Annotated in this window: 59 protein-coding genes, 2 tRNA genes and 2 other RNA genes (1 of these 63 cut by a window edge); 36 read left to right on the forward strand and 27 right to left on the reverse strand. The window is 56.9% G+C overall.

What is annotated here, in order from left to right; genetic code table 11:
• Positions 1-36: 36 nt before the first annotated feature.
• Positions 37-124: transfer RNA gene (locus tag RTX96_RS08380), tRNA-Ser, on the reverse strand.
• 282 nt (positions 125-406) lie between these two features.
• On the opposite strand from RTX96_RS08380, the gene clcB reads away from it, so the two are divergent.
• Positions 407-1,699, forward strand: coding sequence for a voltage-gated ClC-type chloride channel ClcB (clcB, locus tag RTX96_RS08385; RefSeq protein ID WP_312670716.1), 1,293 nt, complete (start codon positions 407-409; stop codon positions 1,697-1,699).
• 58 nt (positions 1,700-1,757) lie between these two features.
• Here the strand turns inward: clcB and RTX96_RS08390 are convergent.
• The 3 genes from RTX96_RS08390 to RTX96_RS08400 form a co-directional block, all read right to left on the reverse strand.
• A non-coding RNA gene (locus RTX96_RS08390) (RtT sRNA) lies at positions 1,758-1,895 on the reverse strand.
• Positions 1,896-1,938: 43 nt separating this feature from the next.
• A non-coding RNA gene (locus RTX96_RS08395) (RtT sRNA) lies at positions 1,939-2,076 on the reverse strand.
• A gap of 43 nt (positions 2,077-2,119) precedes the next feature.
• Positions 2,120-2,207, reverse strand: a tRNA-Ser gene (locus RTX96_RS08400).
• Positions 2,208-2,450: 243 nt separating this feature from the next.
• Here RTX96_RS08400 and ghrA point away from each other — a divergent pair.
• The 4 genes from ghrA (at position 2,451) to RTX96_RS08420 (ending at position 5,364) form a co-directional block, all read left to right on the forward strand.
• A complete protein-coding gene (ghrA, locus tag RTX96_RS08405; protein WP_312670717.1) occupies positions 2,451-3,389 on the forward strand; it encodes a glyoxylate/hydroxypyruvate reductase GhrA in 939 nt (312 codons plus the stop codon).
• A gap of 69 nt (positions 3,390-3,458) precedes the next feature.
• Complete coding sequence (locus RTX96_RS08410; protein ID WP_312670718.1) at positions 3,459-4,196, forward strand: phosphatase; 738 nt, start codon at positions 3,459-3,461, stop codon at positions 4,194-4,196.
• A gap of 20 nt (positions 4,197-4,216) precedes the next feature.
• Positions 4,217-4,771 carry a molecular chaperone gene (locus RTX96_RS08415; RefSeq protein ID WP_103819498.1) on the forward strand — a complete coding sequence of 185 codons (555 nt, stop codon included), beginning with the start codon at positions 4,217-4,219 and terminating at the stop codon, positions 4,769-4,771.
• Positions 4,772-4,872: 101 nt separating this feature from the next.
• Positions 4,873-5,364 (forward strand): DUF1097 domain-containing protein, encoded by a 492-nt coding sequence (locus RTX96_RS08420; RefSeq protein WP_312269336.1) that lies wholly within the window; start codon positions 4,873-4,875, stop codon positions 5,362-5,364.
• 31 nt (positions 5,365-5,395) lie between these two features.
• On the opposite strand, the gene csgG is transcribed toward RTX96_RS08420, so the two are convergent.
• Genes csgG through csgD form a run of 4 tightly spaced genes read right to left on the reverse strand, consistent with a single transcriptional unit; the run spans position 5,396 to position 7,753 of the window.
• Positions 5,396-6,229 (reverse strand): curli production assembly/transport protein CsgG, encoded by an 834-nt coding sequence (csgG, locus tag RTX96_RS08425; RefSeq protein WP_103819496.1) that lies wholly within the window; start codon positions 6,227-6,229, stop codon positions 5,396-5,398.
• Positions 6,230-6,262: 33 nt separating this feature from the next.
• On the reverse strand, positions 6,263-6,679 hold the full coding sequence (gene csgF, locus RTX96_RS08430; protein WP_103819495.1) for a curli production assembly/transport protein CsgF: 417 nt from the start codon (positions 6,677-6,679) through the stop codon (positions 6,263-6,265).
• A 29-nt stretch (positions 6,680-6,708) separates the two neighbouring features.
• Complete coding sequence (gene csgE / locus RTX96_RS08435; RefSeq protein ID WP_312269335.1) at positions 6,709-7,098, reverse strand: curli production assembly/transport protein CsgE; 390 nt, start codon at positions 7,096-7,098, stop codon at positions 6,709-6,711.
• Positions 7,099-7,102: 4 nt separating this feature from the next.
• The gene (gene csgD, locus RTX96_RS08440) at positions 7,103-7,753 is read right to left on the reverse strand and encodes a biofilm master transcriptional regulator CsgD (protein ID WP_042392665.1); all 651 of its coding nucleotides are present in this window, start codon (positions 7,751-7,753) and stop codon (positions 7,103-7,105) included.
• A gap of 755 nt (positions 7,754-8,508) precedes the next feature.
• On the opposite strand from csgD, the gene csgB reads away from it, so the two are divergent.
• The 5 genes from csgB to RTX96_RS08465 all read left to right on the forward strand — a co-directional run bounded on the left by csgB (position 8,509) and on the right by RTX96_RS08465 (position 11,915).
• A complete protein-coding gene (gene csgB / locus RTX96_RS08445) occupies positions 8,509-8,964 on the forward strand; it encodes a curli minor subunit CsgB (protein WP_312269334.1) in 456 nt (151 codons plus the stop codon).
• 42 nt (positions 8,965-9,006) lie between these two features.
• Positions 9,007-9,441 carry a curli major subunit CsgA gene (gene csgA / locus RTX96_RS08450; protein ID WP_103819492.1) on the forward strand — a complete coding sequence of 145 codons (435 nt, stop codon included), beginning with the start codon at positions 9,007-9,009 and terminating at the stop codon, positions 9,439-9,441.
• Between the two features lie 57 nt (positions 9,442-9,498).
• Complete coding sequence (csgC, locus tag RTX96_RS08455) at positions 9,499-9,822, forward strand: curli assembly chaperone CsgC (RefSeq protein ID WP_312269333.1); 324 nt, start codon at positions 9,499-9,501, stop codon at positions 9,820-9,822.
• Between the two features lie 130 nt (positions 9,823-9,952).
• The gene (gene ymdB, locus RTX96_RS08460) at positions 9,953-10,495 is read left to right on the forward strand and encodes an O-acetyl-ADP-ribose deacetylase (protein ID WP_103819491.1); all 543 of its coding nucleotides are present in this window, start codon (positions 9,953-9,955) and stop codon (positions 10,493-10,495) included.
• The gene (locus RTX96_RS08465) at positions 10,428-11,915 is read left to right on the forward strand and encodes a phospholipase D family protein (protein WP_312670719.1); all 1,488 of its coding nucleotides are present in this window, start codon (positions 10,428-10,430) and stop codon (positions 11,913-11,915) included. Before ymdB ends, RTX96_RS08465 begins: the two co-directional genes overlap by 68 nt.
• A gap of 1 nt (position 11,916) precedes the next feature.
• Here RTX96_RS08465 and mdoC read toward each other — a convergent pair whose 3' ends face one another.
• Positions 11,917-13,077: a glucans biosynthesis protein MdoC gene (gene mdoC, locus RTX96_RS08470; protein WP_312670720.1), complete on the reverse strand. Its 1,161-nt coding sequence runs from the start codon at positions 13,075-13,077 to the stop codon at positions 11,917-11,919.
• A gap of 271 nt (positions 13,078-13,348) precedes the next feature.
• On the opposite strand from mdoC, the gene mdoG reads away from it, so the two are divergent.
• From mdoG to RTX96_RS08485, 3 genes are all read left to right on the forward strand, one after another.
• Positions 13,349-14,884, forward strand: a complete 1,536-nt coding sequence (gene mdoG / locus RTX96_RS08475) for a glucans biosynthesis protein MdoG (protein ID WP_312670859.1) — start codon at positions 13,349-13,351, stop codon at positions 14,882-14,884.
• Positions 14,877-17,384, forward strand: a complete 2,508-nt coding sequence (mdoH, locus tag RTX96_RS08480; RefSeq protein ID WP_312269330.1) for a glucans biosynthesis glucosyltransferase MdoH — start codon at positions 14,877-14,879, stop codon at positions 17,382-17,384. Before mdoG ends, mdoH begins: the two co-directional genes overlap by 8 nt.
• A 114-nt stretch (positions 17,385-17,498) precedes the next feature.
• On the forward strand, positions 17,499-17,726 hold the full coding sequence (locus tag RTX96_RS08485; RefSeq protein ID WP_312670721.1) for a YceK/YidQ family lipoprotein: 228 nt from the start codon (positions 17,499-17,501) through the stop codon (positions 17,724-17,726).
• Here the strand turns inward: RTX96_RS08485 and RTX96_RS08490 are convergent, their stop codons facing one another.
• The gene (locus RTX96_RS08490; RefSeq protein ID WP_042392686.1) at positions 17,727-18,101 is read right to left on the reverse strand and encodes a MysB family protein; all 375 of its coding nucleotides are present in this window, start codon (positions 18,099-18,101) and stop codon (positions 17,727-17,729) included.
• 157 nt (positions 18,102-18,258) lie between these two features.
• Positions 18,259-19,197 (reverse strand): Kdo(2)-lipid IV(A) acyltransferase, encoded by a 939-nt coding sequence (locus tag RTX96_RS08495; RefSeq protein WP_103819485.1) that lies wholly within the window; start codon positions 19,195-19,197, stop codon positions 18,259-18,261.
• A gap of 130 nt (positions 19,198-19,327) precedes the next feature.
• On the opposite strand from RTX96_RS08495, the gene RTX96_RS08500 reads away from it, so the two are divergent.
• Positions 19,328-20,377 (forward strand): rhodanese-related sulfurtransferase, encoded by a 1,050-nt coding sequence (locus tag RTX96_RS08500; protein WP_312670722.1) that lies wholly within the window; start codon positions 19,328-19,330, stop codon positions 20,375-20,377.
• A 50-nt stretch (positions 20,378-20,427) separates the two neighbouring features.
• Here the strand turns inward: RTX96_RS08500 and RTX96_RS08505 are convergent, their stop codons facing one another.
• The 10 genes from RTX96_RS08505 to mdtH all read right to left on the reverse strand — a co-directional run bounded on the left by RTX96_RS08505 (position 20,428) and on the right by mdtH (position 27,871).
• A complete protein-coding gene (locus tag RTX96_RS08505; protein WP_103819483.1) occupies positions 20,428-21,003 on the reverse strand; it encodes a YceI family protein in 576 nt (191 codons plus the stop codon).
• 1 nt (position 21,004) lies between these two features.
• Complete coding sequence (locus RTX96_RS08510) at positions 21,005-21,571, reverse strand: cytochrome b (RefSeq protein WP_312269328.1); 567 nt, start codon at positions 21,569-21,571, stop codon at positions 21,005-21,007.
• Between the two features lie 267 nt (positions 21,572-21,838).
• Positions 21,839-21,955, reverse strand: coding sequence for a YceO family protein (locus RTX96_RS08515; protein ID WP_103821251.1), 117 nt, complete (start codon positions 21,953-21,955; stop codon positions 21,839-21,841).
• Between the two features lie 51 nt (positions 21,956-22,006).
• On the reverse strand, positions 22,007-23,128 hold the full coding sequence (gene solA, locus RTX96_RS08520) for an N-methyl-L-tryptophan oxidase (protein ID WP_103821250.1): 1,122 nt from the start codon (positions 23,126-23,128) through the stop codon (positions 22,007-22,009).
• A 115-nt stretch (positions 23,129-23,243) separates the two neighbouring features.
• The gene (gene bssS, locus RTX96_RS08525; RefSeq protein WP_103821249.1) at positions 23,244-23,498 is read right to left on the reverse strand and encodes a biofilm formation regulator BssS; all 255 of its coding nucleotides are present in this window, start codon (positions 23,496-23,498) and stop codon (positions 23,244-23,246) included.
• A 268-nt stretch (positions 23,499-23,766) separates the two neighbouring features.
• Positions 23,767-24,012, reverse strand: a complete 246-nt coding sequence (dinI, locus tag RTX96_RS08530; protein ID WP_103821248.1) for a DNA damage-inducible protein I — start codon at positions 24,010-24,012, stop codon at positions 23,767-23,769.
• A gap of 75 nt (positions 24,013-24,087) precedes the next feature.
• The gene (gene pyrC, locus RTX96_RS08535; protein ID WP_103821247.1) at positions 24,088-25,134 is read right to left on the reverse strand and encodes a dihydroorotase; all 1,047 of its coding nucleotides are present in this window, start codon (positions 25,132-25,134) and stop codon (positions 24,088-24,090) included.
• Positions 25,135-25,261: 127 nt separating this feature from the next.
• Positions 25,262-25,822 (reverse strand): lipoprotein, encoded by a 561-nt coding sequence (locus RTX96_RS08540; RefSeq protein WP_312269327.1) that lies wholly within the window; start codon positions 25,820-25,822, stop codon positions 25,262-25,264.
• A gap of 127 nt (positions 25,823-25,949) precedes the next feature.
• The gene (gene grxB / locus RTX96_RS08545; protein WP_042392704.1) at positions 25,950-26,597 is read right to left on the reverse strand and encodes a glutaredoxin 2; all 648 of its coding nucleotides are present in this window, start codon (positions 26,595-26,597) and stop codon (positions 25,950-25,952) included.
• A gap of 65 nt (positions 26,598-26,662) precedes the next feature.
• A complete protein-coding gene (mdtH, locus tag RTX96_RS08550; RefSeq protein WP_312670723.1) occupies positions 26,663-27,871 on the reverse strand; it encodes a multidrug efflux MFS transporter MdtH in 1,209 nt (402 codons plus the stop codon).
• 192 nt (positions 27,872-28,063) lie between these two features.
• Between mdtH and rimJ the strand changes: the two genes are divergently transcribed.
• From rimJ to murJ, 4 genes are all read left to right on the forward strand, one after another.
• On the forward strand, positions 28,064-28,651 hold the full coding sequence (rimJ, locus tag RTX96_RS08555) for a ribosomal protein S5-alanine N-acetyltransferase (RefSeq protein WP_103821243.1): 588 nt from the start codon (positions 28,064-28,066) through the stop codon (positions 28,649-28,651).
• A 12-nt stretch (positions 28,652-28,663) separates the two neighbouring features.
• Positions 28,664-29,311, forward strand: coding sequence for a YceH family protein (locus tag RTX96_RS08560; protein ID WP_312670724.1), 648 nt, complete (start codon positions 28,664-28,666; stop codon positions 29,309-29,311).
• A 2-nt stretch (positions 29,312-29,313) separates the two neighbouring features.
• Positions 29,314-30,237, forward strand: coding sequence for a Gfo/Idh/MocA family oxidoreductase (locus RTX96_RS08565; protein ID WP_312670725.1), 924 nt, complete (start codon positions 29,314-29,316; stop codon positions 30,235-30,237).
• A 110-nt stretch (positions 30,238-30,347) separates the two neighbouring features.
• Positions 30,348-31,883, forward strand: coding sequence for a murein biosynthesis integral membrane protein MurJ (gene murJ / locus RTX96_RS08570; RefSeq protein ID WP_312670726.1), 1,536 nt, complete (start codon positions 30,348-30,350; stop codon positions 31,881-31,883).
• Between the two features lie 47 nt (positions 31,884-31,930).
• Here the strand turns inward: murJ and flgN are convergent, their stop codons facing one another.
• From flgN to flgA, 3 genes are all read right to left on the reverse strand, one after another.
• Positions 31,931-32,353, reverse strand: a complete 423-nt coding sequence (flgN, locus tag RTX96_RS08575) for a flagella biosynthesis chaperone FlgN (RefSeq protein WP_312670727.1) — start codon at positions 32,351-32,353, stop codon at positions 31,931-31,933.
• Between the two features lie 4 nt (positions 32,354-32,357).
• Positions 32,358-32,651 carry a flagellar biosynthesis anti-sigma factor FlgM gene (gene flgM, locus RTX96_RS08580; RefSeq protein WP_103821238.1) on the reverse strand — a complete coding sequence of 98 codons (294 nt, stop codon included), beginning with the start codon at positions 32,649-32,651 and terminating at the stop codon, positions 32,358-32,360.
• Between the two features lie 93 nt (positions 32,652-32,744).
• Positions 32,745-33,404, reverse strand: coding sequence for a flagellar basal body P-ring formation chaperone FlgA (flgA, locus tag RTX96_RS08585; protein ID WP_103821237.1), 660 nt, complete (start codon positions 33,402-33,404; stop codon positions 32,745-32,747).
• 173 nt (positions 33,405-33,577) lie between these two features.
• Here flgA and flgB point away from each other — a divergent pair, with 173 nt between their 5' ends.
• From flgB to flgL, 11 genes are all read left to right on the forward strand, one after another.
• Positions 33,578-33,994 (forward strand): flagellar basal body rod protein FlgB, encoded by a 417-nt coding sequence (flgB, locus tag RTX96_RS08590; protein WP_103821236.1) that lies wholly within the window; start codon positions 33,578-33,580, stop codon positions 33,992-33,994.
• A 3-nt stretch (positions 33,995-33,997) separates the two neighbouring features.
• Positions 33,998-34,402: a flagellar basal body rod protein FlgC gene (gene flgC, locus RTX96_RS08595; RefSeq protein WP_103821235.1), complete on the forward strand. Its 405-nt coding sequence runs from the start codon at positions 33,998-34,000 to the stop codon at positions 34,400-34,402.
• An 11-nt stretch (positions 34,403-34,413) separates the two neighbouring features.
• Positions 34,414-35,088, forward strand: coding sequence for a flagellar hook assembly protein FlgD (flgD, locus tag RTX96_RS08600; RefSeq protein WP_103821234.1), 675 nt, complete (start codon positions 34,414-34,416; stop codon positions 35,086-35,088).
• A 26-nt stretch (positions 35,089-35,114) separates the two neighbouring features.
• A complete protein-coding gene (gene flgE, locus RTX96_RS08605; RefSeq protein WP_312670728.1) occupies positions 35,115-36,320 on the forward strand; it encodes a flagellar hook protein FlgE in 1,206 nt (401 codons plus the stop codon).
• A 20-nt stretch (positions 36,321-36,340) separates the two neighbouring features.
• Entirely contained in the window at positions 36,341-37,096 is a 756-nt protein-coding gene (locus tag RTX96_RS08610) for a flagellar basal body rod protein FlgF (RefSeq protein ID WP_103821232.1), read from the forward strand.
• 13 nt (positions 37,097-37,109) lie between these two features.
• On the forward strand, positions 37,110-37,892 hold the full coding sequence (flgG, locus tag RTX96_RS08615; RefSeq protein WP_268108376.1) for a flagellar basal-body rod protein FlgG: 783 nt from the start codon (positions 37,110-37,112) through the stop codon (positions 37,890-37,892).
• A 60-nt stretch (positions 37,893-37,952) separates the two neighbouring features.
• A complete protein-coding gene (gene flgH, locus RTX96_RS08620) occupies positions 37,953-38,651 on the forward strand; it encodes a flagellar basal body L-ring protein FlgH (protein ID WP_103821230.1) in 699 nt (232 codons plus the stop codon).
• An 11-nt stretch (positions 38,652-38,662) separates the two neighbouring features.
• Positions 38,663-39,760 (forward strand): flagellar basal body P-ring protein FlgI, encoded by a 1,098-nt coding sequence (locus tag RTX96_RS08625; protein ID WP_103821229.1) that lies wholly within the window; start codon positions 38,663-38,665, stop codon positions 39,758-39,760.
• Positions 39,760-40,716, forward strand: a complete 957-nt coding sequence (flgJ, locus tag RTX96_RS08630) for a flagellar assembly peptidoglycan hydrolase FlgJ (protein WP_312670729.1) — start codon at positions 39,760-39,762, stop codon at positions 40,714-40,716. Before RTX96_RS08625 ends, flgJ begins: the two co-directional genes overlap by 1 nt.
• Positions 40,717-40,791: 75 nt before the next feature.
• Positions 40,792-42,444 (forward strand): flagellar hook-associated protein FlgK, encoded by a 1,653-nt coding sequence (gene flgK, locus RTX96_RS08635; protein WP_103821227.1) that lies wholly within the window; start codon positions 40,792-40,794, stop codon positions 42,442-42,444.
• 14 nt (positions 42,445-42,458) lie between these two features.
• Positions 42,459-43,412, forward strand: a complete 954-nt coding sequence (flgL, locus tag RTX96_RS08640) for a flagellar hook-associated protein FlgL (protein ID WP_103821268.1) — start codon at positions 42,459-42,461, stop codon at positions 43,410-43,412.
• A gap of 80 nt (positions 43,413-43,492) precedes the next feature.
• Here the strand turns inward: flgL and RTX96_RS08645 are convergent, their stop codons facing one another.
• Positions 43,493-44,932: an MFS transporter gene (locus RTX96_RS08645; protein WP_409418561.1), complete on the reverse strand. Its 1,440-nt coding sequence runs from the start codon at positions 44,930-44,932 to the stop codon at positions 43,493-43,495.
• Here RTX96_RS08645 and RTX96_RS08650 point away from each other — a divergent pair.
• The gene (locus tag RTX96_RS08650; RefSeq protein WP_312670731.1) at positions 44,814-45,749 is read left to right on the forward strand and encodes a LysR family transcriptional regulator; all 936 of its coding nucleotides are present in this window, start codon (positions 44,814-44,816) and stop codon (positions 45,747-45,749) included. The two genes, RTX96_RS08645 and RTX96_RS08650, sit on opposite strands and share 119 nt — an antisense overlap.
• Before the next feature lie 45 nt (positions 45,750-45,794).
• On the opposite strand, the gene rne is transcribed toward RTX96_RS08650, so the two are convergent.
• A complete protein-coding gene (gene rne, locus RTX96_RS08655) occupies positions 45,795-49,163 on the reverse strand; it encodes a ribonuclease E (RefSeq protein ID WP_312670732.1) in 3,369 nt (1,122 codons plus the stop codon).
• 567 nt (positions 49,164-49,730) lie between these two features.
• Between rne and rluC the strand changes: the two genes are divergently transcribed.
• Positions 49,731-50,678, forward strand: coding sequence for a 23S rRNA pseudouridine(955/2504/2580) synthase RluC (gene rluC, locus RTX96_RS08660; protein ID WP_181016657.1), 948 nt, complete (start codon positions 49,731-49,733; stop codon positions 50,676-50,678).
• 78 nt (positions 50,679-50,756) lie between these two features.
• On the opposite strand, the gene RTX96_RS08665 is transcribed toward rluC, so the two are convergent.
• Positions 50,757-51,341: a nucleoside triphosphate pyrophosphatase gene (locus tag RTX96_RS08665; protein ID WP_312269319.1), complete on the reverse strand. Its 585-nt coding sequence runs from the start codon at positions 51,339-51,341 to the stop codon at positions 50,757-50,759.
• A 141-nt stretch (positions 51,342-51,482) separates the two neighbouring features.
• Here RTX96_RS08665 and yceD point away from each other — a divergent pair, with 141 nt between their 5' ends.
• The 5 genes from yceD to fabD all read left to right on the forward strand — a co-directional run.
• A complete protein-coding gene (gene yceD / locus RTX96_RS08670; RefSeq protein WP_103821223.1) occupies positions 51,483-52,004 on the forward strand; it encodes a 23S rRNA accumulation protein YceD in 522 nt (173 codons plus the stop codon).
• A gap of 48 nt (positions 52,005-52,052) precedes the next feature.
• A complete protein-coding gene (gene rpmF / locus RTX96_RS08675; protein ID WP_042392755.1) occupies positions 52,053-52,226 on the forward strand; it encodes a 50S ribosomal protein L32 in 174 nt (57 codons plus the stop codon).
• Between the two features lie 121 nt (positions 52,227-52,347).
• Positions 52,348-53,382 (forward strand): phosphate acyltransferase PlsX, encoded by a 1,035-nt coding sequence (gene plsX / locus RTX96_RS08680; protein ID WP_312228558.1) that lies wholly within the window; start codon positions 52,348-52,350, stop codon positions 53,380-53,382.
• Between the two features lie 6 nt (positions 53,383-53,388).
• The gene (locus tag RTX96_RS08685) at positions 53,389-54,342 is read left to right on the forward strand and encodes a beta-ketoacyl-ACP synthase III (protein WP_103821221.1); all 954 of its coding nucleotides are present in this window, start codon (positions 53,389-53,391) and stop codon (positions 54,340-54,342) included.
• A 17-nt stretch (positions 54,343-54,359) separates the two neighbouring features.
• Positions 54,360-54,883, forward strand: partial view of an ACP S-malonyltransferase gene (gene fabD / locus RTX96_RS08690; protein WP_312670733.1) — the 5' portion only. The gene runs 406 nt beyond the window's last position; only the first 524 of its 930 coding nucleotides appear in the window; its start codon is at positions 54,360-54,362; the stop codon falls past the right edge of the window.

Consider the following 54,883-nt stretch of genomic DNA (forward strand, 5'->3'; position numbering starts at 1 on the left):
AAGCCCGTACTTGCGTACAGGCTCTCATCTTAAATATGGCGGTGAGGGGGGGATTCGAACCCCCGATACGTTGCCGTATACACACTTTCCAGGCGTGCTCCTTCAGCCACTCGGACACCTCACCATATTGTTTTTGCTGCCTTCCTCATGGGGGGCAACGGGGCGCTACTATAGGGAGTTGGACTGAAACGGTCAAGCTTAATTTCTGCTTTCATGTGCGTTCGGTTAAGCTGTGAGCAGGTGCATCGCTAGTGCGCTTAATTACATTCCAGCATTTATTTCTTGGTTTAAGTTGTTTTGCTTAAATAACCCCGATTAGACTCAGACAAATTATTCCACAGCGATTAAGTTAGATCACCGTATTGCTGTCTCCCTGTGGGTACGGGAAAAATGAAAAGGATGTCTGATGCAACGTCTTCATACCTATCCTGACGTACAGGCCATGTTCCGCCGATTGCTTCTCGCTATGCTGATCGGCATCGTTGCCGCACTGGCCGTTGCCCTGTTTCGCCATGCCATGATGCTGCTGGAGTCGATTTTCCTTAGTAATAACAGCGGTAGCCTGGTTAATGCCGCCAGTACGCTTCCGTGGTGGCGTCGATTGCTGACCCCCGCTTTGGGAGGCGTGGCGGCCGGTACCTTGCTATGGGCATGGCAGCGCTATACCCGACAGCGTCCTCACGCGCCAACGGACTATATGGAGGCGCTAGAAACAGGCGACGGCCAGTTCGACTACGCGTCAAGCCTTGTGAAATCACTGGCGTCGCTGCTGGTCGTCGTGACCGGCAGCGCCATTGGCCGGGAGGGAGCGATGATTTTGTTAGCGGCGCTAGCAGCATCGTTTTTTGCGCAGCGATTCACCCCCAAAAACGAATGGAAACTGTGGGTAGCCTGTGGAGCGGCGGCAGGGATGGCTAGCGCATACCACGCTCCGCTGGCAGGCAGTATGTTTATCGCTGAAATTCTCTTTGGCACTCTCATGTTGGCTTCTTTAGGGCCTGTGGTTGTTGCCGCTGTACTCGCCTTGCTCACGACCAATTTACTGAGTGATGGCCCAGCACCCCTTTATACGGTACATCTTGCCCGGCAAATCCATGCATTGGACTACTCGCTAATGCTGGTAATCGGCCTGATCGCTGGCGTATGCGGCCCGCTCTTTATCTGGTTAATGGAGAGTAGCCATCAGCTATTTTTACGTCTTAGGCTCTCTCCACCCTGGCAACTGGCGCTCGGGGGCGGCATTGTCGGCCTGCTATCGCTGCTGACTCCTGCCGTTTGGGGCAATGGCTATAGCGTGGTGCAAGGATATCTGCTGTCGCCGCCGGTATTTGCGACCATAGCCCTGGTTTTCCTGTGCAAGTTAACCGCCGTCCTTGCCAGCAGCGGTTCCGGGGCGCCGGGTGGCGTTTTTACGCCAACGCTGTTTGTCGGTATGGCCATCGGTATGTTATTCGCCCACCTCTGTGGGCTCTGGTTGGCGGATTTACAGACGATCGCAATACTGATGGGATTAACGGGAATGGCGACACTCCTGGCGGCAACAACCCATGCGCCTATCATGTCAACGCTAATGATCTGCGAAATGACCGGGCAGTATACGCTCCTGCCAGGACTGTTGGTCGCCTGCGTGGTGGCCTCGGTGCTGTCGCGAACGTTACGCAAGGAATCTATTTACCATCATGCCGCTGAGAAGGGGTGAGGGCAGATGTTAAATGTGAAAAAAGCCCGTACTTGCGTACAGGCTCTCATCTTAAATATGGCGGTGAGGGGGGGATTGACTCGCTTCGCTCGCCCTTCGGGCAGCCCGCTCGCTGCGCTCCCGGTCTGTCCAACGGGCTGGCGCCCGTTGTCGAACCCCGGTCGGGGATTCTCATCCCCCCCTTGCGAGAATATAAAAGAAAAAAGCCCGTACTTGCGTACAGGCTCTCATCTTAAATATGGCGGTGAGGGGGGGATTGACTCGCTTCGCTCGCCCTTCGGGCAGCCCGCTCGCTGCGCTCCCGGTCTGTCCAACGGGCTGGCGCCCGTTGTCGAACCCCGGTCGGGGATTCTCATCCCCCCCTTGCGAGAATATAAAAGAAAAAAGCCCGTACTTGCGTACAGGCTCTCATCTTAAATATGGCGGTGAGGGGGGGATTCGAACCCCCGATACGTTGCCGTATACACACTTTCCAGGCGTGCTCCTTCAGCCACTCGGACACCTCACCATATTGTCTTCCCAGCATCGCTGGGACGGCGCTAATGTAGGGAAATCCGCCTCCACCGTCAATCCTCTTTTTCAATAATTTAGCGCGTTTAGCCAAACTTCAAGCAACGTGCTTCCTAATTGCCCAGGAACTGTTTTTTTTATCATCACTCACCTTTCTCCCCTTAGCGCAGAACAAATTTGTTATCCTCATCAATAGATAACAATTCGACTAAACCACCGCATGAATGCATTTGGAGCCAGTATGGATATCATCTTCTATCACCCATCCTTCGATACGCAATTTTGGCTGAATAAACTCTCTCAGGCACTTTCGCAGGCCCGGGTCCGTGAATGGAAGCCGGGTGATAATGAACCCGCCGACTACGCCCTGGTCTGGCATCCCCCGGTTGAAATGCTTCAGGGTCGCAGCCTGAAAGCGGTGTTTGCCCTCGGGGCAGGCGTTGACTCCATTCTGAGCCAGCTTAACGCCCACCCGACGATGCTGCCTGAATCTATCCCGCTGTTCCGCCTGGAAGATACCGGCATGGCGTTACAGATGCAGGAGTACGCCGTCAGTCAGGTATTACACTGGTTCCGCCGCTTTGACGATTATCAGGCCCAGAAGCAGCAGGCCCGCTGGCAGGAGCTGGCAGAGTATCAGCGCGAAGAGTTCACCATCGGCATCCTCGGCGCAGGCGTGCTGGGGTCGAAAGTGGCTGAAAGCCTGCAGGCATGGGGCTTCCCGCTGCGCTGCTGGAGCCGTAGCCGCAAATCATGGCCCGGCGTGAAAAGCTTTGCGGGTGAAAACGAACTGGGCGATTTCCTGAAAGGAACCCGCGTGTTGATTAACCTCCTGCCTAATACCCCAGAGACCCGAGGCATTATTAACTTACCGCTGCTGAACCAGCTGGCGGACAACGGGTATCTGCTCAACCTGGCGCGCGGCGTACATGTCGTTGAGGACGATCTTCTCGAGGCTCTCGATAGCGGTAAACTGAAAGGCGCTATGCTTGATGTCTTTAGTAAAGAGCCGCTGCCAGCCAGCAGCCCGCTGTGGGCGCATCCACGCATTGCGATGACGCCGCATATCGCTGCCGTAACGCGCCCCAATGAAGCGATCGACTATATTGCCCACACCATTACAAAGCTGGAGCAGGGCGAGCCGGTAAGCGGGCAGGTTGACCGAGCGCGCGGCTACTAGGGCCGGGTTTTCATTAAAAAGGGTAATAATTCCTGTTATCCTTGAGCATTATTAATAGAGGAGAGCGTCATGTACCCCGTTGACCTGCACATGCATACCGTCGCCAGCACCCACGCCTACAGCACCCTCCATGACTATATTGCGATAGCGAAAAGCAAAGGCCTCAAGCTGTTCGCTATCACCGATCACGGCCCCGATATGGCCGATGCCCCGCACTACTGGCACTTTGTGAATATGCGTATCTGGCCGCGGCTGGTGGATGGGGTAGGGATCCTGCGCGGTATTGAGGCCAACATCAAAAATATCGCCGGTGAGATTGACTGCACCGGGCCGATGCTGACCTCGCTGGATCTGATCATTGCCGGTTTCCATGAGCCTGTCTTTGCCCCGCAGGATCGGGACACTCACACCGAGGCGATGATTGCGACAATGGCCAGCGGCAATGTGCATATCATCAGTCATCCGGGCAACCCAAAGTACCCTGTTGATATATCGGCGATTGCCGCCGCGGCAGCAAAGTATGATGTCGCGCTGGAGATCAACAACTCCTCTTTCATTCATTCGCGTAAGGGGAGCGAGGCGAACTGCCGCGCTATTGCCGCTGCCGTGCGTGATGCGGGAGGCTGGGTGGCGCTGGGATCCGACTCGCACACCGCTTTTTCGCTGGGTGATTTTAGCGAATGCCGCAAAGTGCTGGATGACGTCGATTTTCCGGAAGATCGAATCTTGAACGTCTCGCCGCGCCGCCTGTTAAACTTCCTTGAATCGCGCGGGATGCCGCCGATTGATGAGTTTGCTGAACTTTAATTTTTATCACGGAACCTAAAATGAACGAGTTTTCAATCCTCTGCCGCGTGCTTGGCTCACTCTACTATCGCCAGCCTGAGGATCCGGTTTTGGTCCCGCTCTATGCGCTGATCCGCGAGGGCAAGCTGGCGGCAAACTGGCCGCTGGAGCAGGATGAACTGCTGGCCCGCCTGCAAAAGAGCGTTGACGATCCGGCCCTGGTGACGGACTACCAGGCCCTGTTTGTCGGCGAAACGTGCAGCGTCGCGCCATATCGCAGCGCGTGGCAGGAAGGCGCAAGCGAGGCAGAGGTGCGGGCGTTTTTAACGACTCGCGGCATGCCGCTGACCGATGCGCCAGCCGATCACTTTGGTACTCTGCTGCTGGCCGCCTCCTGGCTGGAGGATAATGCGGCAGCGGATGAGAGTGAGGCGCTGGAGACGCTGTTTGCAGATTACCTCCTGCCGTGGTGCGGAACTTTCCTTGGCAAAGTGGAAGCCCACGCTGTTACGCCCTTCTGGCGAACAATGGCATCGCTCACCCGGGATGCCATCGCCGCCATGTGGGATGAACTCGAAGAAGAATCCGCAGAGTGATGTGATATAAATCACAAATAAAATGTAACTCGTTTCGTTAGCTTGCAAATAACGTGCGGGCGATCTCATTTCAATGGCGCGCTTCTGCTAAGATGCGCGCCATGAACATACTCTTTTCTATCGCATTAACGACGGGCATTCTCTCCGGCCTCTGGGGCTGGGTTGCCGTCTCACTGGGCCTGCTGAGCTGGGCTGGCTTTCTTGGCTGTACGGCCTATTTTGCCTGTCCGCAGGGTGGGGTAAAAGGCCTACTGATCTCCGCCTTTACGGTAATGAGCGGCGTGGTCTGGGCCGAGGTGATTATCTACGGCAGTGCGTTAAGCCCGCATCTGAGCATCGTCAGCTATCTGCTCACCGGCATCGTAGCCTTCCTGATGTGTATCCAGGCGAAAAACCTGCTGCTCTCCTTTGTACCGGGTACCTTTATTGGCGCCTGTGCCACCTTTGCCGGGCAGGGTGACTGGCGGATTGTCGTCCCGTCGCTGGCCGTTGGCTTACTGTTTGGCTACGCGATGAAAAATAGCGGTCTGTGGCTGGCAGCATGGCGCGACAGGACGGTTAATCCCAGCGCAAAAAAAAGCGCGGCGGAGTAGTCCGCCACGCTTTCATAGTGTGCAGAAATAATTACGACTCCGGCGGCGTCGCCATATGGCGGTATTTCACCAGAATTGGATCTTCGCTCTCTGCCTTGTTTTGCAGATCCCACAGTCCACGATCGATGCCATCGTTGATCAGATAGATCACCCCGGTTTCAATCGCTGACATCAGACACAGCATGACAGGTTCGTTGGCGGTAAAGCCGACTTCACCTTCCAACAGGCGCTGGTAGTCAATGAAGCGGAACACCCCGGCCTGCACCTCATAGGAGAGGATGGTCTTACTGGTGTTGACCGACGACAGGATCTCCCCGGTACTCACGTTGACCACGCGCAGGTTAACCGCGACCTGGTCAAGCTGGTACTGGGTATCGGCCCCGATGCCAAAGTAACGCGCACCCACCCCACCGGATTTCACGTTGCTCTCGTAGCCGATAATCGAACCCTCGACCATCACGTTAGCCGCGGTCAGTGACTGGAGCGGGAATCGGTTATTGACCGCCACCGTGCCATTTTCCTGGGCTGCACGAATGATCTTCCGCTCGTTAAGCAGGTTCTGTAGCCCCTGACGCTCAAGCGGAATAAACCAGCGCGAATCCTTCAGCGCCGTGACCAGCATAGACGTGGCGCTCTGCGGAACAGCGGTTGAGAAGTTACTGGCCGGATAGGCTTTAAACTGTCCGGTTTCATCCTGAATATTATAAACAGAGACAAATATCTTACCGGTTGGCATCGGCAGATGGGTTAAATCTTGATAACTCTGGGCCCGAGGCATTAATGTTGGTTTCGCTGCTTCTTTCGGTGGAGCCGTTAAGCATCCGCTGAGTAAACAGACAGCCAGTATGGTGAGTAAGCGCTGCATAATTATTATTCCTGTAAAAACGGTAGCTGTGCTTTAAAAGTCGGTTGAACCACTCTGTAAACCCGACACCTCTATAGTGGATGTTTTTCCGGTTTTTCGATCTGTCACGTTGAGCTGAAGTTGCCCGTCGTTATTAGCGATATCAACAATAAAATCACTGGTGATCATTCTTCCCGGCTTGCCAGTATTAATATTGGTTAGTAATCCTCCCAGCACCTGCGACTGAATTGCCTGGGTAAAGTTATCCAGCGCAGAGGGGGTCTCTATTCCATAATTATCGTTGTAGTCCGGGTCCTTGTAGGAGTTTTGCGCCTGGGCGCTATTTAATAAAAATGCGCCGTTATTGGGGTTGCCTCCAAAATTAGGGTTACGAAACTGAAATGTCATATTTCCAGCCCATATTGACGGCGAGACAAGCAAAAGCGTGACTATGGCACAGGCAATACGCATGTGAGCCTCCGAAAAAAATTTATCGTGTTTTAGAATTCATCTCGCGCCAGATCGCCAGTGCCAAGCAGAGCTTGATCGATCTGCCGGCGATCCAGTGCTTCCTGGGTTTGCGCTACCGCAGTATTGACGTTGCTGTCAAAGTCGCGTTTTGTGGGAAATAAAAACGTTTGAAACACTACGTCCTGATTGACCGTAATAGTGATCCAGCTTCCCCATCGCGCGCTGGGACGTTCATTGATACTCAGGTTCCCTGTATAACTGCTTTCCCATTTATCACTAAAAGCACGATAAAAATCGTGTCCAACAGAAGAGACCGTACGATCGGTCAATAATCCGGGAACTTCCACCTCGACAGCGCGCAGGTTCCCGGCAGCCAGCAGAAGACCTGCGGCTGCAAACCATGCAACGAACCGTTTCATGGCGTTATCGCCTGAGGTTATCGTTAGCCCAGGAGACAGCCTGCGTACGGTTTTTTACTGATATCTTCTTGAAAAGATTGTAGAGATGGGTTTTAACCGTGTTTTCGCTAATAAACAGCGAGCGGGCAATCTCATTATTCGATGCACCGATTCGCAGCTTATTAAGGATCTCCTTCTCCCGGTGCGTGAGCAGCGCGGCTTCGGAGCTGTTGTAGCGGTAGTTGCCGGAGTGGGTAATGAGATAGCTGGCCAGCTTCTGGGAGAAGTAGCACTCGCCGCGCTGCACGCTAAGCAGGCCATCAACCACCCGGGACTGATCTTCCGTCACATAGAAAACGCCGTTGATGTGCGGCCAGCTCTCTATGTCACGGAACGGGTATTCGTCTGGCGTATTTAGCAATAACAGCTTAACTGCGTTGTTTTTCCTGCCTAAATTGTCCTGCCAGTAATGGATCAGCTTTTTATCCGCCTCCATCATGTCGAACAGAATCACGCTTCCGGGCGATATATCATCCAGAGAACGTTGAATATTATGCACTTTCCCAGAAAGAGAGAGGGACTGCTTCAGATGCTGCAGTAATGCAGCAGCCTGTAAGGAAGGTTTAGTAATCAACAGAATAGACTGACTTTGAAAACTCTGGACTTCATTAAACATAATAAACCCCGCTTGTTGGTACACCTGTCTTTTTCCCCAGGTTTTACTGGGTATCCAGAAGTACTGACAGATGTTGCACTGCTGTGTGTAATCAATAAGAGTGAGCCCTATGGGCAAAATTTAACAAAAACTCAAACATACTGCTGATTTCAATCTAGCTATTACCAATCTTAAATCAAGTGTTAAACATGTAACAAAATGTAAAAATAAATTTTAAAATGTTATTTTGTGAGTTTTTGAATGTTTAATTTGTACGGAAAAGTTGTACAAACTAATACTTTTGCATCACATTTAAAAATCATACAAATTATTTTAAGTTAATGATTTTTAAGCGTATATATCTTCTTTTCTAGAATGACAGTTTTTTTTACACGATGATAATTTATGGGCGCGGGTTATCAAAACAGAGAAGGGGATAGAAAAATTTGCTTTGATGATCGCAAAGCCACAAAATTTTTACGCCTACCTCTCAAAGGCTGCTAGCGGGGCATAACTCAGTGCCGGTTGTTATAACGCCCAAACCTGTACCAAACATACGTGGCAGAATTTATTTTATACATCATCCGTCCTTTTATTAGACTGTTAGCACTTTAAGGTGAACATAAAGATAAAAATACCACTGGTGGGTGAGATATTATTAATATTTACCGTCACATACTGTTTTCCGTAACGCAGCGTTAACGGATGTAAAAATACGTTAATTACAGCGGGGCACAATATTCACCAATGAGAATAAACCAGGTCCAGGTGACAACATGAAAAACAGAACGTTGATTATGGTGTTAACAATGCTGGGTGCGCCTGGGATAGCCGCCGCGTCAAGTTATGATCTGGCTGTGTCAGAATATAACTTCGCGGTAAATGAATTGAGTAAAACGTCTTACAATCAGGCTGCGATAATTGGCCAGGATGGAACCAATAATAGCGCCCAGCTACGTCAGGACGGATCTAAAATGCACGCGGTTATCTCTCAGGAAGGGGCGAGTAACCGGGCAAAGATTGATCAGGCAGGAGCCTATAACTTTGCTTATATCGATCAGTCAGGCAGTGCTAATGACGCGAGTATAACGCAAGGTTCATACGGTAATACCGCAATGATTATTCAGAAAGGTTCGGGTAACAAAGCGAATATTACTCAGTATGGTACGCAAAAAACGGCAGTTGTAGTGCAGAGGCAATCACAAATGGCTATTCGCGTTATTCAACGCTAAATCCATTGTGAATCAAATAAATCAATCCGATGGGAGTTAACCATGAAATTCATTAAAGTGGCAGCATTGGCAGCGATCGTTATTTCAGGCAGCGCTTTCGCAGGTTCCGTTGGTCAATATGGTGGCGGCAGCTACGGCGGCCCGAACTCTGAATTAAGCATTTTCCAGTACGGTAGCAACAACTCCGCGCTGGCTCTGCAGACCGATGCTCGTGACTCCGATCTGACCGTGACTCAACATGGCTCACGTAACGCCGCAGACGTTGGCCAGGGTTCTGACGACAGCTCAATTACCCTGTCACAGAACGGTTCTCGTAACAACGCCACTATCGACCAGTGGAACAGCCGCCACTCTGATATCGACGTACGTCAGTACGGTACCGCTAACGGCGCGCTGGTTAACCAGACTGCGTCTCAGTCTTACGTAGAAGTACGTCAGGTTGGCTACGGCAACAACGCAACGGCTAACCAGTACTAATTCTATCTGGTACGAAAAAACAGGGCTTCGGCCCTGTTTTTTTATCAGGAGGTCGCTATGCACCCCTTCCTCTTAGTTGCCGTCATGGCCAGCCAGATCACTTTCCTGACCGAACGGCAGCAGGATATCTATACGATTACCCCCCAGGTCGTTGTAAACCAGCCCTGTGTATGTCAGATCCAGATCCTTACCGTCCATGCGGGCGTAAGCGGGCAGAGCAATACGCAGCAGCGAAAGACGCTGAGCCTGCAAGCCAACCAGCCAACCAAACTTGCTCGCCTGAGCATGAATATCTCACCAAAAGACACGGTCAAAGTGGTGGTTACCGTGACTGACGGAGATGCCCTGCATCTCGTGCAGCAGTGGCCAGCTGAACAATAACGCAGCAATATCTGGTGTAAAATCAATCTGCTGTATCGCTATAGTGCCTGACCGAGCGCTGTGTAATTTCTCCCGCCTGCCACACCCTGCTATACACTTAGTTGAAAGCGATGAGATAAGAGAGGCAAATATGCAATCGCGTATGGAGGTTATTCAGGGTGACATCACGACCTTACAGGTCGATGTCATTGTCAATGCGGCTAATCCCTCCTTAATGGGCGGGGGCGGCGTTGATGGCGCTATCCACCGTGCCGCCGGGCCAGCGCTGCTGGCCGCCTGTAAAGCCGTGCGGGAGCAGCAGGGGGAGTGTCCACCAGGCCATGCTGTCATTACCCTTGCCGGGGCACTACCCGCGAAGGCAGTGATCCACACCGTTGGGCCTATCTGGCGCGGCGGCGAGGACCATGAGCAGCGGCTACTGGAAGATGCCTACCGTAATAGTCTGAAGCTGGCCGAAGCCAACGGTTATCACTCGGTGGCGTTTCCCGCCATCAGCACCGGCATATATGGTTTTCCTAAACCTGCCGCGGCGGAGATCGCTGTCGCTACGGTTTCGGATTATCTAACCCGGCATCCTTCAATTGGTCAGGTATACTTTGTCTGTTATGACGATGAAAATGCCCGGCTTTATCAACGACTCCTTACCCAGCAGGGTGACGAACCAGACGCATAGTACGCGGCTGGGGCGCGCTATCGCCCCCGCCCGTGCGGCCCATCCCGATGCGTGCGGCATCCTGGCGCTGGATGACAGTCTTGATGCCTTTGCCGCTCGCTATCGGCTGATTGAGATGGCCGAGCGTACCCTGGATATTCAGTACTATATCTGGGAAGACGATATGTCCGGACGGCTGCTGCTGTCCCAGCTGCTTAAGGCGGCCCGGCGCGGCGTGACGATCCGCCTGCTGCTTGACGACAACAATACCCAAGGGCTGGATGGGATCCTGCGCAAGCTAAATGCCCATGCCAACATCGATGTCCGTCTGTTTAATCCCTTTTCGTTTCGCCTATTCCGATCGCTGGGTTACCTTACCGACTTTGCTCGCCTGAACCGGCGGATGCACAATAAAAGCTTCACTGCGGACGGAGAGGTGACCATCGTTGGCGGCAGAAATATCGGCGATGCCTATTTTGGCGCCGGGGAGCAGCCGCTTTTCTCCGATCTTGACGTGCTGGCGATTGGCCCGGTAGTGAGCGATGTGGTGGCTGATTTTGAACGTTACTGGAACTGCCAGTCGGTCTCTACGTTGCAAAAGGTACTCGATATTGAAGATGACGATATCGACGGCCAGATTCAGGTTCCCGAGTCCTGGTATAACGATGAGACGGCGCGGCGCTACCTCTCCAAGCTTGAAACCACCCAGTTTTCCACCCGGCTAGAGGCGGGAACGCTGCCTATGCTGTGGGCCAAAACTCGCCTGTTAAGCGACGATCCGCGCAAGGGGCAGGGCAGGGCGCGTGAGCATACTCTGCTGCCGCAGCGTCTGGTGAAGGTAATGGGGATGCCGCAGGAGCAGATCGATATTATCTCCGCCTATTTTGTCCCGACCCGCGCCGGGGTCGCGCAGCTGCTGCAGATGGTACGCAAGGGGGTGAAAATTGCCATCCTGACCAACTCGCTGGCCGCGAACGATGTGGCTGTGGTGCACGCTGGCTATGCGCGCTGGCGTAAAAAGCTGCTGCGCCACGGCGTGGCCCTGTATGAGCTAAAACCCACACGGGAAGGTGGCCGACATATTCACGATCGCGGCTTGACGGGTAACTCTGGCTCCAGCCTGCACGCTAAAACCTTTAGCATTGATGGTCGAAAGGTATTTATCGGCTCGTTTAACTTCGATCCCCGCTCGGCTATGCTCAACACCGAGATGGGTTTTGTGATTGAAAGCGAGCCGCTGGCGAAGGTGATCCATAAACGTTTTCAGCAGAGCCAGCGCGATGCGGCATGGGAGCTGCGTCTTGACCGCTGGGGGCGAATCAACTGGATCGACACCCATGACGGTCAAGAGCAGGTATTAAAGAAGGAGCCGAAAACGCGCTTCTGGCAGCGGATGCTGGTGCGATTAGCCTCCCGGCTGCCGGTAGAGTGGCTCCTCTAATTTAGTTTCGCACCTCTTTTGGCTGCGCTTTATTCGCCTCTGGCTTGCCGGAGAAGAGAAAACGCAGCAGCGGAATACGCAAATGCACTTCATAGAGCGCAATCGCACAGCCCACTACAAAGATCAGACCGCAGATAAAGCCCAGCGTATTGGAGTGAATATGCGGCGTGATCCATGCGCCAAAGAGCAGCGTCAGCGGGTGGTGCACCAGATAGATAAACAGTGATGCATTGACGAAGTAAGTCACACGGGCCGACTGGAAGTTGAGCAGGCGATATCCCAGTGAGAAGACCACGTTTACCATCCACAGCCCCATCACCATCGTAATGACGCTTTCAGTCTCGTACATCCATGCATCGCCGCTGCCGTAGCGCTGGTTAAGCAGATAGGCCACGAAAGCCAGCGCCGCGCCCAGAGTGCAGCCCCATGACGGCGTGGTAAAGAGCGCTTTGAGCCGAGGCGTAATAAAGGTCAGCGCCCCCAGCACAAAAAACGGCAGGTAGAATAATGTCTGCATAACGGCAAAGTTAAACAGGCCGTCGCTGAGAATAGGGGGATAGAGAACCAGCAGCGTGCGGCGAAGCGCGCCATACAGTACGCCAAGCAGCAGGAACAGCAGCGTCAGCTTTGGCAGGGTAAGGTGGCTTAGCAGCGCGTCCGGATTAGCCGCAAACGCCTGCTTAAGCTTACGAAACAGCACCAGCCCAAGCGTGGTCAGCACCACCAGCACCAGTAAAAACCAGAGGTGGGAAACCAGATCCCACACTAAGGTATTATACTTGTCGTACAGGGAGAGGGTATGCCAGCTCTCGCCCTTGCCTTTAACGTGTTGCAACATGAGAAACTGCGGCAGCGTTAACAGCGGGATAGCGGTCAACATGGGAATGCCCACGCGTTCAACGCGCACTTTCCACCAGCGCTTTATGGGGTAGCGCAGATAGAGCATATAAGAGAAATAGCCTGAGATAACAAAGAAAACCTGCATCCGAAAGGCGTGGATAAAGTCATTAAACAGGGTCAGCCACCACGAAGGCGTCGCGCTGTTCACATGCCAGACGTGGCTTGAGTAGATAAGGGAGATATGAAAAGGGATGCCTAACAGCATTAGCCATGCGCGAATGGAGTCCAGAAAGTACTCGCGCTGTACGGGTATTTTACGCATATCACTCCGTGCAATATCAGACTTATCGTCTTATCCCTAAGGCCAGTTATGATTACATTCGTTGGCAACCCTACACTAAGCGTGGCGGCCTGTCTCCAGGATAAACGCGCAATTGGCAAGGTATTGCTTTTATTTGCTTATCTACTGAGCCAGCGGCTGAACAAAGCGGGGATTAGGTTGTCGGATTGCCTGAAATACCATTAAAATAGATCGGATCGATTTAAGCACACAAAGGGGGAAGTGCTTAGTTACTATGAAACATAATCTACAAGTGATGAAAATGCGTTGGTTAGGCGCAGCGGTGCTGTTAACCCTGTACTCCTCATCGGGTTGGGCCTTTAACATCGATGACGTAGCAAAACAGGCGCAGTCATTAGCCGCAAAAGGCTATGAAGCCCCAAAAAGCAACCTGCCCTCTGTCTTCCGCGATATGAAATACGCGGACTATCAGCAGATTCAGTTCAATCACGATAAAGCGTACTGGAACAACGTTAAGACCCCATTCAAGCTTGAATTCTATCATCAGGGTATGTACTTCGACCTGCCGGTGACCGTCAATGAAGTGACGTCGACAGCGGTGCATAAGATCAAGTACAGCCCGGACTATTTTAACTTTGGCAATGTCCAGCATGACAAAGACACGGTCAAAGATTTAGGTTTCGCTGGCTTTAAAGTTCTCTATCCCATCAACAGCAAAGACAAGAACGATGAAATTGTCAGCATGCTGGGAGCGAGCTATTTCCGCGTGATTGGTGCCGGACAGGTGTACGGCCTCTCCGCCCGTGGCTTAGCCATTGATACCGCGCTGCCGTCTGGCGAAGAGTTCCCACACTTCCGCGAATTCTGGGTTGAACGTCCGAAACCAACCGACAAACGTCTGACCATCTATGCGCTGCTGGATTCGCCGCGCGCGACCGGAGCCTACCGGTTTGTGGTCATTCCGGGTCGTGACACCGTGGTGGACGTGCAGTCCAAAGTCTACCTGCGCGACAAAGTGGGCAAGCTGGGCGTAGCGCCGCTGACCAGTATGTTCCTGTTTGGCCCTAATCAGCCCTCTCCGGCAACCAACTTCCGTCCGGAGCTGCATGACTCTAACGGACTCTCTATTCATGCCGGCAACGGAGAGTGGATCTGGCGTCCGCTGAACAATCCGAAACACCTGGCCGTCAGCAGCTATGCGATGGAGAACCCGCAGGGCTTTGGCCTGCTGCAACGTGGCCGCGAGTTTAGCCGCTTTGAAGACCTCGACGATCGCTACGATCTGCGTCCGAGCGCCTGGGTCACGCCAAAAGGGGAGTGGGGTAAAGGTAAAATTGAACTGGTCGAGATCCCGACTAACGACGAGACTAACGACAACATCGTTGCCTACTGGACGCCGGATCAGCTGCCGGAAGCCGGTAAAGAGATGAACTTCAAGTACACCATCACCTTTAGCCGCGACGAAGATAAGCTGCATGCGCCGGATAACGCCTGGGTTATGCAGACGCGCCGCTCAACCGGCGATGTTAAACAGTCCAACCTGATCCGCCAGCCGGACGGCACGCTGGCGTTTATCGTCGACTTCACCGGTGACGAGATGAAAAAACTGCCGCAGGACACCCCGGTCACTGCCCAGGTTAGCATCGGTGATAATGGCGAAATCGTTGGAAATGATGTGCGCTATAACCCGGTCACTCAGGGATGGCGTTTAACCTTGCGCGTTAAGGTTAAAGACCAGAAAAAGACGACCGATATGCGTGCTGCGCTGGTGAATGCCGAGCAGCCGCTGAGTGAAACCTGGAGCTACCAGCTACCTGCCAATGAATAAGACAACTGAGTATATCGACGCGCTGTCGCTTTCCACTGACGGGAAAGCGGCGCTGCCGACAACGGATCTGCGCGCCGTGCACGAAGCGCTGGATGCTGAGCATCGCCGCTATGAGCGGGACGATGACAGCCCGCTAGGTTCAGTGCAGGCGCGCCTTGAACACACCTGGCCGGATTCGCTGGCGGAAGGCCAGCTAATTAAGGACGATGAGGGACGTACCCAGCTGAAGGCGATGCCCGAGGCGAAACGCTCCTCCATGTTCCCCGATCCGTGGCGTACCAACCCGATTGGCCGCTTCTGGGATCGTCTTCGTGGTCGCGACGTGCCGCCGCGCTATCTGTCGCGTCTGACGAAAGAGCAGCAGGCCAGCGAGCAGAAGTGGCGTACGGTGGGCTCTATCCGCCGTTACATTCTGCTGCTGCTGACCATCGCCCAGACGGTCGTGGCGACCTGGTATATGAAAACCATTCTCCCCTATCAGGGCTGGGCGCTCATTGCTCCAGAAGATATGATGGGCCAGGATCTGCTTGTCTCCTTTATGCAGCTTCTGCCCTATGTACTGCAAACCGGGATCCTGATCCTTTTTGCTGTACTCTTCTGCTGGGTATCGGCCGGGTTCTGGACGGCGCTGATGGGCTTCCTCCAGCTACTGATCGGGCGTGATAAATACAGTATTTCAGCCTCAACGGTGGGGGATGAGCCGCTCAACCCGCAGCACCGAACCGCGCTGATCATGCCGATCTGTAACGAGGATGTTGACCGCGTGTTCGCCGGCCTGCGTGCGACCTGGGAGTCGGTAAAGGCGACGGGCAATGCCGAGCATTTCGACGTCTATATCCTTAGCGATAGCTACAATCCCGATATCTGCGTAGCAGAGCAAAAGGCATGGATGGAGCTGATTGCCGAGGTGCAGGGCGAAGGGCAGATCTTCTATCGCCGCCGCCGCCGCCGCGTGAAGCGTAAAAGCGGTAACATCGATGACTTCTGCCGCCGCTGGGGCAGCCAGTATAGCTACATGGTGGTGCTGGACGCGGACTCCGTGATGACCGGCGACTGCCTGTGCGGCCTGGTACGTCTGATGGAGGCTAACCCGAACGCGGGTATTATCCAGTCTTCGCCGCGCGCGTCCGGTATGGATACCCTTTACGCACGTTGCCAGCAGTTTGCTACCCGCGTTTACGGGCCGCTGTTTACCGCCGGTCTGCACTTCTGGCAGCTTGGGGAGTCGCACTACTGGGGGCATAACGCCATTATCCGTGTGCAGCCGTTTATCGAGCACTGTGCGCTGGCGCCGCTGCCGGGCGAAGGCTCATTTGCTGGCTCTATCCTCTCCCACGACTTCGTGGAAGCGGCCCTGATGCGCCGTGCCGGTTGGGGGGTGTGGATCGCCTACGATCTGCCGGGCTCTTACGAGGAGCTGCCGCCGAACCTGCTGGATGAGCTGAAACGCGACCGCCGCTGGTGTCACGGTAACCTGATGAACTTCCGCTTGTTCCTGGTGAAAGGGATGCACCCGGTGCACCGCGCCGTGTTCCTGACCGGGGTCATGTCCTACCTCTCTGCGCCGCTGTGGTTTATGTTCCTCGCGCTCTCTACGGCGCTGCAGGTGGTTCACGCCCTGACCGAACCGCAGTACTTCCTGCAGCCGCGCCAGCTGTTCCCGGTCTGGCCGCAGTGGCGCCCGGAACTGGCGATCGCGCTTTTTGCCTCGACGATGGTGCTGCTGTTCCTGCCGAAGCTGCTGAGCATCATCCTGATCTGGTGTAAAGGGACCAAGGAGTACGGCGGATTCCTGCGCGTAACGGCGTCGCTGCTGCTGGAGGTGCTCTTCTCCGTGCTGCTGGCCCCGGTGCGTATGCTGTTCCATACGGTATTCGTGGTCAGCGCCTTCCTCGGTTGGGAAGTGGTCTGGAACTCGCCACAGCGTGACGATGACTCTACCCCGTGGGGCGAGGCGTTTATGCGCCACGGCTCGCAGATGCTGCTCGGCCTGGTCTGGGCAATCGGTATGGCATGGCTGGATCTGCGCTTCCTGTTCTGGCTGGCACCGATCGTGGTCTCGCTGATCCTCTCGCCGTTCGTGTCGGTGATTTCGAGCCGGGCGACGGTAGGCCTGCGCACCAAACGCTGGAAGCTGTTCCTGATCCCGGAAGAGTACTCCCCGCCGCAGGTGCTGGTGGATACCGACAGGTACCTGACGCTGAACCGTGCGCGGTCGCTGGAAAATGGCTTTATGCACGCGGTATTTAACCCGTCGTATAACGCCCTGGCCACGGCAATGGCGACGGCACGCCACCGGGCAAGTCAGGTGCTGGAGATTGCCCGCGATCGCCATGTTGAACAGGCGCTGAACGAGACGCCGGACAAGCTTACCCGCGACCGCCGTCTGGTACTGCTCAGCGATCCGGTGACAATGTCACGTTTGCACTATCGGGTTTGGTCTTCGCCGGAGCGCTACTCCTCATGGATTAGCGAATACGACGCGCTGAAGCGTAACTAAGCCCGGCGGCGCTGCGCTTGCACGGGCCTACAGAGTAAGTAGGCCGGGTAAGCGTAGCGCCACCCGGCAAATCAATACCGGCCTCGCAGCCGGTATTTTTTTATGAGGAGAAGTATGCGAGTAATCACTGTGGTGATAATGGCGATGCTGCTTAGCGGGTGCGGCAGCATTATCAGTCGTACTATTGCGGGGCAGGGTCATGGAAACCAGTACTACCCCGGCGTACAGTGGGACGTGCGCGACTCAAAGTGGCGCTACCTCACCGTGCTGGATCTCCCGTTCTCGCTGGTCTTTGATACGCTTCTGCTGCCTATTGATGCGCATCACGGCCCCTACGAGTAATTAACGCTCGTCCCACTCGTCCGCTGCGGTACGACCCTCTTCGGTATCCAGCGGCGGCTGAAGCTGATATTCACCTTCATCCCACTCGTGGAGAGTATTCTCCTCCAGCCACTCCTGACGCAGCTCGATCTCATCAAAGTCACCGTCGAAAACGCTCTGCGCGGCTTCGCCGGTCAGCAAAGGCAGACACTCCCCGTCCTCGCCCTCATCGGCAAAAAATTCCACCTGCCACATGATCTCGCCATCCTGTAGCACATACTTCTGCATATTAAACTGCTGAATATTGGCGCTCTCTTCGTCCAGCTCCGGACTATTGGCCAAAAACTCTTCACGAGCAGCATCAATGGCTTCTTCCAGCGTGGCGTACATGGTCATTGGTTTCTCCCTGTGAAATTGACATGTTGTTCAGGGAAAGAATAGTTGAATCTGAGATTTTACAAGGATGATTGCGGAAAATAATTCACAGGCAGGCGCGGTGATCCGTAGGCCGGATAGGGCGTTAGCCACCATCCGGCGTTACGCAACGCAATAATCAATAGCGGGAGGGCACGCCTTCGGGGCGGGTTTTGAAGCGGCGGTGGAGCCACATGTACTGCTCAGGCGCCATGAGAATGCACTTCTCGACAATCTTGTTCATCCAGGCGGCGGTGGTTTCAGCATCGTCCAGCGGCGGCGACAGCTCGGGATCCAGCATCACCAGCTCGTAGCCTTTACCGTCCGGCTTGCGGCGCGGGACAAAGGGAACCAGCGCTGCACCGGAGAGACGCGAGAGCATCCAGGTCCCTGACGTGGTGGCGGCCTGATCGACGGCGAACAGCGGCACGAAGACGCTGGCGCGCGGGCCGTAGTCGTGATCCGGCGCATACCAGACAACTTCACCGCTCTTCAGCGCCTTCACCATCCCTTTCAGATCCTTGCGATCGAGCATGGTTTTATTGGATCGCAGGCGGCCCCAGGTTTGCAGCCAGTCAATCACCGGGTTATCGTTGGGACGGTAAACGCCAATGCCCGGCGACTGCATGCCAAACATGCGCGCTCCTAGCTCCAGCGTCAAAAAGTGAACACCAATCAGTAAGATACCGCGCTTTTGCCGTTGCAGCTCATAAACAGGCTCAAAGTTAATGACCTCCATCCAGCGAGCGACGCGTTTGTTTGACCAGAACCACGCCATGCCGGTCTCCAGCAGACCCATGCCGGTAGACTCAAAGTTTTTTACTACCAGCGCGTGGCGCTCGTCAGGGGGCATATCAGGAAAGCACAGCTCAAGGTTGCGCGTGGCGACGTGCACACGGCGTTTCATAAAACGCATTGCCAGCCGCCCTAAACCACAGCCCAGACGGTAGAGAATCGGATAGGGGAGCTGAACAATAAGCCATAAAAAACCAATGCCGAACCACGTCAGCCAGTAGCGGGGGTGCAGCAACGCTGCTGAAAATTGCGGTAAATGCGTTGTCTCTTTCCTGTTTTCCAACACCTGTTCTCCTTATGATCGTTACGGTGTGCAATGTAACGTAAACGCCAGGGATGTAAATTAACAGTATTTGCTTTATGATGCTGCCCGATTTTAATTCATCATTCACCGATTGCAGGAAACGTACACCATGCCAGTGTTACACAACCGCATTTCGAATGAGAAGCTGAAGGCGCGCATGCTCGCTGAAACCGAGCCGCGCATCACTGTCTCATTCTATCAATACTTTACCATTGTCGATCCGCAGGCCACCCGTGATGAGCTGTACAAGGCGTTAACCGCCCTGAACGTATTCGGCCGCGTCTATCTGGCCCATGAGGGCATCAACGCCCAGATCAGCGTCCCGGAGAGCCAGTTCGATGCGCTGCGTGCCTGCCTCTACGCCTTTGATCCGGCGCTGGACGGCCTGCGCCTGAACGTCGCTCTGGACGACGACGGTAAATCGTTCTGGGTGCTGCGCATGAAAGTACGCGACCGCATCGTAGCGGACGGTATCGACGATCCTACCTTTGATGCCAGCAACGTTGGTGAGTATCTGAAGGCTGCCGAAGTCAACGCCATGCTCGACGATCCCGATGCGATCTTTATCGATATGCGTAACCACTATGAGTATGAGGTGGGGCATTTCGAGCGGGCGCTGGAGATCCCGGCGGATACCTTCCGCGAGCAGCTGCCGAAGGCGGTCGACATGATGCAGGAGCATAAGGATAAAAAAATCGTTATGTACTGCACCGGCGGCATCCGTTGTGAGAAGGCCAGCGCGTGGATGAAGCACAACGGCTTCAATAAGGTCTGGCATATCGAAGGCGGCATCATTGAGTATGCACGCCGGGCGCGGGAGCAGGGTCTGCCGGTGCGCTTCATCGGTAAAAACTTTGTTTTTGACGAGCGGATGGGAGAGCGCATCTCTGAGGATGTCATTGCCCACTGCCATCAGTGCGGGACGCCTTGCGACAGCCATACCAACTGCCTGAACGACGGCTGCCATCTGCTGTTCATTCAGTGTCCGTCATGCGCGGAGAAGTTCAAGGGCTGCTGTAGCGAGCTGTGTCAGACGGAGCGCGAGCTGCCGGAAGAGGAGCAGCGTCGCCGTCGGGCGGGACGTGAGAACGGAAATAAGATCTTCAATAAATCCCGCGGTCGCCTGAATACCAAATTAGGCATTCCGGATCCCGAGTAAGAGTGCAACCCTGCCGGGGGCGATCCCGGCAGGGTGTCCGCGAGGCGGCGCTATTTCTGGCGCACGCCCTCGACGGAGATGATCAGATCCACTTCCTGCGATGCCGGACCCAGATCGGTATTGATATTGAAGTCCTTCAGCTTGATTTTACCTTCCGCTTCAAAGCCAGCGCGTACGCCGCCCCAGGGATCGTCACCCTGACCAATCAGCTTCGCCTCAAGGGTAACCGGCTTAGTGACGCCATTAAGGGTCAGGTTCCCGGTGATATCCAGCTCGTCGCCATCTTTCTTAACCCCGGTCGAGGCGAAGGTCGCCTGCGGGAATTTCGCTACGTTAAGGAAGTCCGCGCTGCGCAGGTGTTTATCGCGCTCGGCATGGTTAGTATCGACGCTGTTGGTATTGATGGTAACGTTGACCTTATCCGCAGCAGGATCCTGCTCATCAAAGGTAAATGTGCCGTCGAAGTCTTTAAAGGTGCCGTAGAGCCAGCTGTAGCCAAGATGCTGAATACGGAAGTTAACGAAGGCATGCTGGCCCTCTTTATCAATTTTATAGTCAGCGGCCACGGCGGAACCGGTGGTGAACAGCAGCGCGCCAAAGGTTAATGCCAGCAGGTTTTTCTTCATCTTATGCTCCAGAGTCAGGAGACGATTTACCCAGCATACGTTTGAGGGTGTCGTCTTTATCAATAAAATGGTGTTTCAGGGCGGCCAGGGCGTGCACAACGGAGAGAATGACCACGCTCCATGCCAGCCACAGATGTAGGGAGCCTGCGAGATCGGCCTGGGCGCCCGCATCGGCCAGCGTCGCCGGGATCTCAAACAGGCCAAATACGCTGATGGGTTTACCGTCCGCGGTGGAAATCAGATAGCCGCTGATCACAATAGCGAACAGCAGCGCATAGAGGATGATATGTGCGCCAATGGCCGCGACATGGGTCAGCCGGGAGTAAGAGGTCAGCGCCTTGGGCGGCGGCGAGAGATGACGCCAGAGCAGGCGGATCACCAGCGCCATCATCAGCAACACGCCGATGCTTTTATGCAGCTCGGGGGCCTGATGATACCAGCCATCATAATAGCTCAGCGTGACCATCCACAGGCCTAGGGCAAACATGCCATAAACCACAATGGCAACCAGCCAGTGTAACGCGATAGAGACCGCGCCATAGCGGCGAGCAGAATTACGCAGTTGCATAAAGTTAACCGTGTTCAAATAAAGTTAACTTAAAATGGCCTGCAAAAAATATTAATGCAACTTAAAAATAACAAAAAGAGCAGCTATTTTATTTTATTCATTTTTTTTGATTTTATTTGACATATAATTGTCAATGATTTCGTTTTTCATTGCCCTTAAACGCCACTTTGCTGATGTTGCACGCTAAATGGCATCTTGACTCTCATTCAAAAAAACTGCGCTAAAATTAGAGTTTGTTAAAGTAATGTCAGCTTTTGTCAATATTACTTAATCGGCATAGAGTATATAAATAAGGTCTATTAACGCCAGCAACGTCCAGAAGGCAATATAGATCATCAAATGTTCACGAACATTTTCCGTCAACCAGGTAATTAGCCGGCGCATTATATCTCCAGGGACAATTAAGCGTTAACAGGCCCGCAAGGGGCCTTTTGCTTATCTTGCCATGAAACGTCGTAGCGAAAACGGGGTTAAATCAAACGTTGAGGGTTTACCCGCCGCAAAGTCAGCAGCAATTTCACCCAGAACCGAAGCAAACTTAAACCCGTGTCCGCTCAGACCGGTGACAACCAGCGTGCTGGCGCTCTCTGGCAGGGTATCGATGATAAAGTCCTCGTCCGGCGAGTTATCATAGGTGCAGGCAGCGCCATACAGGCAGCCGCCAATACCCGGAAGGCACTGACGCAGGAAGGGGAAGCACTCGGAGCCGTCGGTCGCCACGCGGCCAAAGGGCAGGCGCTCATCTTCGCTGCTGATAGGTTGTCCGCCGTTATGCCTGCCAATCTTAAGCGCATCGTCTTCTGCCGGGAAACCGTAGTACTGATCACCGTTGGCCAGCTCGCCGGTAAAGGCCGGGAAAGTGTTTTTACGGCTGTAGCGGCCATCGGCCTGATACCAGGCAAACACCTTGCGTACCGGCTGAATGGGCAGGGAAGGTAGCAGCTGCTTCACCCACGTCCCGGCGCTGACCAGCAGCTTCGTCCCCTGATACTCACCGTCGGCTGTTTCTACGGTCACGCCGTCATCATGGTGATGGATAGCCGTTACCGGACAGTTAAACAGCTGCGCGCAGCCAGCTTCCCGGGCAAGACGGATCCAGGTTTTTATCGCCAGCTCGCTCTTCAGCACGCCGGAGTTGGCCTCAAACAGGGCGATATAGTCATCAGGCACGCGAAATTCAGGCCAGCGCGCCATCAACGCGGCGGCATCAAGCTGCTCAACGTTAAGGTTGAACTGCTGCGCGCTTTGCGCAACGTTACGCAGAAAGTCAGAGTCGGCAGGACCGATATTAACAACGCCGCTGCGAATAAAGACCTCTTCGCCGCTCTCCGCTGCCAGCTGCTCCCACAGGGCCTGCGCCCGAAGCACCAGCGGGACATACTTCTCGCCTTCGCCATAGGCGTGGCGGATTAGCCGCGTATCGCCATGATGGCTGCCCTGCTGGTGGGGCGGCATATGGGCATCAGTCATCAGCACCTTTAGCCCTGCGCGGGTAGCATAATAGCCCGCTGCCGCGCCGACTGAACCGCTGCCGATTATAATGAGATCGTATTTCATAAGGCTCTCCTGACAAAAACTGTGCTCAGGAGAGTAATTAACCCGCCGACGTTATACAAGTTACAAATAAATAAGGCACCCTATGGGTGCCTTTCGGTTGAAAAATGAGCATTCATTAATGCCGCCTGTACTCGTTTTCCTGGTAGTCGCCAGATTCAATCTTGGCAATGCCGGCTTCTAAAATCGATATAAATTGACGAGCAACGTCGGTCGTTAACCACAGAGTCTGTCCGACCTCAGTGTCGTCACGGTCGGCGTGATTTGGGGTCTGGTAGTGCAGGCGCAGCATCAGCGCATCGTAACTGTCTACGGTGCTGATGTCCCACCCTACGAGCGGATGGGTTTGAATGACTTCATTATTTTTTACCATTTTAACCCCCTAAATGCGTGTTTAAAGACAACGACTCTTGAGGTTCAATGCGTGTTTATTGAAGCAACTTAAGTATATCAATAATTAAGGAGATTGTACTAATAAAAAAACAGGGGTCAGTTTTTCTGAAATTTCTTAGAATTTTTTGAACAAGAAAAGCTCAAATTACGGCTTATTTATTACGGGGATAAGCGGCACCATCAGAATAATGCCTAAAAGCGAAAAAAAGCCGGGGCGACCCGGCAAAAGCACAATAGGGTAACAACCATTAATCTTGTGTAAACCAGTCGTCAGCGCTCTCCCAGGTTTGCTGGAGGATCTCGCTAACGCGTTCTTTATCCCCTTTGCCACCGCCGAGAACCGACAGATTGTTGGCGGCTGCATAGCGGACAGTCACTTTGCCTTCGGTATCGGGATAGTCGCTCTGCAGACGGCGGGAGAGTTCGCTTGCCAGCGCGTCAATGGCGCCCGGCGGTAAAGGTGTTGTTTTAGCGATGGTCACTTCGATGCGCATGATTGCCCCCTGGATGATGCACTGTGTTTTTATACAGTATAGGCGAAGAACTTACAACAGGGGGCAGACTATTTTTTAGCGACGGATCCGCCAGTTAACCTGCTCACCTGCCAGGAAAGGGATCAGGGTGTCATCACTCAGAGCGATGCTTTCCGGCACCTGCTCCTCATCGCGTACCAGCTCCACATAGCCTTCGTTGACCGGCAGGCCATAGAAGCGCGGGCCGTTAAGCGAGCAGAAGGCTTCAAAGTGCGCCAGGGCGTTCATCTCTTCGAAGACGGTGGCATAGCTGGCTAGCGCCGTTGGCGCGTTGAAGCAGCCTGCGCAGCCGCAGCTGGTCTCTTTACGCAGGCGCGCATGCGGGGCGGAGTCGGTGCCAAGGAAAGCACGCTCGAAGCCGCTGGCGACCAGCTCGCGCAGCGCCTGCTGATGGACGTTACGCTTGAGGATCGGCAGGCAGTAGAGATGTGGGCGCACGCCGCCCACCAGCATATGGTTACGGTTGAACATCAGATGCTGCGGAGTGATGGTGGCCGCCAGCAGCTCGTTGCCCTCGCGCACGTAGTCGGCCGCATCTTTGGTGGTGATGTGCTCAAACACCACCTTCAGCGCTGGCAGGCGCTGACGCAGCGGCTCCATTACTGTCTCGATAAAACGTGCCTCGCGATCGAAAATATCGATCTCGGCGTGGGTGACTTCGCCATGTACCAGCAACGGCATACCCAGCGTCTGCATCCGTTCCAGCACAGGCATAATAGCGTCAATGCTGGTCACCCCGTGGCTGGAGTTAGTCGTAGCATTGGCGGGATAGAGCTTGGCAGCAGTAAAGACCCCTTCGCGAAAGCCGCGCTCGACCTCGTTGGGATCCAGCGAGTCGGTGAGGTAGCAGGTCATCAGCGGGGTAAAGTCGTGGCCTGCCGGGACGGCATCAAGGATGCGCTGGCGGTAGGCAAGAGCGGCATCAACGGTGGTCACCGGCGGTGCCAGGTTCGGCATTACGATAGCGCGGCCATAGGTTTCACTGGTGTAGGGCACGACAGTCTTCAACATATCGCCGTCGCGCAGATGTACGTGCCAGTCGTCAGGGCGGCGAATTTTTAAAACCTGGGGTTGTGCTGTCATGATAGTGCTCCGGCTAAAGTAAAGTCAGTGATGGCTGGTTTTATGCCGGGCACTAAGCATAGGCGTAAACGTTTTCGTTTGCACCTCTTTCCTGATTGCAGGGCAAAAAATGCTGACGGCCGCCCAATCAGTTAACGAACGGAATAACGATCTCGCCCGCTTTGATCTCCAGCCCTTTAGCATACTTTTTCGCCAGCGCTTCGCCTTTGCTGCTGTCCTCGCTCAGAACATACGCGGGTTGCTGGTTAAAGTAGTTCTGCAGGGTCTGGTTCAGATAGGGGAGCAGGGTTTGCACGACCGGCTGCATCTTCTGCGGCATCACCGAGGCGTCTACCACCTCCATCTGCTGAAGAAAAATCGCGCCTTTCTCTTTATTAAAGACCGGCAGCGCCTTGAGCTTCAGCTTGACGGTGGCTTGCTGGCTACCAAACAGCGAGTTCAGATCGAGCCCGGCATCCCCGGAGAGCGTCACTTTGTTAGGCTCTTCACGGCCAATGGCGCTGACCAGGTTATTTAGCACGATATGCGCATCCGCTACCCCCGGCAGGCCAATATCGCGGGAGAAGTTATTGTGTTTTTGCAGCGCCTGGTTGATCTCCTGCTCACTCACAGTGTATTGGGTGAGCTGGTTGCAGCCTGCCAGCAGCCCGCCTGCGATAAGGGCTGCGGCAAATAAAATCTTCTTCATGGGATCCCTCAATAGCTGTCCATAGATGCCATCGTGACATAAAGCAGTCTGGCGTGCCAGCGGGAGGCGTAACAGCAGAAAAGGCTGAAAGCGGTGGCGGAAACCTGCGCTTCCGCCGAACCAGGGGCTAAATCGCGATGGAAGAGAGGAGGTTAATTTGCGTCTGCTTGGCCATATTGTCGCGATAGTCAGCGACGCGCGTTGGCCAGACAATACCGGGCACAATCGTCAGGTTACGCAGCAGCGGGAAGAGGTGGATATCATCCTCAGAGAGCTCGCCGTTCACCGCGTTGGGCTGGACGATATGCTTATCCAGATCGCGCAGGTCGTCGCTGATTTTTTTTACCAGACCCGGCGTATGGGCCAGATGCTCGCTAAAGTCGCCGATAGCCGCCTCTTTTTTCTTGGTGAAGTAAGCGCGCGCTTCCGGCGTCGCAAACTCATCAAACGGCGCTTTGGCAAAGCGTGGGATCAGCAGGCGATTGGTGTACTCGTTGACCTTGCGCAGCCATGCCTCAATGGCTGGTTTACGTGCGCCGGTCAGCAGCGGTTCGCCATCGAGCTGGTCAACGTATTTCACAATGTCCAGACTCTCAGCCATGTAGCGGCTGTCATCTTTTTGCAGGATCGGCGCCATCTTCTGACCGATCATGCGGGTAGGCGTGGCCTCATCATCATTGAGCAATACGTTGAGTTCAACTGGCAGATTCTTCAGGCCGAAGATCATACGGGCTTTCAGGCAGTACGGGCAGTGGTCGTAAATATAGAGCTTCACGTTTCCCCTCCAGGTGATGGTTGTCCGTAACCACCAGTATGGAAGAGAAAAAAGCGCCTTTCAAATCAGGCCTCCGGCTCGAGTATCCCCGTCTGGGTATGGCGGGGGCTAAACTGCCACCAGAGCGCAAAGAGAGTGATGAGGCCAATAGCTGACAGCATCACCCACGGCAGTTCGGGCTGGCTGAAGGCTTTTCCGGCGTCAAACAGCCAGCCGCCCCCGGCATAGCCAAGGAAACCGCCGAAGGCGAGACCCAGGCGGCTAAAGCCCATATAGCTGCCCCGCGCCCTGGCGTCCGCCAACTCGGCGCTCAGGGTTTCGCGCGCCGGTTCGGCAATAATCGAGCCGATATAGAACGTGCAAATTAATGTAAAGAGCTGCTGCAGCGAGCTGACAAGGCCAATCGGCAGCAGGCTGAAGGTCATAAACAGCAGGCCAGCCATCAGACGCTGCTCCAGGCGGAAGCGCTTTTCGCTCCAGCGGGCGAGGGGGTAGAGCAGCGTCAGCGACAGGCTCGCCTCAATGGCATACATCCACTTCACCGCCGCCGGCGAGCCAGCGATGTCGTTAACCATGATCGGCAGCATCAGCATCACCTGCACGGCCAGCATGTAGTAGCCGGTTAAGGTGAGTACGTAGGTCACGAAGCGTTTGTCACGCATCACCCGGCTGAGTCCCTCCCGCACCGGCGTTTTCACCGTCGAGAGCTTCCAGGCCGGCAGCAGCCAGGCGTTGAAGGCGGCGCAGAGCACAAAGATCACCGCCCCGGTGGCGCACACCAGGCGGAAATCATACTGCAACAGCCAGCTGCCGAGCAGGGCGCCGATGACTGCCCCGGCGCTGTCCTGCATCATCAGCAATGAGAAGAAACGTCCGCGCAGGTGCGGGCGGATCAGCTTGACCACCAGCGCCGAGCGCGGCGGATCGAACAGGGTGCCGCCGAGGCCCGAGAGGATGCATGAGCTCCAGAGCAGCCACGGCTCCTGCGCCACGGCCATCGTGGCGAACCCAGCGGCCCGCATCAGCATACCGGTGACGATCATCGGTTTGGCGCCGAAGCGGTCGGCGATAGCACCCCCGAAGATCCCCAGCCCCTGCTGGATAAGCTGGCGCAGGCCAAGGGCAATGCCCACCATCAGGGCCGCCCAGCCGAGCTGGTCAACAAAGCGAATGGAGATAAGCGGGAAGACAACAAAAAAACCCAGCACAACCAGCATATTATCGATGAGCAGGAAATATTTACCCAGGCGCCTGGCCTGCGATACGCGGGACATCTCCCCTCCTGGGAATGTCAAAATAGTTACCCTGCTATTTTGCGTGGTTGCTGGCCGTTTTCCCACCGCTGCGGCGACGATATTTTTTTATCAAAGCAACGCTTTGATTGATGCTCTTTATCGTAATAGTGGCCTGGCGCAGGTATAGTTATCCGCAGGGGTAACAAGTCGTATTGACAGGAGTGGTGATGAATGTTCGGCTATCGTAACAACGTTCCAAAAGCGCGCTTGACGACGGACCGGCTGGTGGTGCGTTTAGTGCATGAGCGCGATGCATGGCGTCTGGCAGACTACTACGCAGAAAACCGCCAGTTTTTAAAACCCTGGGAGCCAATACGCGATGAGAGCCACTGCTATCCTTCCGGCTGGCAGGCGCGTCTCAGCATGATTAACGAATTTCATAAGCAGGGAAGCGCCTTCTACTTTGCGCTGTTCGATCCCGACGAAAAAGAGATCATGGGCGTCGCCAACTTCTCCAACGTGGTGCGCGGCTCGTTTCACGCCTGCTATCTGGGCTACTCTATCGGACAGAAGTGGCAGGGGCAGGGGCTGATGTTTGAGGCGCTGACCGCCGCCATCCGCTATATGCAGCGCACCCAGCATATCCACCGCATTATGGCCAACTACATGCCGCACAACCAGCGCAGCGGCGGCCTGCTGGCGCGGCTGGGCTTTGAAAAAGAGGGCTATGCCAAAGCCTATCTGCTGATCGACGGCGAGTGGCGCGATCATGTGCTGACGGCGCTGACCACCCAGGAGTGGACCGCAGGCCGCAATTAAGGAAAGAAGAAAATGAAAATCCTGTTAAGCCCCGCCGAAGCGCGGATTATTGGCTGCCTGCTGGAGAAGCAGGTGACGACGCCGGAGCAGTATCCTCTCTCTTTGAACGCAGTGGTCAGCGCCTGCAATCAGAAAACCAACCGTGAACCCGTTATGTCGCTGGGCGACGCCGAGGTGCAGGATCTCCTCGACGCGCTGGTTAAGCGCCACTATCTGCGCAACGTAAGCGGCTTCGGCAACCGCGTGACAAAATACGAGCAGCGCTTTTGTAACTCCGAGTTTGGCAACCTCAAGCTCAGCAGCGGCGAGACGGCGCTTGTCACTACGCTGCTGCTTCGCGGTGCGCAGACGCCGGGCGAGCTACGCATGCGGGCGGCGAGAATGCATGAGTTTGCCGACGTGCCGGAGGTCGAAAAGACCTTAGACACGCTGGCGGCGCGGGAGGATGGGCCCTTTGTGGTTCGCCTGCCGCGCGAGCCGGGCAAGCGTGAAAGCCGCTACATGCATCTGTTTAGCGGCGAGGCGGCTCCGGAGGCTACCCCCGCAGAGCACGGCGACGCACAGCCAGACGATCTCGCGGCGCGGGTAACGGTGCTGGAGAGCGAGGTCGCCGAACTGAAGCAGCGTCTCGATTCGCTGCTGGCAAACCTGGGAGATTAACCATGACACAGTTACGCATAGGCGTAGTGGGGCTGGGCGGCATTGCCCAGAAGGCCTGGCTGCCGGTGCTGGGAGCCGCTACCGACTGGACGCTACAGGCTGCCTGGTCGCCGTCGCGGGAAAAAGCGTTAGGCATTTGCCAGCGCTGGCGGGTGCCCTACGCAGGATCGCTGCCGGAGCTGGCCGCCCAGTGCGATGCGGTGTTTGTCCACACCTCCACGGCCTCGCACTACGCGGTAGTGAGCGAGCTTTTAAACGCGGGGGTACACGTCTGCGTCGATAAGCCGCTGGCGGAGAATCTTGCCGATGCCGAGCGGCTGGTGGCGCTGGCCGCGCGTAAAAAACTGATCCTGATGGTAGGCTTCAACCGTCGCTTCGCGCCGCTCTATCGCGATCTGAAAATCCGGCTCGCCAATGGGGCATCGCTGCGCATGGATAAGCACCGTAGCGACAGCGTTGGGCCGCACGATCTGCGCTTCACGCTGCTGGATGACTACCTCCACGTGGTGGACACCGCCCTGTGGCTGGCGGGGGGCGAAGGCCAGTTTAACGGCGGCACGCTGATCGCTAACGACGACGGGGCGATGATCTACGCCGAGCACCACTTTAGCCACGACGCGCTACAGATCACCACCAGCATGCACCGCCGGGCTGGCAGCCAGCGCGAGTGGGTGCAGGCAGTGACCGACGGTGGCCTGTATGACGTCACCGACATGCGCGAGTGGCGGGAAGAGCAGGGCAGCGGCATTACGCTGCGGCCGATCCCCGGCTGGCAAAGTACCCTTGAGCAGCGCGGCTTCGTAGGCTGCGCCCAGCACTTTATCACCTGCGTGAAAAATCAGACTGCGCCTGAAACCTCCGGGGAGCAGGCGGTGCTGGCCCAGCGCATCATCGACAGGCTCTGGCGCGAGGCGATGGCCGAATAATTCGCTGTAACATCTGGATGTAGTATTTCATGGCAATCCAGGTAGACTAAGCGCTTCTTCTAACGCCTGCTATGCAGGCGTTTTGCCGCAGGGTTCGGATTAATACAGTAATGAATTTATTAAAATCGCTGGCTGCGGTCAGCTCGATGACTCTCTTCTCCCGCGTGCTGGGTTTTGCCCGCGACGCCATCGTGGCGCGGGTGTTTGGCGCAGGGATGGCAACCGATGCGTTCTTCGTGGCGTTCAAGCTCCCCAACCTGCTGCGCCGCATCTTTGCAGAGGGCGCATTTTCCCAGGCGTTTGTTCCCATTCTGGCCGAGTACAAAAGCAAAGAGGGCGAGGATGCCACCCGCGTTTTTGTCGCCTACGTCTCAGGACTGCTGACCCTGGTGCTGGCGATTGTCACCATCGCCGGGATGCTGGCCGCCCCTTGGGTCATTATGGTTACCGCGCCGGGCTTTGCTGATACCGCCGACAAGTTTGCGCTCACCACCCAGCTACTGAAGATCACCTTTCCCTATATTCTGCTGATTTCGCTGGCCTCGCTGGTAGGGGCGATCCTTAACACCTGGAACCGTTTCTCGGTACCGGCCTTCGCACCTACCTTCTTAAACATCAGCATGATTGGCTTTGCGATCTTTGCCGCACCGCTGTTTCACCCGCCGGTGCTGGCGCTGGCCTGGGCGGTCACCGTCGGCGGCGTATTGCAGCTTTTCTACCAGCTGCCGCACCTCAAAAAGATCGGCATGCTGGTGCTGCCGCGCATCAGCCTGCGCGATGCGGGAGCGATCCGCGTCGTTAAGCAGATGGGCCCGGCTATTCTTGGGGTTTCGGTCAGCCAGATCTCGCTGATCATCAACACCATTTTTGCCTCGTTTCTGGTCTCCGGTTCGGTGTCGTGGATGTACTATGCCGACCGCCTGATGGAGTTCCCCTCCGGCGTGCTGGGCGTGGCGCTGGGTACCATTCTGCTGCCGTCGCTCTCCCGCAGCTTCGCCAGCGGCAACCATGACGAATACTGTCGCCTGATGGACTGGGGCCTGCGCCTCTGCTTCCTGCTGGCGCTGCCGAGCGCCGTGGCGCTGGGACTGCTTGCCAAACCGCTGACGGTCTCGCTGTTCCAGTACGGTAAATTCACCGCCTTTGACGCGCTGATGACCCAGCGAGCGCTGATCGCCTACTCCGTGGGGCTGATGGGACTGATTGTGGTGAAGGTATTGGCGCCAGGATTCTACTCGCGCCAGGATATTAAAACCCCGGTCAAGATCGCTATCGTCACGCTGATTATGACCCAGCTGATGAACCTGGCGTTTATCGGCCCGCTCAAACATGCCGGGCTGTCGCTCTCCATTGGCCTGGCGGCCTGCCTTAACGCCAGCCTGCTCTACTGGCAGCTGCGCAAGCAGAAGATCTTTACCCCGCAGCCGGGCTGGCAGCGTTTTCTGCTGCGTCTGGTGGTGGCGGTAATGGTGATGGCCGCAGCGCTGCTGGGCGTGCTCTCGGTGATGCCAGAGTGGTCGCAGGGAACGATGGCCTGGCGTCTGCTGCGCCTGATGGCGGTAGTCGCGGTGGGGGCAGTAGCCTACTTTGCCACGCTGGCGCTGCTGGGCTTTAAGGTGAAGGAGTTTGCTCGCCGGACGGCGTAAAGCAATAGAGGCTCGGGCAGCGGTGCCCGGGCCTGTGCAGGAAGAGGTCAGATAGAGATTTTCTTGCCGCCGCGATGAGAAACCGAGGTCTGGCCATTTGCGCCGTAAAGGGCGGGCTCCTGATGCGGTTTTAACACCTCCAGCGCCTGCCTGTTGCGCTGGATCTGATCCTCCAGCAGCCAGCCGTTGTGCTGGTTAAGCTCGCACAGATGCTGCGTTTTTTTGGTGATAGTCAGCCAGCGGCCTGCGATATCATCGTTTGCGCTCTGCTTCATATTCTGTTCGGCACGACGCTGCTGTTCAAGGTAGTCCAGCGAAGCGAGCAACGAACTCTTCTCTTCGGTAATACGCTGTAGCGCGCTGCCGTTGATCTGGCCCGCCGAAAGATGTTGTTGCTCAGCATCCATCACGCCTTTCAGCGCGTTCAGGATAACTGTCATTTGATCAAGAACTTCTGACAGTTTGCTCATACGCTCACTTACTCTGTAGGAAACTCTGCGCTTCGCTAATCAGGGCGTCGGCAATTTTGCCGGTATCCATCTTCAGCTCGCCGTTGCGGATCGCGGTTTTCAGTGCTTCAACGCGCTCCATATTAATGTCGTCACTGCCTGCCTGGGTCAGCTTGGTCTGCGCATTGCTGATGGTGACGCTGGTGCTGTTCGCCGTAGCGGATTTTTCCAGACGCGTTTTTGGAGTCTGAGTGTCGTGAGTTTCGCGCGGCTGGACAGTGCTAACCGACTTTAAAGGCGATGTACGATCAATGCTCATAGTGTTGTCCTCATCGAGGGTTCGCGGCGTTAAGGCCTGCCATCATCATATATTGCTTAATTATCGGCAAGGGCCGCAAAATCTTTAAAAAGATTACAGATTAATAAGAATATTCCCATCAGGCGCCACCGTTCCGCTCACCACCTGACCCGACGCCATGCGCACGCGGGCGTTTTGCGCCACCGAGGCGTTGTTCAGCGCCTGGCCTTCACCGTTTACGCTAAAGCCGTCGCCGCTGGCGATCACCTGTACTCGCTGTCCCGCTTTGACCCGCCACGACTGGCGCAGCATCGAGAGCTGAATCGCCTGGCCCGGCGCGAGATCGCGCAGGCTGACCGCATCCTGGGCCTGATTAATATCCAGCATGGTGCGCGGCGGGAGCCGATCCAGACGGCCACGTTTCAGGGTAACGCTGCCCGGCTCCAGCGTGCTGCCACGCGTAATCGCCTGGGCTGCGACAACATAGTTGCCGGTCGCCTCTACCGTGACCTGTAAATAGCGTTTCTCATTCGCACACTGGGCCAGCACGTTAACGTTGCCCCACAGCTTTGCGCTACCCGCGACGCTCAGCGCCGGTTGTTCACAGGCAGGCAGCAGATTGGCCGGGGTACGCACCGTAACGGCGACCTCATCGCTAAAGCCCGCCAGCCGTTGAGCAAAAAAGGTGGTCAGCTGGGCGGTGAGATCCTGCGCCGCAGCCAGTGGACTGACGAACAGCAATATTGCGCCGCATACGCTTTTCACACTGTGCATGGCTAACTCCTGCCTGGATGAGAGAGTGAGGGGATTTTACCCCTCGTGCAGATCTATCAACGCAATAAATAGCGACGCATTTTGCGTTTATTCCAACGATAAGGCGTGCCCTCTGCCCTTTAAGCTGTCATCTGTCATTTTCTCATCAGCGTAACGTCATCAGCGGGGGAGACATGCTCGATAAACTCGATGCCGCGCTACGATTTCAGCAAGAAGCATTAAACCTGCGCGCCCAGCGCCAGGAAGTTCTGGCCGCCAACATTGCTAACGCTGATACCCCGGGGTATCAGGCGCGCGATATGGATTTTGCCAGCGAACTTAAAAAAGTGATGGAGCGCGGCCGGGCCGAAACCAGCGGAGTATCGCTGGCGCTGACCTCTGCCCGCCATATTCCTGCCCAGACCATCGCCGCACCCTCTACTGAACTGCTCTATCGCATTCCCGATCAGCCATCGCTGGACGGTAACACCGTCGATATGGACCGGGAGCGTACCCAGTTTGCCGATAACAGCCTGCAATACCAGACCGGGCTGAGCGTTCTGGGTGGACAGATTAAAGGCATGATGAGCGTGCTGCAGGGGGGGAATTAATAGATGGCTTTACTGAACATTTTTGATATCGCCGGATCGGCGCTGACCGCTCAGTCACAGCGGCTGAACGTGGCGGCCAGTAACCTGGCGAACGCCGACAGCGTCACCGGTCCCGACGGCCAGCCCTACCGTGCCAAGCAGGTGGTGTTCCAGGTGAACGCGGCGCCAGGCGCGGCTACCGGCGGCGTTAAGGTCGCCAACGTCATCGAGAGCCAGGCGCCGGACAAGCTGGTCTTTGAGCCAGGCAATCCGCTTGCCGATGCCAAAGGCTACGTGCGGATGCCCAACGTGGACGTCGTTGGCGAGATGGTTAACTCCATGTCCGCCTCGCGCAGCTACCAGGCAAACGTTGAAGTACTTAACACCGTGAAGAGCATGATGCTGAAAACGCTCACGCTTGGCTCATAAAGGAGAGTCGCATGTCTATCGCTGTAAATCTCAACGACACTACCAGCACTACCGCCACATCGACAGCTACCAGCGCGACCTCCGGCAGTAGCGCAACGGATCTGCAGAGCAGCTTCCTGACGCTGCTGGTGGCACAGCTCAAAAACCAGGATCCCACCAATCCGATGGAGAACAACGAGCTGACCACCCAGCTGGCGCAGATCAATACCGTCAGCGGCATTGAGAAGCTCAACACGACGCTGGGCGCCATCTCCGGCCAGATTGACAACAGCCAGTCGCTGCAGGCGAGCACGCTGATCGGCCACGGGGTGATGATCCCGGGCACTACCGTGCTGGCGGGCAGCGAGAGCACCACCCCGTTTGGCGTTGAGCTGACCCAGGCGGCGGATAAAGTCACCGCGACCGTTACGGATAAAAATGGTCAGGTGGTACGCACCATTGATATTGGCGCGCTGAGCGCAGGCGTTCACACCTTTAGCTGGGACGGCAAGATGACCGACGGCACTGCTGCTCCGGACGGCTCGTACAGCGTATCGATCGGTGCCAGCAGCGGCTCCACCCAGCTGGTGGCCCAGCCGCTGCAGTTTGCGCTGGTGCAGGGCATTACCAAAGGCAGCACCGGTAACACCTTAGATTTGGGTACCTACGGTACCACCACCCTCGACGAAGTACGGCAGATTATATAAGCCTTAACACTTATCAGGAGTAAGTCATGGCCTTCTCACAAGCGGTCAGCGGCCTGAATGCTGCGGCCACCAACCTCGATGTCATTGGTAACAACATCGCCAACTCCGCCACCTATGGCTTTAAATCTGGCACCGCGTCCTTCGCCGATATGTTTGCCGGTTCTAAAGTCGGTCTCGGCGTGAAGGTTGCGGGTATTACCCAGGACTTCACCGACGGCACGACCACCAACACCGGTCGCGGCCTGGACGTCGCCATCAGCCAGAGCGGCTTCTTCCGCCTGGTCGACAGCAACGGCTCGGTGTTCTACAGCCGCAACGGTCAGTTCAAGCTGGACGAAAACCGCAACATCGTAAACATGCAGGGCCTGCAGCTGACCGGCTTCCCGGCCACCGGCACCCCGCCGACCATCCAGCAGGGCGCAAACCCGACGGCGATCTCCATTCCGAACACCTTGATGGCGGCGAAAACCACCGACACTGCGGCGATGCAGATCAACCTGAACTCCACCGATGCTGCGCCGACTCTGGCCTTCGATCCGACCAACGCCGACAGCTACAACAAAAAAGGCTCGGTTACCGTTTTCGATAGCCAGGGTAACTCTCACGACATGAACGTCTTCTTCGTGAAGAGCGGGACAAGCAACACCTGGAATGTCTACACCCAGGACAGCAGCGTGGCCAACAGCGCCGCGACGCTCTCTACTACCCTGGGCTTCAGCAACACCGGCGCGCTGACCTCCGGCGGCACCGCCAGCGTGACGACGGCAACGATCCCGGGCGCGACCCCGGCGACCTTTAGCCTGAGCTTCCTTAACTCCATGCAGCAGAACACCGGCGCGAACAACATCGTGGCGACCAGCCAGAACGGCTACAAGCCGGGTGACCTGGTGAGCTACCAGATCAACGACGACGGCACCGTCGTGGGTAACTACTCTAACGAGCAGACCCAGCTGCTGGGCCAGATCGTGCTGGCTAACTTCGCTAACAACGAAGGCCTGGCCTCTGAAGGCGACAACGTCTGGACGGCGACCCAGTCCTCCGGCGTGGCGCTGCTGGGCACCGCAGGCACCGGTAACTTCGGCACCCTGACCAACGGCGCGCTGGAAGCATCCAACACCGATCTGAGTAAAGAGCTGGTCAATATGATCGTCGCGCAGCGTAACTATCAGTCAAACGCGCAGACCATCAAAACCCAGGACCAGATCCTCAACACCCTGGTTAACCTGCGCTAAGCGCCTGACGGGACGGCTTCATGGATCACGCAATATATACCGCGATGGGCGCGGCCAGCCAGACGCTCAACCAGCAGGCGGTTACGGCCAGCAACCTCGCGAACGCTTCTACGCCGGGCTTCCGTGCGCAGCTCAACGCGCTGCGCGCCGTGCCGGTAGAGGGTCTGTCGCTGCCCACGCGCACGCTGGTGACCGCGTCTACTCCTGGCGCGGATATGACCCCAGGCCAGATGGATTACACCTCCCGCCCGCTGGACGTTGCCCTGCAACAGGACGGCTGGCTGGCGGTGCAAACCCCGGACGGCACCGAGGGCTATACCCGCAACGGTAACATGCAGGTGAGTCCGGCGGGTCAGCTGACCATCCAGGGCAACCCGGTAATGGGCGATGCGGGTCCGATTGCCGTGCCGGAAGGGGCGGAGATCACCATTGCGGCCGACGGCACCATCTCGGCGCTGACCCCAGGGGATCCGCCTAATACGGTGTCGCCTATTGGCAAGCTGAAGCTGGTCAAGGCGACCGGAGCCGAAGTGGTACGCGGCGATGACGGCATGTTCCGTCTCAGCCAGGCCGCCCAGGCGACCCGTGGCGCCACCCTGCAGGCCGATCCCACCATCCGCGTGATGTCGGGCGTGCTGGAGGGGAGCAACGTGAAGCCGGTTGCAGCGATGACCGATATGATCGCCAGCGCGCGTCGCTTTGAGATGCAGATGAAGGTCATCAGCAGCGTTGATGAAAATGAGCAGCGTGCTAACTCACTGCTGTCGATGAGCTAATACAGGACTATTTATGATTAACTCCTTATGGATTGCCAAGACCGGCCTCGACGCCCAGCAAACCAATATGGACGTCATCGCCAACAACCTGGCGAACGTCAGCACCAATGGTTTCAAGCGTCAGCGCGCGGTCTTTGAAGATCTGCTCTACCAGACCGTTCGCCAGCCCGGCGCCCAGTCTTCAGAGCAGACTACGCTGCCGTCAGGCCTGCAGATTGGTACCGGCGTCCGTCCGGTGGCCACCGAGCGCCTGCACAGCCAGGGTAACCTCTCCCAGACCAACAACAGCAAAGACGTGGCGATCAAAGGCCAGGGCTTCTTCCAGGTGATGCTGCCGGACGGTACCTCAGCCTATACCCGCGACGGCTCTTTCCAGGTGGATCAGAACGGCCAGCTGGTGACGGCGGGCGGCTTCCAGGTGCAGCCAGCCATTACCATTCCGGCGAACTCCCTGAGCATCACCATTGGCCGTGACGGCGTAGTGAGCGTGACCCAGCAGGGCCAGGCCGCGCCGGTACAGGTAGGACAGCTCAACCTGACCACCTTTATGAACGATACCGGTCTGGAAAGCATTGGTGAGAACCTCTACACCGAAACCCAGTCCTCCGGCGCGCCGAACGATACGACGCCCGGCCTGAACGGTGCGGGGCTGCTCTACCAGGGGTATGTAGAGACCTCTAACGTGAACGTCGCTGAAGAGCTGGTGAATATGATCCAGGTTCAGCGCGCTTACGAAATTAACAGTAAAGCCGTATCGACCACCGATCAGATGCTGCAAAAACTGACGCAACTCTAAGGCGCGCTCCGGCGCGGTAGTAATCGCCGCGCCGGGCCCCTGATTTCGAAGATGAAAGCAATGCATAAATCCGCCGCGTTTCGTTATCCGCTTATGGCTTTGGTGGCACTCACCCTTAACGGGTGTGCCTGGATCCCCTCGACGCCGCTGGTGCAGGGCGCAACCACCGCGCAGCCGACGCCAGGCCCGCAGCCCATTGTCAACGGCTCCATTTTCCAGACTGCCCAGCCGATTAACTACGGCTATCAACCGCTGTTTGAGGATCGCAGACCGCGTAACGTAGGCGATACGCTGACCATCGTGCTGCAAGAGAACGTCAGCGCCAGTAAAAGCTCCTCGGCGAACGCCAGCCGCGACGGCAAAACCAACTTCGGCGTCGATACCACGCCGCGCTACTTAGAAGGCCTGTTTGGCAACGCCCGTGCGGATGTCGATGCCTCCGGTGGCAACAGCTTTAACGGTAAGGGTGGGGCCAACGCCAGCAACACCTTCAGCGGAACGCTGACCGTCACGGTTGACCAGGTATTGGCCAACGGCAACTTACACGTCGTGGGTGAAAAACAGATCGCCATCAACCAGGGCACTGAGTTCATCCGCTTCTCCGGTGTCGTGAACCCACGCACCATCAGCGGCAGCAACTCCGTTCCGTCCACCCAGGTGGCGGACGCGCGCATCGAATATGTCGGCAACGGCTATATCAACGAAGCGCAGAATATGGGCTGGCTGCAGCGTTTCTTCCTTAACCTCTCGCCGATGTAACGGGGTGACCAATGTTTAAATATCTGGCAGGGATCGCGCTGGTGCTGGTAGCAACCATTGCCCAGGCCGAGCGCATCCGCGACCTCACCAGCGTACAGGGCGTACGACAGAACTCACTGATTGGCTACGGGCTGGTTGTCGGCCTGGACGGTACGGGCGACCAGACCACCCAGACGCCGTTTACCACCCAGAGCCTGAACAACATGCTCTCCCAGATGGGGATCACCGTCCCCGCCGGGACCAACATGCAGCTCAAGAACGTGGCGGCGGTAATGGTAACCGCGCAGTTCCCGGCCTTTGCCCGCCAGGGACAGACCATCGACGTGGTGGTCTCCTCAATGGGTAACGCCAAGAGCCTGCGCGGCGGTACGCTGCTGATGACCCCGCTAAAAGGGGTTGATAACCAGGTCTATGCCCTGGCACAGGGTAACGTGCTGGTCGGCGGCGCGGGCGCAGCGGCCGGTGGCAGCAGCGTGCAGGTTAACCAGCTTAACGGCGGCCGCATCACCGGCGGCGCGGTAGTCGAGCGTGAGCTGCCGACCCAGTTCGGCTCCGGCAACACCATCAACCTGCAGCTGAATCAGGAAGATTTCACCCTCGCACAGCAGATCACCGACACCATCAACCGCTCTCGCGGCTACGGCAGCGCCACGGCGCTGGATGCGCGTACCATCCAGATCCGCGTGCCGAGCGGCAACAGCTCGCAGGTGCGTTTCCTTGCCGATATCCAGAATATGGAAGTGGGCGTGACGCCGCAGGATGCGAAGGTGGTGATCAACTCCCGTACCGGCTCGGTGGTCATGAACCGCGAAGTGACGCTGGACAGCTGTGCGGTGGCCCAGGGTAACCTCTCAGTGACGGTAAACCGCCAGGCCAACGTCAGCCAGCCGGATACGCCGTTCGGCGGCGGCGAGACCGTGGTCACCCCGCAGACGCAGATCGACCTGCGCCAGAGCGGCGGTTCGTTGCAGAGCGTCCGCTCCAGCGCCAACCTGAACAACGTTGTCCGGGCGCTGAACGCGCTGGGCGCGACGCCGATCGATCTGATGTCGATCCTTCAGTCAATGCAGAGCGCAGGCTGCCTGCGCGCGAAACTGGAAATTATCTAATGCTAACCGACAGCCGGATGATGGCGAGCGCGGCATGGGATGCGCAATCGCTGAATGAACTGAAAACCCAGGCCGGGCAGGATCCGCAGGCTAACCTGCGTCCGGTGGCCCGCCAGGTGGAAGGGATGTTCGTGCAGATGATGCTGAAAAGCATGCGTGAAGCCCTGCCAAAAGACGGCCTGTTCAGCAGCGACTCCACCCGCATGTATACCAGCATGTATGACCAGCAGATTGCCCAGCAGATGACCGCAGGCAAGGGGCTGGGGCTGGCGGAGATGATGGTGAAGCAGATGTCCGGTGGCCAGAGCGAACCGACAGAGGCACCTTCGCAGGTGCCGATGAAGTTCCCGCTGGAAACGGTGACCAGTTATCAAAACCAGGCCCTGACCCAGATGGTGCGCAAGGCGATGCCGAAAACGCCCGACGGTGGAGGCAACGATGCTGCGCTCTCTGGCGACAGCAAAGAGTTCCTTGCCCAGCTCTCGCTGCCGGCGCGGCTGGCCAGCGAGCAGAGCGGGGTGCCGCACCACCTGATCCTCGCCCAGGCAGCGCTGGAGTCCGGCTGGGGGCAGCGGCAGATCAAGCGCGAAAACGGTGAGCCGAGCTTTAACCTGTTTGGCGTCAAGGCCAGCAGCAGCTGGAAGGGGCCTACCACCGAGATCACCACCACCGAATATGAGAACGGTGAAGCCAAAAAGGTAAAGGCGAAGTTCCGCGTCTATGGCTCCTATCTGGAGGCGCTGTCGGACTACGTTGGCCTGCTGTCGCGTAACCCGCGCTATGCCGCCGTTACCACCGCGGCAACCGCCGAGCAGGGGGCGCAGGCGTTGCAGAGCGCGGGCTACGCTACCGATCCGAACTATGCTCGCAAGCTCACCAGCATGATCCAGCAGCTGAAATCCCTTAGCGATAAGGTCAGTAAAGCCTACAGCAACGATATTGAAAATCTGTTCTGACAGCTATCAAGTTCAGCCTGGCGCTGCCGATAATCGTTAGCAGGACTTATGTCTAAAAGTGTATAAGGAATCTCCATGTCCAGTAGCTTGATTAACAGCGCCATGAGCGGGCTGAGTGCAGCCCAGGCCGCGCTGAATACCGTCAGTAATAACATCTCCAGTTATAACGTCGCGGGCTATACCCGTCAGACGACGGTGCTGGCACAGGCAAACAGTACGCTGGGTGCAGGCGGTTGGGTAGGTAACGGGGTGAACGTCACCGGCGTCCAACGCGAATATGATGCCTTCATCACCAATCAGCTGCGCGCCGCGCAGACCCAGAGCAGCGGCCTGACAACGCGCTACGAGCAGATGTCTAAAATTGACGACATGCTCTCTGGCTCGACGAATACCCTGGCCACCACCATGCAGGACTTCTTTACTAGCCTGCAAACGCTGGTGAGCAATGCCGAGGATCCGGCCTCTCGCCAGACGCTGCTGGGCAAAGCCGATGGGCTGGTAAACCAGTTCAAGGTAACCGATCAGTATCTGCGCGATCAGGATAAGCAGGTTAACCTGTCTATCTCCTCCAGCGTGGATCAGATCAACAATTACACCACCCAGATTGCCAATCTCAACGATCAGATCTCCCGTCTGACCGGGGTAGGCGCTGGCGCCTCGCCAAACAATCTGCTGGATCAGCGCGATCAGCTGGTAAGCGAACTTAACAAGATAGTGGGCGTGGAAGTAAGCGTCCAGGACGGCGGCACCTATAACATCAGCATGGCGAATGGCTATACCCTGGTTCAGGGCAGCGCTTCCCGCCAGCTGGCTGCCGTACCGTCCAGCGCGGATCCGTCCCGTACCACCGTTGCCTACGTTGATGCCACCGCAGGCAACGTTGAGATCCCAGAGAAGCTGCTCAACAGCGGCTCCCTCGGCGGGCTGCTGACCTTCCGCAGCCAGAACCTCGACCAGACCCGTAACTCGCTGGGCCAGCTGGCGCTCTCCTTTGCCGATGCCTTCAATGCTCAGCATGCTAAAGGCTATGATGCCAACGGTGACCAGGGCGGCGACTTCTTTACCATTGGTTCGCCTTCTACGCTGAGCAACGCGCGCAACACCGGCGATGCGGCGCTGACCACCACGGTAAGTGATAGCAGCAAAGTCCAGGCGACCGACTATAAAGTGGTTTACGACGGATCGAAATGGCAGGTGACTCGTCTGTCAGATAATACCTCGTTTACCGCTACGCCGGATGCGAACGACGGCAGCCTGAACTTTGACGGCCTGAAGGTAAGCATCAGCGCTACCAACGGTGCGGGCAATAACGACAGCTTTATTATCAAGCCGACGGCGAATGCCATCGTCAATATGGATCTGGCGTTTAAGGACGAGTCGAAAATCGCTATGGCGGCATCGGCCACCAGCGGCGACAGTGATAACGTCAACGGCCAGGCGCTGCTGGATCTGCAGAAAAGCAAGAGCGTCGGCGGCAACAAGAGCTTCAACGATGCCTATGCCGCGCTGGTCAGTACCGTGGGCAGCACCACGGCCACGCTGAAGAGCAGCAGCACCACCCAGGATAACGTGGTGACCCAGCTGAGCAACCAGCAGCAGTCTATCTCCGGGGTTAACCTCGACGAAGAGTACGGTAACCTGCAGCGTTACCAGCAATATTATCTCGCAAACGCACAGGTCTTACAGACGGCAAGCTCGCTGTTTGATGCGTTACTGAACATCCGCTAAGCAAGAGGTTAATGATGCGCGTTAGCACTCAGATGATGTATGAACAAAACATGCGTGGTGTCACCAGTTCGCAGAGCAAGTGGCTAAGCTATGGCGAGCAGATGTCTACCGGCAAGCGCGTAAACCGTGCCTCCGATGATCCTATCGCCGCCTCGCAGGCGGTGGTGCTCTCCCAGGCTCAGACACAGAACAGCCAGTATCAGCTGGCTCGTACCTTCGCCACTCAGAAAGTGTCGCTGGAAGACAGCATTCTGGATCAGGTCTCGACTGCGATCCAGTCCGCGCAGTCCAAAGTGATCAACAGCGGCAACGGCTCCTTGAGCGATGATGACCGCGCCTCGCTGGCAACCGATCTGCAGGGTATTCGCGATCAGATCATGAACCTTGCCAATAGCACCGACGGTAACGGTCGCTATATTTTTGGCGGCTACAAAACTGAAAGCGCACCGTTCGATCAGACTACCGGTCAGTATGGCGGCGGCGCGCAGCCTATTACCCAACAGGTAGACGCGGCGCGGACTATGGTCATTGCCCACACCGGCACCCAGGTTTTTGACAGCGTGACCAGCAACGCGGTGCCCGAGCCGGACGGCACCGCGCCAGAAACCAACCTGTTTGCCATGCTCGATTCGGCGATTGCTTCGCTGAAAACGCCGGTAAGCGGGGATGAAACAGCCCAGACTAAGGCGCAAGAAGTCATGGATAAAACCAACCGCGGCCTGCGTAATGCCCTTAACAACGTCCTGACCGTGCGTGCGGAAGTCGGGACCCAGCTTAACGAGCTGGATAACCTCGACGCGCTGGGTACCGATCGCGCTCTGGGCCAGACCCAGCAGATGAGCGATCTGGTTGACGTTGACTGGAATGCGGCTATCTCCTCCTACACCATGCAGCAGGCGGCGCTACAGGCATCCTATAAAGCGTTTTCCGATATGCAGGGCATGTCGCTGTTCCAGATTAATTCCTAAAAAAAGAAAACCTGTCCGGTTGAGTGGACAGGTATGAGCTCTCTTTGCAGGCCGCCCTCATTGACCGGGGCGGCTTTTTTTTATCCCACGTTTGCTACCGCTGCGCGACGCGTACCCGATGTCAGGCGGATGGCCAGGGCAATAATACCTGAGACCGTTGCCAGGGCCACGACGCCAGGCCAGCCTGCCAGCGTGTAGATTTTACTGCCGAGGGCAGAGCCAGCCGCCATGCCGATAAACACAACGGTAAACAGCAGGGCGTTGAGACGGCCTCGTGCCTGCGGCTCCAGGCTGTACACCAGGTTTTGGTGTGCAACCAGGCTCGACTGCAATCCAAGATCGAAACCCACCGCCGCAATCGCAATCACCACCAGCTGCAGCTGGGTAGAGAGCAGCGGCAGGGCAAACATCAGGGCAAAGGAGAGGGTTACCAGTGCTGCACCCAGCTGGGTAACTTTCGCCGCGCCGACCCGGTCGGCCAGTCCACCGGCCAGCGGAGCAGCCAGCGCACCTGCCGCCCCGGCAATGCCGAAGGTGCCCGCTACCGCGCTGCCAAGGTGAAAACGATCCAGCAGCATCACCGCCAGGGTAGACCAGAAGGCGCTAAAGGCCACCGAGAGAAAACCCTGCGCCAGCGCGGCGCGGCGCAGGGCAGGGTAGCGCCCCCACAGCTGGGCTACAGAGCGCATCAGCGCCGGATAGCTGAGGTTAGAGTGCGTAGCAAAGCGCGGCAGTACGGCCCACATCACGACGCCGATAAACGCTATGCTCGCCGCTGCCAGCTGGTACATCACCCGCCAGCCAAAGGCCGCACCCACGAAGCCGCTCACCGTCCGGGAGAGCAGGATCCCCAGCAGCAGGCCTGTCATCACGGTGCCGACGGTTTTTCCCTGTTTGCCTTCCGGGGCAAGGATCGCCGCAGCCGGCACGATATCCTGCGCCATCGTGGCGGCCATCCCCAGCAGCAGGCTTACCGCCAGCAGCGTATTGAGATGACTGGTCAGGCTACAGGCCAGCAGGAAGAGGGCCAGCGCGGCACATTTTACCAGGATCAGCATTCGGCGATCGTAGCGGTCCCCCAGCGGCAGCAGGAACAGAATGCCCAGTGCGTAACCCGCCTGGGTCAGCGTTGGCACAAGCCCCATGCCGTTAACGGTTAGATGGAGATCGCGACCCATCAGCGGCAGCAGTGGCTGAGCATAATAGATGGCGGCAACGCTGAATCCGGCTCCCATCGCCAGGATAAAGATAATCCAGCGCGGTACGTCAAAGGGTGATGCCTGGCGGTTCATAATCATGTCCTCAAAGATGGTGTGAGGACATTTTTGCTGAAGATGGCGTGACGCGGTAGCCGGTCCAGTGGTAAAAGAGCTATACGCGAAACGTATAGGTAAAAATAAAATGAAGCGAACAGAACGTATAGACAGGGTTGACCTGATGCACACCTTTGTACGCATCGTTGAGAGCGGCTCCCTGTCGGCGGCGGCCAGACTGTTAGAGACGACCCAGGCCACGGTCAGCCGTCGTCTCCAGTCGCTGGAGACCCTGTTGGGGGTGAAGCTGATCCTGCGCACGACCCACGCCATGAAGCTAACCGACGACGGCGAGCGCTGCTATCAGCATGCCAGGCGGCTGCTCGCGGCCTGGTCCACCCTTGAGGATGAGGTGAGCCACGCCGGAGATGAGCCGGTCGGCACCCTGCGGGTGCGCGCCCCGCACGCCTTCGGCCAGGAGCAACTGCTCGCGCCGCTGACCCGCTTTCTGAGTCAGCATCCGCAGCTCTCGGTGGAGTGGATGCTGAACGATAAAAACGTCGATTTTCTAAGCGCTAACATCGACTGCGCTATTCGCGTCGGCGCGGAGATCGATCCGAGTACGGTGTCGGTGCTGTTGGCGGAGGTGCCACGCAGCGTCGTGATTGCGCCTGCGCTGCTGGCTGATTACCCTGCCGTGACCGGGCCGCAGCAGCTGGCGGCGCTGCCGTGGGTAGCGCTCAGTACCTTCTATCAGCACAGCATCAGCCTGACACATACCGCCGGGGAGGTTGAGCAGGTGACCATCGCCCCACGGCTCTATACCGACAGCCTCTATGTTGCGCGCAGTACGGCCCTGCAAGGATTAGGCGCGGTGATCATCTCAAGCTGGGCGGTGGCGGAAGATCTGCGTGAGGGCAGGCTGGTCAATCTGCTGCCCGACTGGGAGCCCGCCCCGCTGCCGGTGCATCTGGTTTACCCGTGGGCGCGTTACTATCCAGCCCGCCTGCGAGCCTTTTTGCAAATGATGCGCGAGGCGGTACCCGGCATCACCGGTATGCGCCTGCCCGCCAGCGAGGCATAAAAAAAGCCGACCCGGAGGTCGGCTTGTTACGCTCAGTGCGCCGCCTTACTCAGGCTGCTGCGGGCGCGTTGCAGGGGCGGTGGCCTGATGGGTAGCGCTATGGCCGCCTGCAGAACCTTTGCCCGAGAACTCGAACGCCGGGCGAACCCAGTCGCTGTGACGTGGCGGCTCAGGAATGTATTCCGGGGCCGGGGCACGGGTCATCGGCGCGGTGGCAAAGCTGTGCAGCGGCTTAGCGGCGACAGGTTCAGCGGCAGGTTTAACCGTAGCGGCAGGCTTAACTTCAACCTCCGGCTTCGGCTCCACCACCGGTTTTGCTTCCGGCTCTGGCTGCGTCGCCGCGACAGGCTGCGCTTCAACGGCAGGTTTCGTCTCAGCTTCTGGCTTCGTCTCAACTTCAGGTTTCGCTTCAACTACAGGTTTTACTTCAACTACAGGCTCAGCGGCTTTCACCTCTTCTACCTGTTCAGCCGGGGCTTCAGCAGGCTCTGCAATCTCAGCGATGTGCTCAGCAAGCGGCACGTCTTCCGCAGCGATCAGCTGCGGCTGTTCATCAACCGGTGTCTCAATCGCTTCAGGATGCGTTGTCTCCACTGTGGCAGGCTGTGGCTCGCTCACGGCGGCTTCCGGCTCGACGACAGTAGGTTCAACCGCAGCAGGCTCAACGGCTACCGGTTCAGCGGCTGCGGGTTCCGCAACGGCAGGTTCAGCGGCGACGGAGGCAGCAATCGGTTCAATCGCTGGCTCAACGATCGGCTGCTGGATAGCTTCCGGTGCGGTCTCAACGGTGGTTTCTTCCTGTACCGGCTCAGCGCTCTGAGCGACCGGGTAGCGGATCCACACTTTACCTGACGCCATCTCCGGCGATGCACAGGCTACGGTCAGCGGCATCGGTGACTGGGTCGGGTAACGCTCGTCACGGTAGCGACGACGGCGCTGGCCGCTGACGCGCAGGTGACGCGGAGAACGACGTGAGCGGCGCGGCATCCCGGCGTTATCACGGTTTTCAGCGGACTCTTCTTGATCCTGAGTCGGCTGCTCAACCACCGCAGGCAGATCCACCTTCGCCAGCTCGGTATGGGACGCCTGGGCGTCGTTCACCGGGGTGGCAGCGGCAATCTCATCAACACCCTCTTCAACGGACGGTGCCGACTCAAAACGCACTTTCTGGCTCAGCTGGCGCTGTTTACGGCGCGGCATCACCTGAACGCGATCGTCCTGTTCCGCTTCCACTTCTGGTGCCGGCTGCTCTTCGCGGTTCAGCACTTTAACTTCCTGCTGGGCCTGACGCTTCTCGTCGTTGCGACGACGGTTGCGCTCGCGACGCGACTGCTGTTGCTCATCACGGGATTTAGATTTATCCGCATCCTCAACAACGGTCTGCTGCTGGCGAGCTTCACGCACTTCACCGTTCGGCTGCTGTTTTTCACGGCGGCCACGGCGGTTTTCGTCACGCTCGCGGTTATCACGGCTGTCGCGGTTATCACGACCTTCGCGTGCTTCAGCGCCTTCGCTGCGGCTGTCGCGACGCTCGTTACGATCGCCACGGTCTCCACGGTCGTTGCGGTCACGGCGGTTGTTCTGACGCGGCTTACGACGCTCCTGGGAACGGGCCGGTTTCTCCTCTTTAACGTCCTCTTCCGCTTTAACCTCAACCGGCTGGCTGGCAGGTTCACTGGCGAACATTTTCTTCAGCGCGCCAAAGAGACGGCCGAGCAGGCCCGTTTCCGCAGGTGCGGCAGGCTGTGCGGCGGCTGGCTGCGCTTTTTCCTCGGCTGCCGGGGCAGCCTGCGGCGCAGGCGGGATGTCAGGCATCACGAAGGTGGCCAGCGCAGGCTGTTCAGGCTGTTTGCGCTCGGCGTACTCCTCTTCGGACGGCAGCGCCATCGCCTCTTCATGCAGCTTCGGCAGCTTGTAGCTCAGCGTTGATGTCTCTTCGCCTTTACGTACGCGCAGCACAGAGTAGTGCGGGGTTTCCATCTGGTCGTTCGGCACGATAACGCACTTAATGCCGCCCTGACGCGCTTCGATCGCGCTTACCGCAGCACGCTTTTCGTTGAGCAGGTAGGAGGCAATCGGCACGGGAACGATGGCGTGCACTTCCTGGGTATTCTCCTTCAGCGCTTCCTCTTCGATCAGGCGCAGAATAGAGAGCGACAGGGATTCGTTGTCACGGATGGTGCCGGTACCGCTACAGCGCGGGCAGACGTGATGGCTGGACTCGCCCAGGGATGGGCTCAGACGCTGACGGGACATCTCCAGCAGGCCGAAGCGTGAAATATGGCTGATCTGGATACGAGCACGATCCTGGCGCACCGCTTCGCGCAGGCGGTTCTCTACTGCGCGCTGGTGGCGAACCGGGGTCATATCGATAAAGTCGATAACGATCAGGCCGCCGAGGTCGCGCAGGCGCAGCTGGCGGGCGATTTCATCGGCCGCTTCCAGGTTGGTGTTAAACGCCGTCTCTTCGATATCGCCGCCGCGGGTGGCGCGGGCGGAGTTGATATCAATCGCGGTCAGCGCTTCGGTGGAGTCGATAACGATAGAACCGCCGGAAGGCAGACGCACTTCGCGCTGGAAGGCGGACTCAATCTGCGATTCAATCTGGTAGTGGCTGAACAGCGGGATCTCACCGGTGTAGAGCTTGATTTTGCTGCTGAAGTCCGGACGGCCCAGCGCAGCGATATGCTGGCGCGCCATCTCCATCACTTTCGGGTTATCGATGAGGATCTCACCGATATCCTGACGCAGGTAGTCGCGGAAGGCGCGAACGATAACGTTGCTCTCCTGGTGGATCAGGAACGGAGCAGGGCGGTTTTCAGCGGCTTTTTTGATCGCTTCCCAGTGCTTCAGGCGGAAGCTAAGGTCCCACTGCAGCGCTTCGGCAGATTTGCCTACGCCTGCGGTGCGAACGATAAGCCCCATGCCGTCCGGCATATCCAGGCTCACCAGCGCTTCTTTCAGTTCAGTACGGTCATCGCCTTCAATACGGCGAGAGATGCCGCCCGCACGCGGATTGTTTGGCATCAGAACCAGGTAGCTACCGGCAAGGCTGATAAAGGTGGTTAAGGCTGCGCCTTTGTTACCACGCTCTTCTTTATCGATCTGGACAATGACCTCCTGGCCTTCGCGCAGCACATCTTTGATGTTCGGGCGGCCGTGGGCACTGTAATTAGCGGGGAAGTATTCGCGGGCGATCTCTTTGAGAGGAAGGAAGCCATGACGCTCAGCACCGTAGTCAACAAATGCGGCTTCAAGGCTCGGTTCGATACGGGTAATTTTGCCTTTGTAGATGTTCGCTTTTTTCTGTTCGTGTCCCGGGCTTTCGATATCCAGGTCGTACAGGCGCTGCCCATCAACAAGGGCGACGCGCAACTCTTCCTGCTGAGTTGCGTTAATTAACATTCTTTTCATCGTAACTTACTCATTATTCTTACATTGACGACTAGGCTGCGGGCATAGTTAACGCCTTTCCGGGGTGAACCGATGGCCTCGTGTCTGTTCACGTCGCCAACCTCACGGTTGTCGCACGTTTAAGAGGCGCAGAGTGTCGGCTGCCTGTATTTCATACGGAAAAACAGCGCAATTATCAGGGGAACTGCCTGGGTATTACTCTCCAGGGTCGATCCCTTTACCGGTAAGGACTGCAACCCGCAGCCCGCTAAGTGCCTGAAGGATCAATACGTCTTACGCCATTGCTGCGTGGATGATCGGACAGGCAAAACTGGTCATTCCGCAAATTTCCTTGTTTAACAAGATTCAAGCGGAAAACAGCATCATTATTCCTTGCTAAATCTGTTATAGCAAGATGACTTTTGCCATTTATCACCCGGTTACTAACAGTTTTTTCACGTTTGCCCAGGGATTGTTCTAAAACCCAGCGAAATACGTAATGACGGCGAACACGACACCGGTAGAGATATATATAAGCATATAAAAATGAGTGGCGCGAATCGGGCTGGGCTTTTAGAATCGCCCCCCATGAAAACAGAGACTCCATCCGTAAAAATTGTTGCTATCGCCGCCGATGACGCCGGGCAACGCATCGATAACTTTTTGCGCACCCAGCTCAAGGGCGTGCCGAAAAGTATGATCTACCGCATCCTGCGTAAAGGCGAAGTGCGGGTTAACAAGAAGCGCGTCAAGCCCGAGTATAAGCTGGAGGGCGGGGATGAGGTGCGTATCCCGCCGGTGCGCGTAGCGGAGCGCGAAGAGGAGGCGGTGTCGCCGCATCTGAATAAAGTGGCCGCGCTGGCGGATGTCATTCTTTATGAAGACGATCACATTCTGGTGCTGAATAAGCCGTCGGGTACCGCCGTTCACGGCGGCAGCGGGCTGAGCTTTGGTGTTATCGAGGGCCTGCGCGCCCTGCGTCCGGAGGCGCGCTTCCTGGAGCTGGTTCACCGTCTGGACCGGGATACCTCCGGTGTGCTGCTGGTGGCCAAGAAGCGCTCGGCGCTACGCTCCCTGCATGAGCAACTGCGTGATAAAGGGATGCAAAAAGATTATCTGGCGCTGGTGCGCGGCCAGTGGCAGTCGCATGTCAAAACGGTACAGGCGCCGCTGCTGAAAAATATCCTGCAGAGCGGGGAGCGCATCGTGCGGGTGAACAGCGAAGGCAAACCGTCAGAGACGCGCTTTAAGGTAGAGGAGCGCTATGCGTTTGCCACCCTGGTACGCTGTAGCCCCATTACAGGCCGCACCCACCAGATCCGCGTTCATACCCAGCATGCCGGGCATCCCATCGCCTTTGACGATCGCTACGGCGACCGCGAATTTGATAAGCAGCTGGCGGGTACCGGGTTGAACCGTCTCTTCCTGCACGCGGCGGCGCTGAAGTTCACCCATCCGGGTACCGGCGAAACCCTGCGCATCGAAGCCCCGCTGGATGAGCAGCTCAAACGCTGCCTGCAGGTGTTGCGCGGTTGATCCAACGCCGGGTGGCGGCTTCGCCTGACCCGGCCTACTATCTCGTAGGCCCGGCAAGCTTGCGCCGCCGGGCGTAAATCACGCCAGTAACGGATTGCAGTGCTCCCGGCGCAGCATCTGGCAGAGCGCAATCAGCGGCAGCCCCACCAGCGTATTGGGATCCCGTCCCTCAAGGCGGTCAAACAGCGCAATCCCCAGCCCCTCGCTTTTAAAGCTGCCGGCGCAGTTCAGCGGCCGCTCTTTACGCAGATAGTCAGTAATCTCCTGCTCGCTCAGGTGGCGGAAGTGGACGTCAAACGGCTCGCACTCGGTTTGCAGATGGCCGGTGGCGGAGTTATAGAGCGCCAGCCCGGTATAGAAGGTGATGATATTGCCGCGCGCTTTTAGTAGCTGCTGAAAGGCTTTCTCCTCCGTTAACGGCTTGCCGGTAATCTCCCCGTCCAGCACGCATACCTGATCGGATCCAATAATCAGATGGTTAGGGTAGCGTTCCGCCAGCGACTGAGCCTTGGCCTGCGCCAGGCGCAGCACCAGATGGCGGGGGGATTCGCCAGGCGTGGGGGTCTCATCTACGCCCGGTGCGGCGCATTCGAAGGCTATGCCGAGCTTTTCCAGCAGCGCGCGACGGTAAGGAGACGTGGACGCAAGAATAATATTCGACATATTTTTTCCACCCTATATGGCATAACGAAGTCAGGCATTTTAAACTAGAGGCCGCAATGTGTGCGAATAATTGGCAAAAGGCAATCACAGACTGCCTTTTTCTTTGACTCCAGAACGTTACAAAGTTAATATGCGCGCCCTATGCAAAAGGTAAAATTACCCCTGACTCTTGATCCGGTTCGTACCGCTCAAAAACGCCTTGATTACGAGGGTGTATTCACTCGTGAGCAGGCCGAGCGCGTCGCTGAATCCGTAGTCAGTGTAGACAGTGATGTGGAGTGCTCCATGTCGTTCGCTATCGATAACCAGCGCCTTGCGGTTTTAACCGGCGATGCAAAAGTTTCGGTAACGCTCGAATGTCAGCGTTGCGGCAAGCCGTTTGCCCATCAGGTCTACACACAATATTGTTTCAGCCCGATCGTCAAAGACGAGCAGGCCGAAGCACTCCCGGAAGCGTATGAACCGATTCAGGTTAACGAATTCGGTGAAATCGACCTGCTGGCACTGGTCGAGGATGAAATTATCCTCTCCTTGCCGGTAGTGCCGGTGCATGATTCTGAACACTGTGAAGTGTCCGACGCGGACATGGTCTTTGGTGAACTGCCTGAAGAGGCACAGAAACCAAACCCATTTGCCGTATTAGCCAGCTTAAAGCGTAAGTAACAGGTCTCTCTGTAGTAATGGAGTTACCGTAATTGAGGAGTAAGGTCCATGGCCGTACAACAAAATAAACCAACCCGTTCCAAACGTGGCATGCGTCGTTCCCATGACGCGCTGACCGCAGTCACCAGCCTGTCTGTAGACAAAACCTCTGGTGAGTCTCACCTGCGTCACCACATGACCGCTGACGGTTTCTACCGCGGTCGTAAGGTTATCACTAAGTAATCACGCTTTACTCGCGTATTCATGCTCTTGTGGTGTGAACACGTAGAGTGAAAGCGTGATGAAGCTTAGTGAGGAAATCCCCGCGTAAGCGGGGGTTAACCGAACCAGGCTCGACGATACCTTGACACGTCTAACCCTGGCGTTAGATGTCATGGGGGGCGATTTTGGCCCTTCCGTGACGGTGCCTGCAGCATTGCAGGCACTGCATTCTAACCCTCAACTCACACTTCTGTTAGTCGGTCATCCCGACGCTATCACGCCATTACTTGCCAAAGCCGATTTCGACCAGCGCTCGCGCCTGCAGATTATCCCTGCCCAGTCGGTTATTGCCAGTGATGTCCGTCCCGCCCAGGCCGTGCGCAACAGCCGGGGTAGCTCTATGCGTATGGCGCTGGAGCTGGTAAAGGAAGGGCGCGCCGAGGCCTGCGTCAGCGCAGGCAATACCGGGGCGCTGATGGGGCTCGCTAAGCTGCTGCTTAAGCCCATCGAAGGTATTGAGCGTCCGGCGCTGATGACGGTGCTGCCGCATCAGCAGAAGGGCAGAACGGTGGTGCTGGATCTCGGCGCGAACGTCGACTGTGACAGTACCATGCTGGTGCAGTTTGCCATCATGGGATCGGTGATGGCTGAAGAGGTCATCGGAATTGAACATCCGCGCGTGGCGCTGCTCAATATCGGTGAAGAAGAGGTTAAAGGCCTCGACAGCATCCGCGACGCCTCGGCGTTGCTAAAATCGATCCCCTCGATCAACTATATTGGCTATCTTGAAGCCAATGAGCTGCTTACCGGCAAAACGGACGTGCTGGTCTGCGACGGCTTCACCGGCAACGTGACGTTGAAGACGATGGAAGGCATGGTCAGAATGTTCCTGTCGTTGCTGAAATCGCAGGGCGAGGGCAAAAAACGGTCGTGGTGGCTGCTTTTATTAAAGCGTTGGTTACAAAAAAGTCTGACAAGACGATTCAGTCACCTCAACCCCGACCAGTATAATGGTGCCTGTCTGTTAGGATTGCGCGGCACGGTGATTAAGAGTCATGGTGCAGCCAATCAGCGCGCGTTTGCTGTCGCGATTGAACAGGCAGTGCAGGCGGTGCAGCGGCACGTCCCCGAACGGATTGCCGCTCGCCTGGAATCTGTGTTACCGGAAAAAGACTGAGCGTATATGTATACGAAGATTAGTGGTACCGGCAGCTACCTGCCCGAGCAAGTGCGAACTAACGCCGATTTAGAAAAGATGGTCGACACCTCTGACGAGTGGATTGTGACCCGCACAGGTATCCGCGAGCGCCGCATTGCCGCACCGGATGAGACCGTAGCGACGATGGGCTTCGAAGCCGCTAAGCGCGCCCTCGAGATGGCAGGCGTTGATAAAAACGAGATCGGTCTGATCATCGTTGCCACCACCTCGGCGACCCACGCTTTCCCTAGCGCGGCCTGCCAGGTGCAGAACCTGCTGGAGATCAAGGGCTGCCCGGCGTTTGACGTTGCCGCCGCCTGCGCAGGCTTCACCTATGCCCTGAGCATTGCCGATCAGTATGTTAAAAGCGGTGCGGTGAAGCACGCGCTGGTGATCGGCTCCGACGTGCTGGCGCGCACCTGCGATCCTGCCGATCGCGGGACGATCATTATCTTTGGTGACGGCGCGGGCGCGGCAGTGCTGAGCGCATCCGAAGAGCAGGGGATCATCTCTACCCATCTGCACGCGGACGGCAGTTATGGTGAACTGCTGACCCTGCCGAACCTGGATCGCGTCACGCCGGAAAACCCCACCTACCTGACCATGACGGGTAACGAAGTCTTTAAAGTGGCCGTGACCGAGCTGGCGCACATCGTTGAAGAGACGTTGACCGCCAACAACATCGATCGCGCTGAGCTGGACTGGCTGGTTCCGCACCAGGCGAACCTGCGCATTATCAGCGCGACGGCGAGAAAGCTGGGTATGGAGATGGATAAAGTGGTGGTGACCCTTGACCGTCACGGCAATACCTCCGCGGCATCGGTGCCCTGTGCGCTGGATGAAGCCGTGCGCGATGGACGTATTAAGCCAGGCCAGCTGGTACTGCTCGAGGCCTTCGGCGGCGGTTTCACCTGGGGCTCTGCGCTGGTTCGTTTCTAGTATTAAGGATAAATAAGATGACGCAATTTGCTTTTGTCTTCCCGGGACAGGGTTCTCAGACCGTGGGTATGCTGGCCGACGTGGCAGCAGAGTATCCGCTGGTGGAAGAGACCTTCCGTGAAGCCTCTGCGGCGCTGGGCTATGACCTGTGGGCGTTGACCCAGCAGGGGCCAGCTGAAGAGCTAAACAAAACCTGGCAGACCCAGCCTGCACTGCTGACGGCGTCCGTCGCCCTGTGGCGCGTCTGGCAGCAGCAGGGGGGGAAAACCCCGGCGCTGATGGCAGGCCATAGCCTTGGCGAATACTCCGCGCTGGTGTGCGCTGGCGTGATCGATTTCGCTGATGCCGTGCGCCTGGTCGAGCTGCGCGGTAAATTTATGCAGGAGGCGGTACCGGAAGGCACCGGCGGTATGTCGGCCATTATTGGCCTTGACGATGCGGCGATTGCCAACGCCTGTGAAGAGGCCGCTGAAGGCCAGGTTGTCTCGCCGGTGAACTTTAACTCGCCGGGCCAGGTCGTTATCGCCGGGCATAAAGAGGC

The sequence above is a fragment of the Pseudescherichia sp. genome, from assembly GCF_032052675.1.
GTDB lineage: Bacteria > Pseudomonadota > Gammaproteobacteria > Enterobacterales > Enterobacteriaceae > Pseudescherichia.

What these genes read in the sequence shown, in the direction of transcription:
- clcB (WP_312670716.1), top strand. Translation starts at nt 407, where the DNA reads ATGCAACGTCTTCATACCTATCCTGACGTACAGGCCATGTTCCGCCGA.
- ghrA (WP_312670717.1), top strand. Translation starts at nt 2,451, where the DNA reads ATGGATATCATCTTCTATCACCCATCCTTCGATACGCAATTTTGGCTG.
- RTX96_RS08410 (WP_312670718.1), top strand. Translation starts at nt 3,459, where the DNA reads ATGTACCCCGTTGACCTGCACATGCATACCGTCGCCAGCACCCACGCC.
- RTX96_RS08415 (WP_103819498.1), top strand. Translation starts at nt 4,217, where the DNA reads ATGAACGAGTTTTCAATCCTCTGCCGCGTGCTTGGCTCACTCTACTAT.
- RTX96_RS08420 (WP_312269336.1), top strand. Translation starts at nt 4,873, where the DNA reads ATGAACATACTCTTTTCTATCGCATTAACGACGGGCATTCTCTCCGGC.
- csgG (WP_103819496.1), bottom strand. Translation starts at nt 6,229, where the DNA reads ATGCAGCGCTTACTCACCATACTGGCTGTCTGTTTACTCAGCGGATGC.
- csgF (WP_103819495.1), bottom strand. Translation starts at nt 6,679, where the DNA reads ATGCGTATTGCCTGTGCCATAGTCACGCTTTTGCTTGTCTCGCCGTCA.
- csgE (WP_312269335.1), bottom strand. Translation starts at nt 7,098, where the DNA reads ATGAAACGGTTCGTTGCATGGTTTGCAGCCGCAGGTCTTCTGCTGGCT.
- csgD (WP_042392665.1), bottom strand. Translation starts at nt 7,753, where the DNA reads ATGTTTAATGAAGTCCAGAGTTTTCAAAGTCAGTCTATTCTGTTGATT.
- csgB (WP_312269334.1), top strand. Translation starts at nt 8,509, where the DNA reads ATGAAAAACAGAACGTTGATTATGGTGTTAACAATGCTGGGTGCGCCT.
- csgA (WP_103819492.1), top strand. Translation starts at nt 9,007, where the DNA reads ATGAAATTCATTAAAGTGGCAGCATTGGCAGCGATCGTTATTTCAGGC.
- csgC (WP_312269333.1), top strand. Translation starts at nt 9,499, where the DNA reads ATGCACCCCTTCCTCTTAGTTGCCGTCATGGCCAGCCAGATCACTTTC.
- ymdB (WP_103819491.1), top strand. Translation starts at nt 9,953, where the DNA reads ATGCAATCGCGTATGGAGGTTATTCAGGGTGACATCACGACCTTACAG.
- RTX96_RS08465 (WP_312670719.1), top strand. Translation starts at nt 10,428, where the DNA reads ATGACGATGAAAATGCCCGGCTTTATCAACGACTCCTTACCCAGCAGG.
- mdoC (WP_312670720.1), bottom strand. Translation starts at nt 13,077, where the DNA reads ATGCGTAAAATACCCGTACAGCGCGAGTACTTTCTGGACTCCATTCGC.
- mdoH (WP_312269330.1), top strand. Translation starts at nt 14,877, where the DNA reads ATGAATAAGACAACTGAGTATATCGACGCGCTGTCGCTTTCCACTGAC.
- RTX96_RS08485 (WP_312670721.1), top strand. Translation starts at nt 17,499, where the DNA reads ATGCGAGTAATCACTGTGGTGATAATGGCGATGCTGCTTAGCGGGTGC.
- RTX96_RS08490 (WP_042392686.1), bottom strand. Translation starts at nt 18,101, where the DNA reads ATGACCATGTACGCCACGCTGGAAGAAGCCATTGATGCTGCTCGTGAA.
- RTX96_RS08500 (WP_312670722.1), top strand. Translation starts at nt 19,328, where the DNA reads ATGCCAGTGTTACACAACCGCATTTCGAATGAGAAGCTGAAGGCGCGC.
- RTX96_RS08505 (WP_103819483.1), bottom strand. Translation starts at nt 21,003, where the DNA reads ATGAAGAAAAACCTGCTGGCATTAACCTTTGGCGCGCTGCTGTTCACC.
- RTX96_RS08510 (WP_312269328.1), bottom strand. Translation starts at nt 21,571, where the DNA reads ATGCAACTGCGTAATTCTGCTCGCCGCTATGGCGCGGTCTCTATCGCG.
- RTX96_RS08515 (WP_103821251.1), bottom strand. Translation starts at nt 21,955, where the DNA reads ATGCGCCGGCTAATTACCTGGTTGACGGAAAATGTTCGTGAACATTTG.
- solA (WP_103821250.1), bottom strand. Translation starts at nt 23,128, where the DNA reads ATGAAATACGATCTCATTATAATCGGCAGCGGTTCAGTCGGCGCGGCA.
- bssS (WP_103821249.1), bottom strand. Translation starts at nt 23,498, where the DNA reads ATGGTAAAAAATAATGAAGTCATTCAAACCCATCCGCTCGTAGGGTGG.
- dinI (WP_103821248.1), bottom strand. Translation starts at nt 24,012, where the DNA reads ATGCGCATCGAAGTGACCATCGCTAAAACAACACCTTTACCGCCGGGC.
- pyrC (WP_103821247.1), bottom strand. Translation starts at nt 25,134, where the DNA reads ATGACAGCACAACCCCAGGTTTTAAAAATTCGCCGCCCTGACGACTGG.
- RTX96_RS08540 (WP_312269327.1), bottom strand. Translation starts at nt 25,822, where the DNA reads ATGAAGAAGATTTTATTTGCCGCAGCCCTTATCGCAGGCGGGCTGCTG.
- mdtH (WP_312670723.1), bottom strand. Translation starts at nt 27,871, where the DNA reads ATGTCCCGCGTATCGCAGGCCAGGCGCCTGGGTAAATATTTCCTGCTC.
- rimJ (WP_103821243.1), top strand. Translation starts at nt 28,064, where the DNA reads ATGTTCGGCTATCGTAACAACGTTCCAAAAGCGCGCTTGACGACGGAC.
- RTX96_RS08560 (WP_312670724.1), top strand. Translation starts at nt 28,664, where the DNA reads ATGAAAATCCTGTTAAGCCCCGCCGAAGCGCGGATTATTGGCTGCCTG.
- RTX96_RS08565 (WP_312670725.1), top strand. Translation starts at nt 29,314, where the DNA reads ATGACACAGTTACGCATAGGCGTAGTGGGGCTGGGCGGCATTGCCCAG.
- murJ (WP_312670726.1), top strand. Translation starts at nt 30,348, where the DNA reads ATGAATTTATTAAAATCGCTGGCTGCGGTCAGCTCGATGACTCTCTTC.
- flgN (WP_312670727.1), bottom strand. Translation starts at nt 32,353, where the DNA reads ATGAGCAAACTGTCAGAAGTTCTTGATCAAATGACAGTTATCCTGAAC.
- flgM (WP_103821238.1), bottom strand. Translation starts at nt 32,651, where the DNA reads ATGAGCATTGATCGTACATCGCCTTTAAAGTCGGTTAGCACTGTCCAG.
- flgA (WP_103821237.1), bottom strand. Translation starts at nt 33,404, where the DNA reads ATGCACAGTGTGAAAAGCGTATGCGGCGCAATATTGCTGTTCGTCAGT.
- flgB (WP_103821236.1), top strand. Translation starts at nt 33,578, where the DNA reads ATGCTCGATAAACTCGATGCCGCGCTACGATTTCAGCAAGAAGCATTA.
- flgC (WP_103821235.1), top strand. Translation starts at nt 33,998, where the DNA reads ATGGCTTTACTGAACATTTTTGATATCGCCGGATCGGCGCTGACCGCT.
- flgD (WP_103821234.1), top strand. Translation starts at nt 34,414, where the DNA reads ATGTCTATCGCTGTAAATCTCAACGACACTACCAGCACTACCGCCACA.
- flgE (WP_312670728.1), top strand. Translation starts at nt 35,115, where the DNA reads ATGGCCTTCTCACAAGCGGTCAGCGGCCTGAATGCTGCGGCCACCAAC.
- RTX96_RS08610 (WP_103821232.1), top strand. Translation starts at nt 36,341, where the DNA reads ATGGATCACGCAATATATACCGCGATGGGCGCGGCCAGCCAGACGCTC.
- flgG (WP_268108376.1), top strand. Translation starts at nt 37,110, where the DNA reads ATGATTAACTCCTTATGGATTGCCAAGACCGGCCTCGACGCCCAGCAA.
- flgH (WP_103821230.1), top strand. Translation starts at nt 37,953, where the DNA reads ATGCATAAATCCGCCGCGTTTCGTTATCCGCTTATGGCTTTGGTGGCA.
- RTX96_RS08625 (WP_103821229.1), top strand. Translation starts at nt 38,663, where the DNA reads ATGTTTAAATATCTGGCAGGGATCGCGCTGGTGCTGGTAGCAACCATT.
- flgJ (WP_312670729.1), top strand. Translation starts at nt 39,760, where the DNA reads ATGCTAACCGACAGCCGGATGATGGCGAGCGCGGCATGGGATGCGCAA.
- flgK (WP_103821227.1), top strand. Translation starts at nt 40,792, where the DNA reads ATGTCCAGTAGCTTGATTAACAGCGCCATGAGCGGGCTGAGTGCAGCC.
- flgL (WP_103821268.1), top strand. Translation starts at nt 42,459, where the DNA reads ATGCGCGTTAGCACTCAGATGATGTATGAACAAAACATGCGTGGTGTC.
- RTX96_RS08650 (WP_312670731.1), top strand. Translation starts at nt 44,814, where the DNA reads ATGAAGCGAACAGAACGTATAGACAGGGTTGACCTGATGCACACCTTT.
- rne (WP_312670732.1), bottom strand. Translation starts at nt 49,163, where the DNA reads ATGAAAAGAATGTTAATTAACGCAACTCAGCAGGAAGAGTTGCGCGTC.
- rluC (WP_181016657.1), top strand. Translation starts at nt 49,731, where the DNA reads ATGAAAACAGAGACTCCATCCGTAAAAATTGTTGCTATCGCCGCCGAT.
- RTX96_RS08665 (WP_312269319.1), bottom strand. Translation starts at nt 51,341, where the DNA reads ATGTCGAATATTATTCTTGCGTCCACGTCTCCTTACCGTCGCGCGCTG.
- yceD (WP_103821223.1), top strand. Translation starts at nt 51,483, where the DNA reads ATGCAAAAGGTAAAATTACCCCTGACTCTTGATCCGGTTCGTACCGCT.
- rpmF (WP_042392755.1), top strand. Translation starts at nt 52,053, where the DNA reads ATGGCCGTACAACAAAATAAACCAACCCGTTCCAAACGTGGCATGCGT.
- RTX96_RS08685 (WP_103821221.1), top strand. Translation starts at nt 53,389, where the DNA reads ATGTATACGAAGATTAGTGGTACCGGCAGCTACCTGCCCGAGCAAGTG.